Source organism: Streptomyces laurentii, from assembly GCF_040635425.1.
In the GTDB taxonomy this organism is placed as follows: domain Bacteria; phylum Actinomycetota; class Actinomycetes; order Streptomycetales; family Streptomycetaceae; genus Streptomyces; species Streptomyces laurentii.
This window is the reverse complement of record NZ_JBEYHT010000029.1, coordinates 1-57,671: the sequence shown is the minus strand read 5'-3', so window position 1 is coordinate 57,671 and position 57,671 is coordinate 1. Positions and strand designations below refer to the sequence as shown.

Annotated in this window: 45 protein-coding genes (1 of these 45 running past the window's edge); 30 read left to right on the top strand and 15 right to left on the bottom strand. The window is 72.8% G+C overall.

Annotation, left to right across the window (positions count from 1 at the left end; translation table 11 throughout):
* From ABZ693_RS19415 to ABZ693_RS19385, 7 genes are all read left to right on the top strand, one after another.
* Positions 1-909 carry the 3' portion of a polyamine ABC transporter substrate-binding protein gene (locus tag ABZ693_RS19415; protein ID WP_359878535.1) on the top strand. 339 nt of this gene lie to the left of the window's left edge, so the window shows 909 of its 1,248 coding nt (coding positions 340-1,248); its start codon lies beyond the left edge, outside the window; it ends in the stop codon at positions 907-909.
* A 49-nt stretch (positions 910-958) separates the two neighbouring features.
* Positions 959-2,107 carry an ABC transporter ATP-binding protein gene (locus tag ABZ693_RS19410; RefSeq protein ID WP_359878534.1) on the top strand — a complete coding sequence of 383 codons (1,149 nt, stop codon included), beginning with the start codon at positions 959-961 and terminating at the stop codon, positions 2,105-2,107.
* Positions 2,104-3,042: an ABC transporter permease gene (locus ABZ693_RS19405; RefSeq protein WP_359878531.1), complete on the top strand. Its 939-nt coding sequence runs from the start codon at positions 2,104-2,106 to the stop codon at positions 3,040-3,042. Before ABZ693_RS19410 ends, ABZ693_RS19405 begins: the two co-directional genes overlap by 4 nt.
* A complete protein-coding gene (locus tag ABZ693_RS19400; protein WP_359878529.1) occupies positions 3,042-3,836 on the top strand; it encodes an ABC transporter permease in 795 nt (264 codons plus the stop codon). Before ABZ693_RS19405 ends, ABZ693_RS19400 begins: the two co-directional genes overlap by 1 nt.
* Before the next feature lie 83 nt (positions 3,837-3,919).
* Positions 3,920-5,344: an NAD(P)/FAD-dependent oxidoreductase gene (locus ABZ693_RS19395; RefSeq protein ID WP_359878527.1), complete on the top strand. Its 1,425-nt coding sequence runs from the start codon at positions 3,920-3,922 to the stop codon at positions 5,342-5,344.
* 130 nt (positions 5,345-5,474) lie between these two features.
* A complete protein-coding gene (locus ABZ693_RS19390) occupies positions 5,475-5,936 on the top strand; it encodes a bifunctional DNA primase/polymerase (protein WP_359878525.1) in 462 nt (153 codons plus the stop codon).
* Positions 5,937-6,249: 313 nt separating this feature from the next.
* Positions 6,250-8,055 carry a chitinase gene (locus tag ABZ693_RS19385; protein WP_359878523.1) on the top strand — a complete coding sequence of 602 codons (1,806 nt, stop codon included), beginning with the start codon at positions 6,250-6,252 and terminating at the stop codon, positions 8,053-8,055.
* Positions 8,056-8,100: 45 nt separating this feature from the next.
* Here ABZ693_RS19385 and ABZ693_RS19380 read toward each other — a convergent pair whose 3' ends face one another.
* The 4 genes from ABZ693_RS19380 to gabT all read right to left on the bottom strand — a co-directional run bounded on the left by ABZ693_RS19380 (position 8,101) and on the right by gabT (position 12,371).
* The gene (locus tag ABZ693_RS19380) at positions 8,101-8,544 is read right to left on the bottom strand and encodes an ester cyclase (RefSeq protein WP_359878519.1); all 444 of its coding nucleotides are present in this window, start codon (positions 8,542-8,544) and stop codon (positions 8,101-8,103) included.
* A gap of 88 nt (positions 8,545-8,632) precedes the next feature.
* Positions 8,633-10,000, bottom strand: a complete 1,368-nt coding sequence (locus ABZ693_RS19375) for an NAD(P)/FAD-dependent oxidoreductase (RefSeq protein WP_359878517.1) — start codon at positions 9,998-10,000, stop codon at positions 8,633-8,635.
* Positions 10,001-10,090: 90 nt separating this feature from the next.
* Positions 10,091-10,864 carry a phosphatase PAP2 family protein gene (locus tag ABZ693_RS19370; protein ID WP_359878514.1) on the bottom strand — a complete coding sequence of 258 codons (774 nt, stop codon included), beginning with the start codon at positions 10,862-10,864 and terminating at the stop codon, positions 10,091-10,093.
* 172 nt (positions 10,865-11,036) lie between these two features.
* Positions 11,037-12,371 (bottom strand): 4-aminobutyrate--2-oxoglutarate transaminase, encoded by a 1,335-nt coding sequence (gabT, locus tag ABZ693_RS19365; protein WP_359878511.1) that lies wholly within the window; start codon positions 12,369-12,371, stop codon positions 11,037-11,039.
* A 267-nt stretch (positions 12,372-12,638) separates the two neighbouring features.
* On the opposite strand from gabT, the gene ABZ693_RS19360 reads away from it, so the two are divergent.
* The 12 genes from ABZ693_RS19360 (at position 12,639) to ABZ693_RS19305 (ending at position 30,579) form a co-directional block, all read left to right on the top strand.
* The gene (locus ABZ693_RS19360; protein WP_359878508.1) at positions 12,639-15,182 is read left to right on the top strand and encodes an ATP/GTP-binding protein; all 2,544 of its coding nucleotides are present in this window, start codon (positions 12,639-12,641) and stop codon (positions 15,180-15,182) included.
* A gap of 174 nt (positions 15,183-15,356) precedes the next feature.
* A complete protein-coding gene (locus tag ABZ693_RS19355; protein WP_359878505.1) occupies positions 15,357-16,961 on the top strand; it encodes a PucR family transcriptional regulator in 1,605 nt (534 codons plus the stop codon).
* Between the two features lie 67 nt (positions 16,962-17,028).
* On the top strand, positions 17,029-18,069 hold the full coding sequence (locus tag ABZ693_RS19350) for an EamA family transporter (protein ID WP_359878503.1): 1,041 nt from the start codon (positions 17,029-17,031) through the stop codon (positions 18,067-18,069).
* A 229-nt stretch (positions 18,070-18,298) separates the two neighbouring features.
* A complete protein-coding gene (locus ABZ693_RS19345; protein ID WP_359878500.1) occupies positions 18,299-19,744 on the top strand; it encodes an aldehyde dehydrogenase family protein in 1,446 nt (481 codons plus the stop codon).
* Between the two features lie 302 nt (positions 19,745-20,046).
* Positions 20,047-21,975, top strand: a complete 1,929-nt coding sequence (locus tag ABZ693_RS19340; protein WP_359878498.1) for an acyl-CoA dehydrogenase family protein — start codon at positions 20,047-20,049, stop codon at positions 21,973-21,975.
* Positions 21,976-22,059: 84 nt separating this feature from the next.
* Positions 22,060-23,310, top strand: coding sequence for a 3-phosphoshikimate 1-carboxyvinyltransferase (gene aroA, locus ABZ693_RS19335; protein WP_359878495.1), 1,251 nt, complete (start codon positions 22,060-22,062; stop codon positions 23,308-23,310).
* A 34-nt stretch (positions 23,311-23,344) separates the two neighbouring features.
* Positions 23,345-24,595: a 1-deoxy-D-xylulose-5-phosphate reductoisomerase gene (gene dxr / locus ABZ693_RS19330; RefSeq protein WP_359878494.1), complete on the top strand. Its 1,251-nt coding sequence runs from the start codon at positions 23,345-23,347 to the stop codon at positions 24,593-24,595.
* Positions 24,592-25,896 (top strand): M50 family metallopeptidase, encoded by a 1,305-nt coding sequence (locus ABZ693_RS19325; protein ID WP_359878491.1) that lies wholly within the window; start codon positions 24,592-24,594, stop codon positions 25,894-25,896. Before dxr ends, ABZ693_RS19325 begins: the two co-directional genes overlap by 4 nt.
* Positions 25,897-26,018: 122 nt before the next feature.
* The gene (gene ispG / locus ABZ693_RS19320) at positions 26,019-27,173 is read left to right on the top strand and encodes a flavodoxin-dependent (E)-4-hydroxy-3-methylbut-2-enyl-diphosphate synthase (RefSeq protein WP_359878488.1); all 1,155 of its coding nucleotides are present in this window, start codon (positions 26,019-26,021) and stop codon (positions 27,171-27,173) included.
* A 151-nt stretch (positions 27,174-27,324) separates the two neighbouring features.
* Positions 27,325-28,170 (top strand): GNAT family N-acetyltransferase, encoded by an 846-nt coding sequence (locus ABZ693_RS19315; protein ID WP_359878486.1) that lies wholly within the window; start codon positions 27,325-27,327, stop codon positions 28,168-28,170.
* An 81-nt stretch (positions 28,171-28,251) separates the two neighbouring features.
* The gene (locus ABZ693_RS19310; RefSeq protein ID WP_359878484.1) at positions 28,252-28,809 is read left to right on the top strand and encodes a GNAT family N-acetyltransferase; all 558 of its coding nucleotides are present in this window, start codon (positions 28,252-28,254) and stop codon (positions 28,807-28,809) included.
* 69 nt (positions 28,810-28,878) lie between these two features.
* Positions 28,879-30,579 carry a proline--tRNA ligase gene (locus ABZ693_RS19305; protein ID WP_359878481.1) on the top strand — a complete coding sequence of 567 codons (1,701 nt, stop codon included), beginning with the start codon at positions 28,879-28,881 and terminating at the stop codon, positions 30,577-30,579.
* An 86-nt stretch (positions 30,580-30,665) separates the two neighbouring features.
* On the opposite strand, the gene ABZ693_RS19300 is transcribed toward ABZ693_RS19305, so the two are convergent.
* The 4 genes from ABZ693_RS19300 to ABZ693_RS19285 all read right to left on the bottom strand — a co-directional run bounded on the left by ABZ693_RS19300 (position 30,666) and on the right by ABZ693_RS19285 (position 33,702).
* A complete protein-coding gene (locus tag ABZ693_RS19300) occupies positions 30,666-31,655 on the bottom strand; it encodes a slipin family protein (RefSeq protein ID WP_359878478.1) in 990 nt (329 codons plus the stop codon).
* A gap of 54 nt (positions 31,656-31,709) precedes the next feature.
* Positions 31,710-32,648, bottom strand: a complete 939-nt coding sequence (locus ABZ693_RS19295; protein ID WP_359878476.1) for an aminoglycoside phosphotransferase family protein — start codon at positions 32,646-32,648, stop codon at positions 31,710-31,712.
* Between the two features lie 68 nt (positions 32,649-32,716).
* Positions 32,717-33,133 (bottom strand): ferritin-like domain-containing protein, encoded by a 417-nt coding sequence (locus ABZ693_RS19290; protein ID WP_359878473.1) that lies wholly within the window; start codon positions 33,131-33,133, stop codon positions 32,717-32,719.
* On the bottom strand, positions 33,130-33,702 hold the full coding sequence (locus ABZ693_RS19285; protein WP_359878471.1) for a hypothetical protein: 573 nt from the start codon (positions 33,700-33,702) through the stop codon (positions 33,130-33,132). The genes ABZ693_RS19290 and ABZ693_RS19285 overlap by 4 nt, the downstream gene beginning before the upstream one ends.
* 233 nt (positions 33,703-33,935) lie before the next feature.
* Between ABZ693_RS19285 and rimP the strand changes: the two genes are divergently transcribed.
* From rimP to ABZ693_RS19240, 9 genes are all read left to right on the top strand, one after another.
* On the top strand, positions 33,936-34,433 hold the full coding sequence (gene rimP / locus ABZ693_RS19280; RefSeq protein WP_359878469.1) for a ribosome maturation factor RimP: 498 nt from the start codon (positions 33,936-33,938) through the stop codon (positions 34,431-34,433).
* 2 nt (positions 34,434-34,435) lie between these two features.
* Positions 34,436-35,431, top strand: coding sequence for a transcription termination factor NusA (gene nusA, locus ABZ693_RS19275; protein WP_359878466.1), 996 nt, complete (start codon positions 34,436-34,438; stop codon positions 35,429-35,431).
* A gap of 108 nt (positions 35,432-35,539) precedes the next feature.
* The gene (locus ABZ693_RS19270; protein ID WP_359878464.1) at positions 35,540-35,821 is read left to right on the top strand and encodes a YlxR family protein; all 282 of its coding nucleotides are present in this window, start codon (positions 35,540-35,542) and stop codon (positions 35,819-35,821) included.
* A gap of 145 nt (positions 35,822-35,966) precedes the next feature.
* A complete protein-coding gene (infB, locus tag ABZ693_RS19265; protein ID WP_359878462.1) occupies positions 35,967-39,038 on the top strand; it encodes a translation initiation factor IF-2 in 3,072 nt (1,023 codons plus the stop codon).
* A 142-nt stretch (positions 39,039-39,180) separates the two neighbouring features.
* Positions 39,181-39,474, top strand: coding sequence for a DUF503 domain-containing protein (locus ABZ693_RS19260; protein ID WP_359878459.1), 294 nt, complete (start codon positions 39,181-39,183; stop codon positions 39,472-39,474).
* Between the two features lie 29 nt (positions 39,475-39,503).
* Complete coding sequence (gene rbfA / locus ABZ693_RS19255) at positions 39,504-39,944, top strand: 30S ribosome-binding factor RbfA (RefSeq protein ID WP_359878457.1); 441 nt, start codon at positions 39,504-39,506, stop codon at positions 39,942-39,944.
* Complete coding sequence (gene truB, locus ABZ693_RS19250) at positions 39,941-40,870, top strand: tRNA pseudouridine(55) synthase TruB (protein WP_359878455.1); 930 nt, start codon at positions 39,941-39,943, stop codon at positions 40,868-40,870. The genes rbfA and truB overlap by 4 nt, the downstream gene beginning before the upstream one ends.
* A gap of 186 nt (positions 40,871-41,056) precedes the next feature.
* On the top strand, positions 41,057-44,230 hold the full coding sequence (locus ABZ693_RS19245; protein ID WP_359878452.1) for a trypsin-like peptidase domain-containing protein: 3,174 nt from the start codon (positions 41,057-41,059) through the stop codon (positions 44,228-44,230).
* A gap of 52 nt (positions 44,231-44,282) precedes the next feature.
* A complete protein-coding gene (locus ABZ693_RS19240; protein WP_359878449.1) occupies positions 44,283-45,239 on the top strand; it encodes a bifunctional riboflavin kinase/FAD synthetase in 957 nt (318 codons plus the stop codon).
* A gap of 68 nt (positions 45,240-45,307) precedes the next feature.
* Here ABZ693_RS19240 and ABZ693_RS19235 read toward each other — a convergent pair whose 3' ends face one another.
* Entirely contained in the window at positions 45,308-46,609 is a 1,302-nt protein-coding gene (locus ABZ693_RS19235; RefSeq protein ID WP_359878446.1) for a cytochrome P450, read from the bottom strand.
* A gap of 201 nt (positions 46,610-46,810) precedes the next feature.
* On the opposite strand from ABZ693_RS19235, the gene ABZ693_RS19230 reads away from it, so the two are divergent.
* Both ABZ693_RS19230 and ABZ693_RS19225 read left to right on the top strand, forming a co-directional pair.
* Complete coding sequence (locus ABZ693_RS19230; RefSeq protein WP_359878443.1) at positions 46,811-47,950, top strand: type III polyketide synthase; 1,140 nt, start codon at positions 46,811-46,813, stop codon at positions 47,948-47,950.
* 42 nt (positions 47,951-47,992) lie between these two features.
* Positions 47,993-49,213 (top strand): hypothetical protein, encoded by a 1,221-nt coding sequence (locus ABZ693_RS19225; RefSeq protein WP_359878441.1) that lies wholly within the window; start codon positions 47,993-47,995, stop codon positions 49,211-49,213.
* 2 nt (positions 49,214-49,215) lie between these two features.
* Here ABZ693_RS19225 and ABZ693_RS19220 read toward each other — a convergent pair whose 3' ends face one another.
* The 6 genes from ABZ693_RS19220 to ABZ693_RS19195 all read right to left on the bottom strand — a co-directional run.
* Positions 49,216-50,232: an oligopeptide/dipeptide ABC transporter ATP-binding protein gene (locus ABZ693_RS19220; RefSeq protein WP_359878440.1), complete on the bottom strand. Its 1,017-nt coding sequence runs from the start codon at positions 50,230-50,232 to the stop codon at positions 49,216-49,218.
* Complete coding sequence (locus ABZ693_RS19215) at positions 50,229-51,203, bottom strand: ABC transporter ATP-binding protein (RefSeq protein ID WP_359878437.1); 975 nt, start codon at positions 51,201-51,203, stop codon at positions 50,229-50,231. Before ABZ693_RS19215 ends, ABZ693_RS19220 begins: the two co-directional genes overlap by 4 nt.
* Complete coding sequence (locus ABZ693_RS19210) at positions 51,200-52,120, bottom strand: ABC transporter permease (RefSeq protein ID WP_359878434.1); 921 nt, start codon at positions 52,118-52,120, stop codon at positions 51,200-51,202. Before ABZ693_RS19210 ends, ABZ693_RS19215 begins: the two co-directional genes overlap by 4 nt.
* Positions 52,117-53,259, bottom strand: coding sequence for an ABC transporter permease (locus ABZ693_RS19205; protein ID WP_435842470.1), 1,143 nt, complete (start codon positions 53,257-53,259; stop codon positions 52,117-52,119). Before ABZ693_RS19205 ends, ABZ693_RS19210 begins: the two co-directional genes overlap by 4 nt.
* Positions 53,260-53,262: 3 nt before the next feature.
* Positions 53,263-55,122, bottom strand: a complete 1,860-nt coding sequence (locus ABZ693_RS19200; RefSeq protein ID WP_359878597.1) for an ABC transporter substrate-binding protein — start codon at positions 55,120-55,122, stop codon at positions 53,263-53,265.
* A gap of 206 nt (positions 55,123-55,328) precedes the next feature.
* Positions 55,329-57,671 (bottom strand): MinD/ParA family ATP-binding protein (locus ABZ693_RS19195; protein WP_359878432.1); only part of this gene is annotated, 2,343 nt, incomplete at its 5' end.

Here is a 57,671-nt window from a genome sequence, read left to right as displayed (position 1 = left end):
GACATCAACGACAACGTCGAGTTCTTCGGCAAGATCAAGCCGCAGCTCGCGGCCGGTCAGGACACCGGCCGCGACCTGATCAACCTCACCGACTGGCTGGCCGCCCGCGTCATCCGCCTCGGCTGGGCGCAGAAACTCGACGCGGCCAACCTGCCCCACGCGTTCGCGAACCTCTCGGCCCAGTTCCGCACCCCCGACTGGGACCCGGGCCGGTCCTACTCGTACCCCTGGACGGGCATCTCCACCGTCATCGCCTACAACTCCAAGGCGACCAACGGCCGGAAGGTCGACTCCGTCACGCAGCTGCTCGACGACCCCGCGCTCAAGGGCCGGGTCGGCTTCCTGACCGAGATGCGCGACACCATCGGCATGACCCTGCTCGACATGGGCAAGGACCCGGCGAAGTTCACCGACGCCGACTACGACGCCGCGGTCGGCCGGCTGCAGAAGGGCGTCGACAAGAAGCAGATCCGCCGCTTCACCGGCAACGACTACACGTCCGACCTGGACAAGGGCGACATCGCGGCCTGTGTCGCCTGGGCCGGTGACGTCATCCAGCTACAGGCGGACAACCCGGACATCAAGTACGCGATCCCGGCGGCCGGTTACATCACGTCCAGCGACAACCTGCTCATCCCCACGCAGGCCCGGCACAAGACCAACGCCGAGAAGCTCATGGACTACTACTACGAGCCCGCGGTCGCGGCCCGGCTCGCCGCGTACATCAACTTCGTGTGCCCCGTCGACGGCGTGAAGGACGAGCTCGCCAAGATCGACCCCGACCTCGCGAACAACGTCCTGATCGTCCCCGACAAGGAGATGGCCCGGAAGTCGCACTCGTTCCGCTCGCTCACCTCGGCAGAGGAAACGGCGTACGAGGAGAAGTTCGCCAAGCTCATCGGTGCCTGACCCGGCGTCCGCCCACCCCCGCCCTTCACGAATCCCCGGGACCCACCCCATGACTGACAAGAACACCGGCGGCGACGTCCGTCTTCGCGGCATCAGCAAGTCCTACGGCTCCTTCACCGCCGTCCAGCCGCTCGATCTGACCGTGCCGCAGGGCTCCTTCTTCGCCCTGCTCGGCGCCTCCGGCTGCGGCAAGACGACCACGCTGCGCATGATCGCCGGCCTGGAGGACCCGACGACGGGCACCGTCTCGCTCGGCGACCGCGACGTCACCGACCTCCCCCCGTACAAGCGGCCGGTGAACACCGTCTTCCAGTCCTACGCGCTCTTCCCGCACATGGACATCCAGGAGAACATCGCCTTCGGCCTGCGCCGCCGCGGCATCAAGTCGGTGAAGAAGCAGGTCGACGAGATGCTGGAGCTGGTCCAGCTCGGCGACAAGGCCCGGCACAAGCCGCACCAGCTGTCCGGTGGCCAGCAGCAGCGCGTCGCCGTGGCCCGCGCGCTCATCAACCACCCCCAGGTGCTCCTCCTCGACGAGCCGCTCGGCGCGCTCGACCTCAAGCTGCGCCGCCAGATGCAGCTGGAGCTCAAGCGGATCCAGACCGAGGTCGGCATCACCTTCGTGCACGTCACCCACGACCAGGAGGAGGCCATGACCATGGCCGACCAGGTCGCGGTCATGAACGGCGGCCGGGTCGAGCAGCTCGGCGCGCCCGCCGACCTGTACGAGAACCCGCGCACCACCTTCGTCGCCAACTTCCTCGGCACCTCCAACCTCATCGAGGCCGAGGTCGCCGAGACCGGCACCGACATCGTCGTGACCGCCGGCGGCGGCAAGCTCAAGGTGCCCGGCGACCGTTCCCCGTCCGCCGTCCGCTCCGGCGGGAAGCTGCTGGTGGGCGTGCGGCCCGAGAAGATATCGCTGGCGCACGCCGACGACGAGGGCACCATCGCCGACGGCCGCAACCGGGTCACCGGCCGGATCGTCGACTCGTCCTTCATCGGCGTGTCCACCCAGTACGTGGTGGACTCCCCGGCCGGCGCGGGCCTGCAGGTGTACGAGCAGAACATCGAGCGCGACACCCGTCTGGTGCCCGGCGCCGAGGTCGTCCTGCACTGGAACCCGGCGCACACCTTCGGGCTCGACGCGAGCCAGGACATCGACGCGGGTGTGGAGACGGTGGAGGACGCCTCGTGACCACGTCCACCCTCGTCAAGGACGAGCCCGCGGCGGGGCCGGAGTCGGCTCCGGAGGCGCGCAAGCCCTCCACCCGCAAGCGGCTCGTCCCGTACTGGCTGCTGCTGCCCGGCATCATCTGGCTGGTCGTCTTCTTCGCGCTGCCGATGGTCTACCAGGCCTCGACCTCGGTCCAGACCGGCTCCCTGGAGCAGGGCTTCCAGGTCACCTGGCACTTCCAGACCTACTGGGACGCCTTCCGCGAGTACTGGCCGCAGTTCCTCAGCTCGCTGCTGTACGCGGGCTTCGCGACGCTGCTGTGCCTGATGCTCGGCTACCCGCTGGCGTACTTCATCGCCTTCCGGGCAGGCCGCTGGCGCAACATCGTCCTGGTCCTCGTCATCGCCCCGTTCTTCACCAGCTTCCTCATCCGTACGCTGGCCTGGAAGACGATCCTCGCCGACGGCGGCGCGGTCGTCGGCGCGCTCGACGCGCTGCACGTCCTCGACGTCACCAGCTGGCTCGGCTGGACCGAGGGCAACCGGGTGCTCGCCACGCCGATGGCGGTGGTGTGCGGTCTCACGTACAACTACCTGCCGTTCATGATCCTGCCGCTCTACACCTCGCTGGAGCGCATCGACGGCCGGCTGCACGAGGCCGCCCAGGACCTGTACGCGTCGCCGGCGACCACCTTCCGCAAGGTCACGTTCCCGCTGTCGATGCCCGGTGTCGTCTCCGGCACGCTGCTCACCTTCATCCCGGCGAGCGGCGACTACGTCAACGCCGAGCTGCTCGGCTCCACCGACACCAAGATGGTCGGCAACGTGATCCAGTCGCAGTTCCTGCGCGTGCTGGACTACCCGACGGCCGCGGCCCTGTCGTTCATCCTCATGGCGATCGTGCTGCTCGTCGTCACCTTCTACATCCGCCGAGCGGGAACGGAGGACCTGGTCTGATGCGTTGGATCCGACGGAACCTTGTCGTCATCGCGGGCCTTCTCACGCTCGCGTACATGATCCTGCCGAACATCGTGGTCATGGTGTTCTCGTTCAACAAGCCGAACGGGCGCTTCAACTACGCGTGGCAGAAGTTCTCCCTGGACGCCTGGAAGGACCCCTGCGGCGTCGCCGACATGTGCGGCTCGCTGTCGCTGTCCCTCCAGATCGCGGCCTGGGCGACGCTCGGCGCCACGGTCCTCGGCACGATGATCTCGTTCGCGCTGGTCCGCTACCGCTTCCGGGCACGCGGCGCGATCAACTCGCTGATCTTCCTGCCGATGGCGATGCCCGAGGTCGTCATGGCCGCCTCGCTGCTCACCCTGTTCCTCAACATGGGCGCCGAGCTGGGCTTCTGGACGATCCTCATCGCCCACATCATGTTCTGTCTGTCGTTCGTCGTGACGGCGGTCAAGGCGCGCGTGATGTCCATGGACCCGCGCCTGGAGGAGGCCGCCCGCGACCTGTACGCGGGGCCGGCGCAGACCTTCCTGCGGGTCACGCTGCCGATCGCGGCGCCCGGCATCGCGGCCGGCGCGCTGCTCGCCTTCGCGCTGTCGTTCGACGACTTCATCATCACCAACTTCAACGCGGGCTCCACCGTGACCTTCCCCATGTTCGTCTGGGGCTCGGCACAGCGCGGAACCCCCGTTCAGATCAACGTCATCGGCACGGCGATGTTCGTCATCGCGGTACTGGTGGTCGTGGCCGGTCAGATCGTCACGAACCGGCGCAAGAAATCAGCAACAGCCTGACCGGTCGGCCCCCGGCCGCCGCCTGACACGCGGGCGGCGGACGGCGGCCGGCAGCCGGTCGGGCAACGAAGGAGTTGGAAACCATGGCCCCAGTCGCCATGCGTCTCGCTGCACAATCTCTCTCCGACGCCCAGCCCGTCCCCTTCTGGCTGGAAGACCCCGGCAAGCCCCACGCCCTGCCCGCCCTCACCGGCACCGAGCGCTGCGATCTGCTCGTCGTCGGCGGTGGCTACAGCGGCCTGTGGACCGCGCTCCTCGCCAAGGAACGCGACCCCTCCCGGGACGTCGTACTCATCGAAGGCCGCGAGGTGGGCTGGGCCGCCTCGGGCCGCAACGGCGGCTTCTGCGCCGCCTCCCTCACCCACGGCCTCGGCAACGGACTCGCCCGCTGGCCGCACGAGCTGGCGGAACTGGAGCGGCTCGGCACCGAGAACCTCGACGCCATCGAGGCGGCCGTCGCCCGCTACGGCCTGGACTGCGACTTCGAGCGCACCGGCGAGATCGACGTGGCCACCGAGGCCTACCAGCTCGACGAGCTGCACGAGATGTACGAGGAGGCCGAGCGGCTCGGCCTCGCCGACGGCCTGGAGCTGATGGACCGCGACGCGCTGCGCGCCGAGGTCGACTCGCCGACCTTCCAGGGCGGCCTGTGGGACCGGCGCGGGGCCGCGATGCTGCACCCGGCGAAGCTGGTCTGGGGCCTCAGGCGGGCCTGCCTCGACCTGGGCGTCCGGATCTTCGAGAACACTCCGGGGCTCGACCTCGTCGCGGCGGGCGGCCAGGGCATGGTGGTCCGCACCCCGTACGGGCGGGTCGCCGCCCGCCGGGTCGCGCTCGGCACCAACGTCTTCCCGTCGCTGGTCAAGCGGATGCGGCCGTTCACCGTCCCGGTCTACGACTACGCGCTGATGACCGAGCCGCTGAGCGCCGAGCAGCTGGCCTCGATCGGCGGCTGGCGCCGCCGGCAGGGCCTCGGCGACAGCGCCAACCAGTTCCACTACTTCCGGATCACCGCCGACAACCGCATCCTGTGGGGCGGTTACGACGCGATCTACCCCTTCGGCGGCAAGGTCAGCGCCGAGATGGACCACCGCCCCGAGACGTATCTGAAGCTGGCCGAGCACTTCTTCACCTGCTTCCCGCAGCTGGAGGGCCTGCGCTTCAGCCACGCCTGGGGCGGCGCGATCGACACCTGCTCGCGCTTCTCCGCCTTCTTCGGTACGGCGCACCAGGGCAAGGTGGCGTACGCGGCCGGCTACACCGGCCTCGGCGTCGGCGCCTCCCGTTTCGGCGCGGACGTGATGCTCGACCTGCTGGCGGGGGAGCGGACCGAGCGCACCCGGCTCGACATGGTCCGCTCCAAGCCGCTGCCGTTCCCGCCGGAGCCGATCGCGTGGGCGGGCATCGGGCTGACCAAGTGGTCGCTGGCCCGGGCCGACGAGAACGGCGGGCGGCGGAATCTGTGGCTGAAGACCATGGACCGGCTGGGCCTCGGCTTCGACAGCTGAGCGCTTCGCGATGATGTGACGCAGGTCACATAAGGCGATATCTGAACCCGCGTCATATCCGGGAGATGGCCTCCTCTCTCCGTGTGGGACCCGCATCGGGCGGGCCCGCACGGAGAGAGGAGATCGCGCGATGACTGCCATGGAGGCCAGGAGTGCCGTGGAGTGGCTGGTGTCGGCCGCACCCGACCCCGAGGCCTGCCGCTTCGAATGGGAGCGCAACCCGCACGGGGTCGCGCTGCTGCCCGCCGGCCGCCGCTGGGACGTCCTGATCCTGCCCGCCACGCTCGGCCGGCCCACCCTCGAGGTGCTGACCCGGCTCGTCGACCGGCCGGGCCCCGTCCTCGCCGACTTCGGCGACGCCCGGATCGGCTTCTTCGTGGAGCCGGGCACCACGGACCGCTGGCTCGGCACCGGCGTGCGCGGCGCGGGCGACGGCACCTGGGTCGTCGTCCCGTACCCGGGCCGGATGGCCGACGGGGTGCGCTGGCTGGTGTCCCCGGACGCCGCGGGCACGCTCACCGACGTCGCGCTGCTGGAACTCGCGATGCACGAGGCGGCGGCACGGCGGGCCGGGGGAGGCGGCGAGGGGTGAGCGGGGCGGACCGGCCCGACGGTCCGGCGCGCCGGTTCCCGTAGCGCGCGCCTCGTATCCCGTACCCCCGTATCCCGTACCCCCCCGTACTCCCGTATCCCGTACTCCCGTATCCCCCGCACCTCCGTGCGCCTGTACCCCCTGCGCGGCCGTATCCCCGTACTGCCGCCTCCTCGTGCTCCCGTGCTCCCGTATCCCGTACCCCGCCTTCTCGCCTCCCTTCCCCTCGTTCAGAGGTCTTGACCACTTGATTGGTCTGGACCATGCTGTGGCGCGCTCCACCACCTCGATTCCCCCATCCCCGGAGGCAGTTGTGGACCGCACCAGACCCTTCACCCTCGCGTTGGCGGGCCTTCTGGCCGCCGGCGGACTCGTGGCGCTCACCCCCGCGGCCCACGCCGCCGACACCGAACTCGCCCGCAACGGCGGCTTCGAGTCCGGTCTGGACGGCTGGAGCTGTACGGCGGGCAGCGGCGCCGCCGTCACCTCCCCCGTGCGCAGCGGCACCAAGGCCCTGCAAGCGACCCCAGCCGGCGGCGACAACGCCCGCTGTTCCCAGACCGTGGCCGTACGGCCCGACTCCACGTACACGCTGAGCGGCTGGGTGCGCGGCGGCTACGTCTACCTCGGCGCGTCCGGCACCGGCACGACCGACGTCTCCACCTGGACCCAGTCCGCCCCCGACTGGCAGCGGCTCGGCACCACCTTCACCACCGGGTCCGGCACCACCTCGGTGACGATCTACACCCACGGCTGGTACGGCACCGGCGCCTACCAGGCCGACGACCTGTCCCTGCTCGGCCCCGGCGGCGACCCCGGCCGGCCGCCCGCGACCCCCACGGGCCTCACCGCCGGCTCCGCGACCGCCACCACGATCGGACTCAGCTGGCCCGCCGTGCCCGGCGCCACCTCGTACCGCGTCCAGCAGGGCTCCGCCGTCGTCGCGACCGTCACCGGCACCTCGTACACCGCCACCGGCCTCACCCCCGGCACCGCCTACACCTTCCGGGTCACGGCCGCCAACGACGCGGGCGAATCCGCCCCCTCCGCCCCCGTCACCGCCAGCACCACCTCCTCGGGCGGCGGCAACCCCGGCGGCCAGCTGCCCGCGCACGCCCTCGTCGGCTACCTCCACTCCAGCTTCGCCAACGGCTCCGGCTACACCCGCATGGCCGACGTCCCCGACTCCTGGGACGTCATCGACCTGGCCTTCGGCGAACCCACCTCGGTGACCTCCGGCGACATCCGCTTCAGCCTGTGCCCGGCGACGGAATGCCCGAACGTCGAGTCACCCGCCGAGTTCAAGGCCGCCATCAAGGCCAAGCAGGCCGCCGGCAAGAAGGTCCTCATCTCCATCGGCGGCCAGAACGGACAGGTCCAGCTGACCACGGCCGCCGCCCGCGACACCTTCGTCTCCTCCGTCTCGAAGATCATCGACGAGTACGGCCTCGACGGCCTCGACATCGACTTCGAAGGCCACTCGCTCTCGCTCCAGACCGGCGACACCGACTTCCGCAACCCCACGACCCCGGTCGTTGTCAACCTCATCCAGGCCGTGAAGACCCTCAAGGCGAAGTACGGCTCCGGCTTCGTCCTCACCATGGCGCCGGAGACCTTCTTCGTCCAGCTCGGCTACCAGTACTACGGCTCCGGCCCCTGGGGCGGCCAGGACCCGCGCGCCGGCGCCTACCTCCCGGTCATCCACGCCCTGCGCGACGACCTCACCCTGCTCCACGTCCAGGACTACAACTCGGGCTCGATCATGGGCCTCGACAACCAGTACCACTCCATGGGCGGCGCCGACTTCCACATCGCCATGACCGACATGCTGCTCACCGGCTTCCCGGTCGCCGGCAACGCGGACCGCTTCTTCCCGCCCCTGCGCCCCGACCAGGTCGCCATCGGCCTCCCCGCCTCCACCCAGGCGGGCAACGGCCACACCGCCCCGGCCGAGGTGACCAAGACCCTGAACTGCCTCACGAAGAAGACCGACTGCGGCACCTACCAGACCCACGGCACCTGGCCCGCCCTGCGCGGCCTGATGACCTGGTCGATCAACTGGGACCGCTACAACCAGTGGGCGTTCAGCCGCAACTTCGACGCGTACCCGTGGAGCTGAGGCTTCGGCCGCTCCGCTGACGGCCGGGCAGCCCCTCCCCGCGGATCAGGGGCTGTCCGGCAGGACGCCGAGCTGCTGGAGCACCGACGCGCGGTCGTACACGTCCGTGCCGCGGGCGATCCGGCCGTCCTCGGCGAACTCGACCAGACACATCAGGGACAGCGAGAACGCCTTCCCCCGGCTGGACTCCGGAAGACAGGCGAACGGCTCGCGGACCGTCGCGTCGTACCGCAGCTGGGCCACCGCGTGCGCCGGGCCGATCAGCAGGTCGTGGCAGGTGACACGGATGTCCGCGAGGACTTCCTCGGTGGCGCGGAAGGACGCGTACAGCTCCTGGTGGCCGCGGTACGTGCGGTCGAAGGCCTTGTCCACGAGGACGGCGTCCTCGGTATAGAACGCCAGGGAATCGGTGCTGAGGGTGGGGGTGTTCCACACCGCGACCCAGCGCTCCATGAAGGACTTCCGCTCGTCCTCGTCGAAGGGCGGCATGGGACATCGATCCTTTCCGTGACGTGAGCTGTGCGAGCGGTGCGGGGTGTATGCGTGGTGCGCGCGTGGTGCGCGCGTGGTGCGCGTCTTACGAACGGTGCGGCCGCCGCGGCCGGCGCGCCCCGTGCCGGAGTACGGAGGCCATGACGCGCGGGCCGGCCAGTCGGGCCGGAGAACCGGACAGGCTGACGGCGTTCCAGACACCGGCGGCGACGGCGGGGTCGACGGCCGCGGCCCGCATGGTGGCCTGGAACGCCTGTCCCAAGACGCCGGTGAGGAAGGGACGGGTCCCCGGCACGTACGGCAGGGACCGGTCGGCCAGGTTGGAGAACAGCCACGAGAGGTACGAGGCCTTGGCCGCCGCACGGTAGAAACGCCGGGGGAGGCCGTCGGTGCCGGCGGCCAGACAGTCCCGCAGTGCCGCCGCCTCCAGGGCGGCGACCGTCATGCCCGCCCCGTAGATCGGGTTGAGACTGCACACCGCGTCGCCGATGGAGACCAGGCCGTCGGGAAGGCGGCGGAGCCGGTGGAAGTTCCGGCGCACCGACGCCGGGTACGCGAAGGCCGCGACCTCCGTGAGCGGCTCGGCGTGCCGGAGGGTGTCCCGCAGGGCGGCGGGCAGGAGTTCCGCCGCGAAACGGTGGAACTCCTCGGGCGCGTGCGGCGGGTGGTTCGCCTTGCCGAATCCGTACTGGGACAGCACCCAGGTGTCGTGCTCCTGCCGGGTGAGCACCAGCCCGCGCGGACGGGCGGGCGTCGCGCCGATCAGTACGCCCTTGTCCCCGCCGGCCGCGCCGGGGGCGATCCGGTAGCGGCGGCTGGCGTAGCCGACGCCGACGTGGAGGCGGTCCTCGGCGGGCTTCTCGTACCCCAGGGACGCGAGCCAGGCCGCGCCGCGGCCCGCACGACCCATGGCGTCCACGACGAGATCCGCCTCCAGCACCTCGGCGGAGCCCGCCGGGCCGGGGCGGGCCAGCCGGACCCCGCTCACCGTCGTCGCGTTCCGGGTGACGGGGGCGACGGCCTCCATGCCCGGCCGGAAGCCGATGTGAGGCACCGCGCCGACCCTGGCGCGCAGCCGGTCCTCCAGGAAGGGACGGCTCGCCTGGAGGACCTCGCCGAGCGGCACCCGGAGCAGGCGGGAACCGAAGAACACGATGTCGAGCTCGGTCAGCGCGTTGACGACGGTGGCGCCGTCGGCCGCCAGTTCCGCGACGATCCCAGGGAAGAACTCCTCCAGCGTGCTCGCGCCCCGGGACGTCAGCGAGTGCACGTGCGCGCCCTGCGGGACGCCCCGCCGGGTCGCACCGTCCTCGGGGAAGACGTCCCTCTCGACGACGGTGACGCGGGTGTAGAAGTCGGCGAGGACGCGGGCGGCGCACAGGCCGCTGATGCCCGAGCCGAGGACGACGGCGTGGCCGGTGTCCGCTCCTGTGCTGCCGGGTGCCGGATTCACGGGGGTCTCCGATCGGTCGGGGCAACGGGTCCAACGGGCCCAACGGGTCGAACCGGTCCACGAGGTCTAACGGCGCGTCCGGCCGCGCGGTCACGTCTCCGCGCGGTCGGACCCGTGAGGGGCCCGGCCCTTCCGGCCGTCGTACCGCGCCGCGTACACCGGCCAGCGCAGCAGCGGCAGGCAGAGGGCGAGGGAGGCGAGGACGTCGAGGGGCCAGTGGAAGCCGCGGAGGATCAGGCCCGCGGCCGTGACGGTGGTCAGCAGGACGGCGAGGGGGAGGAGACGGCGGGAGACCAGGTAGGCGGCGCTCACGTACGCGACCATCGCCGTGGCGGTGTGGCCGGACGGGAAGTAGCCGTGGGCCCAGGGTTCCAGCGGGCCCGGGCGGGCGGTCCATTCCTTCAGCGGGACGACCAGGAGCGGGACGGCGGCCATCGTGAGGCCCGCGGCGAGGGCGGCGGCCCGGCGGCCGCGCCACGCCGCGTACGCCATCGCGCAGGCGAGCACGGGGAGGGCGACCGTCATGTTGCCGAGGTCCGAGGCGGCCTCGGACAGGCCGCGCGGGACGGTGTCCACGAGCGCGCCGGAGAGCCGTTCGTCGAGCCGGGAGAGGGGGCCGTGGACCAGGACCTGCCAGGTGGTGACGGCGAGGACGACCAGCGCCCAGAAGACAGCCGACCGCCCCGGAACAGGGGGGGTGGTTCCGGGGCGGTCGCCGTGACCGGATCGCCGCTCGCCCCGGGGGGTGTGGGGCGGGCGGGCATCCGATCGGTGAGGAGTTCCGGAGCCCAGGGCTCCAGCGGTGTGCGCGAAGGCACGGTGTGGGCGGGGCTGGGGAGGCTCCGCCCGGGGTGTTTCTCTCATCTGCAGAAACCGTACGGCACGCGACGGGGGGACCGACAGCGGGAAAGACATTCCGCCATCGGCCCCCCACAGCTTCTTCACACGGGCCGGATTCGGTTCACGCGACGTCACTCGCCGAGCCGGCGCACGCGTTCAGCCGGGTCCGGCTGAACCGTCGGATCGGTCGGGTCCGTCAGATCCGGGCGAGGGCGCCCTCGATGATGTCCAGACCCTCGTTGAGCAGGTCCTCGCCGATGACCAGCGGCGGCAGGAAGCGGAGCACGTTGCCGTAGGTGCCGCAGGTCAGGACGAGCAGGCCCTCGTTGTGGCAGGCCTTGGCCAGCGCGGCGGCCTCGGCGGCGGCCGGCTCCTTGGTGACCGGGTCCTTGACCAGCTCGATGGCGATCATGGCGCCGCGGCCGCGGATGTCGCCGATGACCGGGAACTTCTCCTGCATCGCGGTCAGGCGGCCCTTCATGACCTCCTCGATCCGCTTCGCCTTGGCGTTGAGGTCGAGCTCCTTCATGGTCTCGATGGCGCCCAGCGCACCGGCGCACGCGACGGGGTTGCCGCCGTAGGTGCCGCCCAGGCCACCGCCGTGGACGGAGTCCATGATCTCGGCGCGGCCGGTCACGGCGGCGAGCGGCAGACCGCCCGCGATGCCCTTGGCGGTGGTGATGAGGTCCGGGACGATGCCCTCGTCCTCACAGGCGAACCACTGACCGGTCCGGCAGAAGCCGGCCTGGATCTCGTCCGCGACGAAGACGATGCCGTTGTCGTTGGCGAACTTCACGATCGCCGGCAGGAAGCCCTTGGCCGGCTCGATGAAGCCGCCCTCGCCGAGCACCGGCTCGATGATGATCGCGGCGACGTTGTCGGCGCCGATCTGCTTGGTGATCTGGTCGATGGCCTGGGCGGCGGCCTCCGGGCCGGCGTTCTCGGCACCGGTCGGCCAGCGGTAGCCGTAGGCCACCGGCACGCGGTAGACCTCGGGCGCGAACGGACCGAAGCCCTGCTTGTACGGCATGTTCTTCGCCGTCAGCGCCATCGTGAGGTTCGTACGGCCGTGGTAGCCGTGGTCGAAGACGACGACGGCCTGGCGCTTGGTGTACGAACGGGCGATCTTGACCGCGTTCTCGACCGCCTCGGCGCCCGAGTTGAACAGCGCCGACTTCTTGGCGTGGTCGCCCGGCGTCAGCTCGGCCAGCGCCTCGCAGACCGCGACGTAGCTCTCGTACGGCGTCACCATGAAGCAGGTGTGGGTGAAGTCCTGGAGCTGCGCGGAGGCGCGGCGTACGACGGCCTCGGCGGAGGCGCCGACGGAGGTCACGGCGATGCCGGAGCCGAAGTCGATCAGCAGGTTGCCGTCGACGTCCTCGATGATGCCGCCGCCGGCCCGCTTGGTGAACACCGGCAGCGTGGAGCCCACGCCACCGGCGACCGTGTCGAGGCGGCGGGCCTGAAGCTCCTGCGACTTCGGGCCGGGGATGGCGGTGACGACGCGCCGCTCCTGCGGGACAGCGTTCATGCGGGGCTCCTGGGGGTGTTCTGGACGCACTTGCGGGTTTCCTCCGCAGGCTAGGCGCGGCGGGCGCGGTGCGGCATGCGCCGATCGGGAGTGGTGGCGGGGGTCGCCTTGTCCGCGGTGGACATGGCGGGGGTGTCGTGGGCCGATGGGGCGGGCGGCCCGGGATCGGCCGTCCGGGTGGGGGAAAGCCTTCCGGCGCGGCCCGCGACCACTAGATTTGACGCCGGCACAGTTGCGGAGACCTGGCTGGTCAGGGGGCAGGGGTTCATGGAGAGCGACGGCACGTACGAGACGAGCGACACCCGGGGGGCGGCCGGACTGCCGCGCCCGTCGGCACCGCCGGTGCCGGACCGGGTGCCCCCCGCTCCGGCCGGCCCACCGGCACAGCCGCCCACCCCACCCGTACCGGGGTACGCGCCGGGGGGCGGGGCCGGGCAGGTCACTGGCGGGGACGCGGGCAAGACCGCGCCCCCGCCGCCCCGTACACCCCCGCCCGCCGCCCCGCCCCGGTCCGCCGTCGCCACGTGGATGGACGCCCCGCGGCCGAGGGTCGGGCCGGGGGTCTGGCGATTCCGTTACGTGCGGCCGGAGCCCGACGGCCCCGAGCGGCTGGCGCCCATCACCGTCGCCGGCATGCTGATCCCGCTCGCGGTCGCTCTGCTTCTCTGGGCCGCGTGGCGTCGCGAGGTCTTCCCGTACAAGATCGAGATGCTGTGGCTGCTGACCCCCAAAGAGTGGTGGTATCCGGGCACCACCGCCCCCGTGGACTGGCACGGCTCCGCGGCGCGCTCGCTGTTCGACAGTGCCTTTCTCGTCGGAATCGTCTGCGCGGCAGGCTTCCTCGGCTCCTGGGGCAAGATCAGTCGGCACTACCTCGGCCGGTACAACCCCACGGTCCGGGCTCTCCTCGCGGGAGCCATGGCGCTGGTCGCTCTCGTCTTCGTCTGGCCCGAGGCCTTCGGTCTCGACTGGGACCCGCTGCCGCTCGCGTCCGCCGTGCTCTCCGCGGTGGCCCTGCTCACCGGCGGGTTCGAGGCGTTCTCCTCGCCCGTCCTCGTCTACACCCTGTACGCGCTGATCACGGCCCTCGTCGTCTGGCCCTTCGCCCGCGTCGGCGACTGGAAGGGCCTGTGGCGCGCCCGCCGTGCCGTGCAGAACCCGCCCGCCCCCGTCCCCACCGGCCCCGAGGCCCCGCCCTCCCAGTGGCCCGAGCTCCGGGAGGCGGGCGAGTACCGCGCCGCCGACCGGCTCGTGGCCGAGGTCGCCGGCGGGCGGATGAACGACGTCGACGTCGCGCGGGTCCGCCGGGCCTGGGACGGCACCGCCCGTGACGGTGTGGGCCGGGCCGCTCTCGTCGGCGCGCTGCTCGGCGAGGGCGGCGGCGCTGCCGCCCACCCCTCAGGCGACCGCGACCTGCCGATCCGGGTCGCCGAGCACGACCTGTTCCTCGGCCAGGTGCGCGTCGGCCGGTACGCGGCGGCCGACCGCGCCCCCGCCGCGTACGTGGGCGCCGGACTCGCCCTCGACCCCGCGCTGCTCGGCACCTCGCTGCTCGCCGTCGGCCCGTCCGGCGCCGGCAAGACCCGCGCGCTCGTCGCGCCGGTCGTCGAATCGCTCACCCTCCAGGCGCTCACCGGCGGCTGCGCCGTCGTCGCCGTCGGCGAGGCGGGGGCGCCGCTCGGCCCGGACGCGGCGTACGACGTCGTCATCCGGCTCGGCGACCCGGCCTCCCCGCACGACCTGGACCTGTACGCCGGGGCGACCGACCCGGACGAGGCCGCCGTCCTGTTCGCCGAAGGGCTCGTCGGCGACCTGGAGGGCCTGGAGACCCGGCGCGCCGCCACCGTGCTCGCCCAGCTCATCGGCCCTTACCGGGCCGCGTACGGGCGCTTCCCCACCGTGCCGGTCCTCCGTGAACTGCTCGAAGCCGGCCCCGGCACCCTGCAGACGCTGCTCGACCTGCTCCCGCAGGACCAGGGGCAGAGCGCCACGGCCATGCGCCGCGAGCTGGAGTCCCGGATCCGGCAGACCGGCACGGCCGGGGATCCCGGCCCCGTGCTCGCCGACCGGCTCGCGACCCTCGACCGGCCCGTCTTCGCCGAGTTCTTCGGTGGGGGAGCGGACGCGGGCGACGGGCGGGGCTTCTCGCTGCGGGCCGTCGCCCGCCACCCCATCCGGGTGCGGATCAGCCTGCCCGAGGGCGCCCACGAGGAGGCGTCCCGGCTGCTCAACCGGCTCATCCTGGCCCAGTTCCAGGCCGTCACCCGGGACCGGGACCGGCAGGGTGCGGGGTCGGGCGCGGGCCGCGGGCACTTCGCCTGTCTCGTGCTCGACGACGCGGCCGGGGCGCTTACCCAGGGGACCGTACGGGCCCTGCAGAGGCTGCGCCCGCAGAACGCCGGTGTCGTGCTCGCCCTGCGGACCCTCGCCGAGGTGCCGGAGGCGCTGCGCGGGCCGCTGCTCGCGGTGGTCGGCTGCCGGATGGCCTTCTCCGGCATCCCCACCTGGGACGGCCGCGCCTTCGCCGACGCGTGGGGCACCGAACGGTTCGAGACGACCGAGGTCGCCCACCACACCGTCTTCGCCGACCAGCCGATGACCCGGTTCGTCCACTTCCTGCGCAAGAAGGTGACGGGCAAGGCGGTCACCACCGAGGCGGTCACCGTCCGGGAGGTCGAGCGCGAGCGCTGGTCGGCGTCCGACCTGGCGCACGCCGTCCCGCCCGGCCACGCCGTCCTGTCGCTCACCGACGTACGGGGCGATCACACCCCGCCGCTCCTCGTCGACCTGCGCCCGGCCGGCCGGGGCTGAGCGAACCGAACCCGCCCCGAACCCGATCGCTCCCCACCCCACCGCCCGATCCCGGCCGACCTGCGACGATGCGCGCGAGACCGGCGCGGGCTGGCACAATCGAGGAGGACACGCCGCCCTGGTGGACGGCGTGCCTCCGCCTCCCTCCCCGGTCCCCCGATCCGACGGTTCACGATGCCGCCCACCCTCGCCTCGCTTGTCCAGCACCCGGCGCTCAAACTCACCGTCCGCGCCGGTGAGGACCGCCTCGACGTCCCCGTGCGCTGGGCGCACGTCAGCGAGCTCGCCGACCCCGTCCCGTACATGGAGGGCGGCGAGCTGCTGCTCACCACCGCGCTCACCCTCGACGCCGAGGACCCCGAGGCGATGCGGCGGTACGTGCGGCGGCTGCGCGGCGCCGGGGTCGTCGGCCTCGGCTTCGCGGTCGGCGTCACCTACGAGGACATCCCGGCGGCGCTGGTCGACGCGGCCCGTGAGGAGCATCTGCCGCTGCTGGCGGTGCCCCGGCCGACCCCGTTCCTCGCCATCAGCAAGGCCGTTTCGGCGGCCATCGCCGCCGAGCAGTACCACTCCGTCACGGCCGGCTTCGAGGTGCAGCGCGAGCTGACCCGGGCCGCGCTCGCCGAGGGGCCGGACGCCGTCGTCGCCCGGCTCGCCGCGCACCTCGACGGCTGGGTCGCGCTGTACGACACCTCCGGCTCCGTCCTCGCCGTCGCGCCCGAGTGGGCCGCGCGCCGGGCGGCCCGGCTCGCCCCCGACGTCGAGCGGTTCCGCGAGCGGTCGGCGCCCGCCAGCACCGTGGTCGGCGGGACCGAGGACGAGGACCGGGTGGAGCTGCAGTCGCTGGGCACCGGACGCCGGGTGCGCGGGGCGCTCGCGGTCGGTACGGGCGCGCCGCTGGGCACCGCCGAGCGGTACGCGGTGCACTCCGCCATCGCCCTGCTGACGCTCACGACGGAGCGCTCCCGTTCGCTCCGGGCCGCCGAACACCGGCTGGGCGCGGCCGTCCTGCGGATGCTGCTCGCCGGGCAGACCGACCACGCGAAGGCCGTGGCCGGGGATCTGTACGGCGGGCTGCTCGACGCGCCGTTCCGGCTGCTCATCGCCGAACCGGCCGCGCCGGCGGACGGGCCGGGGACGGCCGGCGAGTTCGGCGAGACGCCGCTCGACGAGCTCGGCGAGGCCCTGGAGTCGGCGGCCGCCCGGGCCGGCGAGTCGGTCCTGGCCGTGGTGACCGAGCCCGATCCGGGGGGACCGGCGGCCGCCGGCCGCCTCGTGGTCCTCGCCGGTGCCGGGGGAGCGGTGGTCACGGCCTGCGAGCGGTATGCCGGACGCAAGGCGGAGGACACCGGCCTCGTCGCCGGCCTGTCCGCCCCGGCCGGTTCCCTCGCCGCGGCCGCCGCCTTCAAGCAGGCCGAACAGGCCCTGTCGGTGGCCCGGCGGCGCGGCCGGACGCTCGTCGAGCACGAGGACGTCGCGGCGGGATCGGTGCTGCCGCTGCTGGCCGACGACGCCGTCCGCGCGTTCGCCGACGGCCTGCTGCGCGCGCTGTACGTCCACGACGCCACCGGCCGCGGCGATCTCGTCGCCTCGCTGCGTGCCTGGCTCTCCCGGCACGGCCAGTGGGACGCGGCGGCCGCCGATCTCGGCGTCCACCGGCACACCCTGCGCTACCGGATGCGGCGCGTGGAGGAGATCCTCGGCCGCTCGCTCGACGACCCGGACGTACGGATGGAGCTGTGGCTGGCCCTCAAGGCCACCGAGGACGGTCGCGCGTAGCGGTTTCCTGCCCGATCCCGGGCAAAATTACTGGTCAGGCGGCATCTCGCTGCTTACTCTCCTGGGCATGACAAGCCCTGCCGCCGACCCCGCAGCCTCGGCGTCCGCCTCCACCCCCGCCGCTGCCTCCCCCTCCCCGTCCCTCTCCCCGTCCCCCTCCTCTTCCACCGGTTCCGGCCTCCCCGCGGAGCCCTCGTCCCCGCCCGCCCCGGGGTCCGGCCGCCGGATACCCGCCGCCGTCTGGGTGGCGCTCGGCATCGTGTACGTGGTGTGGGGATCCACGTACCTCGGGATCCGTGTCGTCGTCGAGACCCTGCCCCCGTTCCTGTCCGCCGGGGCGCGGTTCGTCGCCGCGGGCGTGATCCTGGCCGGGATCATCGCCTGGCGGCAGGGGCCCGCCGCGCTGAAGGTGAGCCCGCGTCAGCTGGCCTCGGCGGCCGTCGTCGGCCTGATGCTGCTCCTCGGCGGCAACGGGCTCATCGTGCTCGCCGAGACCTCCATCCCCTCCGGTCTCGCCGCGCTGCTCGTCGCCGTCGTGCCCGCCTGGGTCGTCGTCCTCAAGGCGCTCACCGGGGACCGGCCCACGCTCGGCGGCGCCGCGGGTGTCCTGCTCGGCCTCGCCGGTCTGGCGGTGCTCGCCCTGCCCAGCCTCAGCGGCGAGGTGCACGCCGGCGGGCTCGCCCTGGTGATCGCGGGCACCCTGCTCTGGTCGCTCGGCTCGTTCGCGTCGTCCCGGATCCCGATGCCCGCGAACCCCTTCACCGCCAGCGCGTACGAGATGCTGGCCGGCGGCCTCGCGGGCCTCGGCGTCGGCCTGGCGCGCGGCGAGCAGCGCGGCCTGGACCTGGCGGCCGTCTCCGCCCGCTCCTGGACGGGCCTCGCCTACCTCGTCGTCTTCGGCTCGCTGATCGCCTTCACCGCGTACGCCTGGCTGCTCCAGACCGCGCCGCTCTCGCTCGTCGCGACCTACGCCTACGTCAACCCCATCGTCGCCGTCACCCTCGGCGCCCTCCTCCTCGACGAGGCCCTGACCTGGCCGATCGTCCTCGGCGGTTTGATCGTCGTGGCCGGGGTGTGTCTCATCGTCTCGACGGAACGACGGCGCTGACCTCGCCGACCGGCGCCGACCGTCGCTGTTTCCCGGACCTGCACACGGGCGGGGCCCGCCCCACGGCCCTGTCACCGCAGTCCTTCTTCCCGCCAAAGCGGCCAGTATCCCCGTCCTCACCACTCCACACCGGACAAGCGACCGTGAGCCCGGTTCGCCCTAACGTGTCACGAGAGCGTGAGATCACCTCGAACCAACCACCCACCCCAACGGAAAGGGCCGGGACGCGATGACGACCACCCACGGCTTCTGGATCGCCGGCCGCGAGGCCACCGGCGAGACGACCTTCGACGTCACGAACTCGTACGACGGACGTCTGGTCGGCACCGTCTCCGTGCCCACCGAGGCTCAGGTCGAGGAGGCCGTCGCCGCCGCGCACGCCGTCGTCGACGAGTTCGCCGCCACCCCGGCGCACGTCCGCTCCGCCGCCCTCGACCACGTCGCCAAGCGGCTGGCCGAGCGCACCGAGGAGCTGGCCCAGCTGATCTCCGCCGAGAACGGCAAGCCGATCAAGTGGGCGCGCGGCGAGATCGGCCGTGCCGTGTCCGTGTTCCGCTTCGCCTCCGAGGAGGCCCGCCGCTGGAACGGCGGCGAGGTCCAGCGCCTCGACACCGAGGCCGGCGGCGTCGGCCGGCTCGCGCTCGTCCGCCGTATCCCCAAGGGTGTCGTGCTCGGCATCGCGCCGTTCAACTTCCCGCTGAACCTCGCCGCGCACAAGGTCGCCCCGGCCATCGCCGTCGGCGCCCCGATCATCCTCAAGCCGGCCCCGGCCACCCCGATCTCCTCCCTGATCCTGGGCGAGATCCTGGCCGAGACGAACCTGCCGACGGGTTCCTGGTCGATCCTCCCGGTCCCGAACGACCGCATGCCCGCCCTCGTTCAGGACGAGCGCCTGCCGGTCATCTCCTTCACGGGCTCGGACAAGGTCGGCTACGCCATCCAGCAGTCCGTGCCGCACAAGCACTGCACCCTGGAGCTCGGCGGCAACGCCGCCGCCGTCGTGCTGCCCGACTGGTCCTCCGAGGCCGACCTCGACTGGGCCGCCGGCCGCATGGCGATGTTCTCCAACTACCAGGGCGGCCAGTCCTGCATCTCCGTGCAGCGCGTGATCGTGGACGGCTCCGTCTACGACCGTCTGCTGCCGAAGATCGTCGCCGCCGTCGAGGCGCAGGTCACCGGCGACCCGGCGGACGACGCCACGGACGTCGGCCCGCTCGTCGACGAGGCCGCCGCGCAGCGCGTCGAGTCCTGGGTGGACGAGGCCGTCGCGGCCGGCGCCACGCTGCTCACGGGCGGCAAGCGGGACGGCGCGACGTACGCCCCGACCGTCCTCACCGACCTCCCGGCCGACGTCACCCTGGCCCGCTGCGAGGTCTTCGGCCCGGTCCTGACCGTCACCAAGGTCGACGGCGAGGCCGAGGCGTTCGCCATGGTCAACGACTCCGACTTCGGCCTCCAGGCCGGTGTCTTCACGCACGACCTGCAGGCCGCCTTCCGCGCCCACCGCATCCTCGAGGTCGGCGGCGTGATCATCGGCGACGTCCCGTCGTACCGTGCCGACCAGATGCCGTACGGCGGTGCCAAGCGCTCCGGCGTCGGCCGTGAGGGCGTCCGCTACGCGATGGACGACTACACCTACGAGCGTTCCCTGGTCATGACGGGCCTCGCCCTCTGAGACCTCGGACCGACCGAGATGATGACTCCCGTACGGTTTCGGCCGTACGGGTGAGGAAGACCGACGGCCGGAGCCCACTGTGCGGGGGCTCCGGCCGTCGGCCGTACGCCGGGAACGGCCGTGCCACGCGCCCGGACCCCCGGGCCCGGACCCTCGCGCCCGGACCCCCGCTCCCTCCCCGCGCGACGACTCCCCGCGCGACAACTCCCCGCCACCCCGCTTTCCCGAAGCGGAGATTTCGGGTACGACGGACAGGGAGCCACCAGGCTCCACGCCCCGACGAGCGGCGAGGTGAGCCCCTCATGTCCGCACCCACCCAGCGGTCGCCCAAGGTCACCGAACGCGAGGCCCGGCAGGTCGCCGAGGCGGCCCGCCAGCAGGACTGGCACAAGCCGAGCTTCGCCAAGGAACTCTTCCTCGGCCGGTTCCGCCTCGACCTCATCCACCCCCACCCGCTGCCCGCCGACGAGGACGTCCGGCGCGGCGAGGCGTTCCTCGCCAAGCTGCGCGCCTTCTGCGAGAGCGGCGTCGACGCCGCCCGTATCGAACGCGAGGCGCGGATCCCCGACGAGACGATCAACGGCCTGCGCGCGCTCGGCGCCTTCGGGATGAAGATCGACCCGAAATACGGCGGCCTCGGCCTCACCCAGCTGTACTACAACCGGGCCCTCGCCCTGGTCGGCTCGGTCAGTCCGGCGGTCGGCGCGCTGCTCTCCGCGCATCAGTCGATCGGCGTACCGCAGCCGCTGAAACTGTTCGGCAGCCAGGAACAGAAGGACGCGTTCCTGCCGCGCCTGGCGCGCGGCGCGATCTCCGCGTTCCTGCTCACCGAGCCCGATGTCGGCTCGGACCCGGCCCGGCTGGCGACGACCGCCGTACCCGACGGCGACGACGCGTACGTCCTCGACGGCGTGAAGCTGTGGACCACCAACGGCGTCATCGCCGAACTCCTCGTCGTCATGGCCCGCGTCCCCGCCTCCGAGGGCCACCGCGGTGGCATCACCGCGTTCGTCGTCGAGGCCGGCTCGCCCGGCATCACCGTCGAGCAGCGCAACGCCTTCATGGGTCTGCGCGGTCTGGAGAACGGCGTCACCCGCTTCCACCGGGTCCGCGTCCCCGCCGCGCACCGCATCGGTCCCGAGGGCTCCGGCCTCAAGATCGCGCTGACCACGCTCAACACCGGCCGGCTGTCGCTGCCCGCCGCCTGCGCGGGCGCCGGGAAGTGGTGTCTGAAGATCGCCCGCGAGTGGGCGGCGGAACGCGAGCAGTGGGGCAAGCCGGTCGCCCGCCACGAGGCCGTCGGCACCAAGATCTCCTTCATCGCCGCCACCGCCTTCGCCCTCGAAGCCGTGGTCGACCTCGCCTCCCAGATGGCCGACGAGGACCGCAACGACATCCGGATCGAGGCGGCGCTCGCCAAGCTGTACGGCTCCGAGATGGCCTGGCGCATCGCCGACGAGCTGGTCCAGATCCGGGGCGGCCGCGGCTACGAGACCGCCGAGTCGCTCGCCGCCCGCGGCGAACGCGCGGTCCCCGCCGAACAGCTCCTGCGCGACCTGCGCATCAACCGGATCTTCGAGGGCTCGACGGAGATCATGCACCTGCTGATCGCCCGCGAGGCCGTCGACGCCCACCTCGCCGTCGCGGGCGACATCATCGACCCCGACAAGGACCTCGCCGAGAAGGCGAGGGCGGGCGTCAAGGCCGGCGGCTTCTACGCCCGCTGGCTGCCGAAGCTCGTCGCCGGGCAGGGGCAGATCCCGGGCGCGTACGGGGAGTTCGGCGACCTCGCGACCCATCTGCGGTACGTCGAGCGCACCTCCCGCAAACTCGCCCGCGCCACCTTCTACGCGATGTCCCGCTGGCAGGGCCGGATGGAACTCAAGCAGGCCTTCCTCGGCCGGATCGTCGACATCGGCGCCGAACTCTTCGCGATGAGCGCGGTCTGCGTCCGGGCCGAACTGCTGCGCGCCACCGGTGACCACGGGCGCCCGGCGCACCAGCTCGCCGACGTCTTCTGCCGCCAGGCCAGGCTCCGTACCGACGAACTCTTCGGACGGCTGTGGGCCAACACCGACGACCTGGACCGCAAGGTCGTCGACGGCGTCCTGGCCGGCACGTACACCTGGCTGGAGGAGGGCGTCCTCGACCCCAGCGGCGAGGGCCCGTGGATCGCCGACACCACCCCCGGCCCGTCGACCCGGCCGGACGTCCACCGCACCATCGACTGACGAGGCGCGCGTACGTACGAGGGGTCCCGTCCACGGTCCGGACGGGACCCCCGCCGCGCCGCCCGCCCCGGCAGGATGTCCGCCGTGACCGTCATCGACATCCCCGGCTCCAAGTCCGTCACCGCCCGCGCCCTCTTCCTCGCCGCCGCGGCCCACGGCACCACCACCCTCCTGCGGCCGCTGCGCTCCGACGACAGCGAGGGCTTCGCCGAGGGCCTGAAGGCGCTCGGCTACGCCGTACGGCAGGAGCCGGACGCCTGGCACATCGAGGGGCGGCCCGCCGGGCCCGGCCGGACCGAGGCCGACGTGTACTGCCGCGACGGCGCCACCACCGCGCGCTTCCTGCCCGCCCTCGCCGCCGCCGGCCACGGCACCTTCCGCTTCGACGCCTCCCCGCAGATGCGCCGCCGCCCCCTCGGCCCGCTCACCACGGCCCTCGCGGAGCTCGGCGCCGAGCTGACCCACGGTGACCGGGAGGGCCACCACCCGCTGACCGTCACCGCCCGCGGCATCCGCGGCGGCGCGCTCCGCCTCGACGCCGGCCAGTCCTCCCAGTACCTCACCGCGCTCCTGCTGCTCGGCCCGCTCACCGCCGAGGGCCTCGCCGTCACCGTCACGGACCTGGTCTCGGAGCCGTACGTCGAGATCACCCTCGCGATGATGCGGTCCTTCGGCGCGGAGATCACCCGCACCGAGGAAGCGGACGGCGCCCGTACGTACACCGTCGCCCCGACCGGCTACCGCGCGACGCGCTACGCCGTCGAGCCCGACGCCTCCACCGCGAGCTACTTCTTCGCCGCGGCCGCCCTCCACCCCGGCGCCGCCGTCACCGTCCCCGGCCTCGGCACCGGCGCGCTCCAGGGCGACCTCGCCTTCACCGGCGTCCTGCGCCGCATGGGCGCCGACGTGACGACGACGGCCGAGGGCACCACCGTCCGCTCCACCGGCACCCTGCGCGGTCTCACCGTGAACATGCGGGACATCTCGGACACCATGCCGACCCTCGCCGCGCTCGCGCCCTTTGCCGACGGCCCGGTCCGCATCGAGGACGTAGCCAACACGCGCGTGAAGGAATGCGACCGGCTCGACGCCTGTGCCGAGAACCTCCGCCGCCTCGGGGTGAGCGTCGCCACCGGCCCCGACTGGATCGAGATCCGGCCCGGCGTCCCCGCCGGCCCCGCCGAGATCGCGACCCGCGGCGATCACCGCATCGTCATGTCCTTCGCGGTCACGGCCCTGCGCACACCCGGCATCACGTTCGACGACCCCGGCTGCGTACGGAAGACCTTCCCGGACTTTCACGCCGCTTTCGACGCGTTCCGCCGGACCCTGTGAAGGACGCACAGTCTTTGCGGCAACAATGGGGTGCATGAGCGATCGCCCCTCTCCTCTCGCCGACCCGCACACCGCCTTCGACGTTTCCGAAGGGCGCCGGGACATCGTCGTCCTCGGCTCGACCGGTTCCATCGGCACCCAGGCCGTCGACCTGGTCCTGCGCAACCCCGACCGGTTCCGGGTCACCGCCCTCGCCGCCTCCGGCAGCCGGATCGGGCTGCTCGCCGAGCAGGCGCACCGGCTGCGGGCCGGCACGGTCGCGGTCGCCCGCGAGGACGCGGTCGAGGACCTGCGTACGGCTCTGAAGGCGCTGTACGGCTCCGAGCCGCTGCCCGAGATCCTGGCCGGCCCCGACGCCGCCACCCAGGTCGCCGCCTCCCCCTGCCACACCGTGCTCAACGGCATCACCGGTTCCATCGGCCTCGCGCCCACGCTCGCCGCCCTGGAGGCCGGCCGCACCCTGGCGCTCGCCAACAAGGAGTCGCTGATCGTCGGCGGCCCGCTGGTGAAGGGGCTGGCCAAGCCCGGCCAGATCATCCCGGTCGACTCCGAGCACGCCGCGCTCTTCCAGGCGCTCGCCGCCGGCAGCCGCCAGGACGTCCGCAAGCTCGTCGTCACCGCCTCCGGCGGCCCGTTCCGCGGCCGGACCCGTGACCAGCTGGCCCACGTGACCCGCGCGGAGGCGCTGGCGCACCCGACGTGGGCGATGGGCCCCGTCATCACGATCAACAGCGCGACGCTCGTGAACAAGGGTCTGGAGGTCATCGAGGCCCACCTGCTCTACGACATCCCGTTCGACCGCATCGAGGTCGTCGTCCACCCCCAGTCGTACGTGCACTCCATGGTCGAGTTCACCGACGGCTCGACGCTCGCCCAGGCCACCCCGCCGGACATGCGCGGCCCCATCGCCATCGGCATCGGCTGGCCCGAGCGGATCCCGGACGCCGCCCCGGCCTTCGACTGGTCCAAGGCCTCCACTTGGGAGTTCTTCCCGCTCGACAACGAGGCCTTCCCGTCCGTCAACCTCGCCCGCCACGTCGGCGGACTCGGCGGCACCGCGCCCGCCGTCTTCAACGCCGCCAACGAGGAGTGCGTGGACGCCTTCCTCCACGGCGACCTGCCGTTCCACGCGATCATGGACACCGTCACGTCGGTCGTCGACGAGCACGGCGACCCCGGCCAGGGAACTTCCCTGACGGTGCCGGACGTCCTGGAAGCGGAGACCTGGGCGCGGGCCCGGGCCCGGGAACTCTCGGCGAAGGCCATCGCGGAGGCGCGCGCATGACGGTATTCCTGTACGTGCTGGGTCTGGTGCTGTTCGCGCTGGGCCTGCTCGTCTCCATCGCCTGGCACGAACTGGGCCACCTCTCCACGGCCAAGATCTTCGGCATCCGGGTGCCGCAGTACATGGTCGGCTTCGGCCCGACCATCTGGTCGTGGAAGAAGGGCGAGACGGAGTACGGCTTCAAGGCCATCCCGGCCGGCGGCTACATCCGCATGATCGGCATGTTCCCGCCCGGCAAGGACGGCCGGATCGAGGCCCGCTCGACCTCCCCCTGGCGCAGCATGATCGAGGACGCCCGCGAGGCGTCCTTCGAGGAGCTGGAGCCCGGCGACGAGGACCGCCTCTTCTACACGCGCAAGCCGTGGAAGCGCGTCATCGTCATGTTCGCCGGGCCGTTCATGAACCTGGTGCTCGCCGTCGTCCTGTTCTTCGGCAGCGCCATGGCCATCGGCTTCGAGGCCCAGACCACCAAGGTCGCCGGCGTCACCAACTGCGTCATCGACCAGAGCGAGAAGCGCGACGCCTGCAAGCCCAGCGACCGGCCCTCGCCCGCGAAGGCGGCCGGCCTGCTCAAGGGCGACCGGATCGTGGCCTTCGACGGTGAGCGGGTCTCCGACTGGAACACCCTCTCCGACCGCATCCGCGCCACCACCGGCCCCGCCACCCTCACCGTCGAACGAGACGGCAAGGAAGTGGGCCTGAAGGCGACGCTCCTGGAGAACAAGGTCCTCAAGAAGGACGCCGACGGAAACGTCGTCCAGCCCCTCCAGTACGTCTCCGCCGGCTACCTCGGCTTCGAATCGGGCCGCGAAGTCGTCCCGCTCACTTTCGGACAGTCGGCCGACCGGATGTCCCAGCAGCTCCAGGCCGGCGTCGAATCCGTCCTCGCGCTGCCCGGCAAGATCCCCGCCCTGTGGGACGCCGCCTTCGGCGACGGCGAACGCAAGCAGGACTCGCCCGTCGGCGTCGTCGGCGCCGCCCGCATCAGCGGCGAGCTGATGACCGTGGACGCGCCGCCCCAGACGATCCTCGTCTGGTTCATGAACCTGCTGGTCATGTTCAACGTGTCGCTGTTCCTGTTCAACATGCTCCCGCTGCTCCCGCTCGACGGCGGCCACATCGCCGGCGCCCTGTGGGAGTCGGTCCGCCGGCACGCCGCGCGGATCTTCAAGCGGCCCGACCCGGGCCCGTTCGACGTCGCGAAGCTGATGCCCGTCGCGTATGTCGTCGCTGGAGTCTTCGTCTGCTTCACCCTGCTCGTCCTCGTCGCCGACGTCGTCAACCCGGTGAAACTCACCTGACGACGGAGCGACTCCGGTGGCCGGAACCCGTGCGGTGTCCGGCCACCGGCCGTAGGGGCGGTAACCTCGAATACCTCGAAGCACCTGAGCCGGATGAACCACACCTTGGGGTTGTACAGCTGATGACCGCGATCTCTCTCGGTATCCCGACCGTTCCGATCAAGCTCGCCGAGCGGCGCAAGAGCCGGCAGATCCAGGTCGGATCGGTGGCGGTCGGCGGCGACGCCCCCGTGTCGGTCCAGTCGATGACCACGACCCGTACGTCCGACATCGGCGCCACCCTCCAGCAGATCGCCGAGCTGACCGCCTCCGGCTGCCAGATCGTGCGCGTGGCCTGCCCCACCCAGGACGACGCCGACGCCCTCGCCACCATCGCGAGGAAGTCGCAGATCCCGGTCATCGCCGACATCCACTTCCAGCCCAAGTACGTGTTCGCCGCCATCGACGCCGGCTGCGCCGCGGTCCGCGTCAACCCGGGCAACATCAAGCAGTTCGACGACAAGGTCAAGGAGATCGCCAAGGCGGCGGGCGACGCGCGCGTCCCGATCCGCATCGGCGTGAACGCGGGCTCCCTCGACCGCCGCCTGCTCCAGAAGTACGGCAAGGCCACCCCGGAGGCCCTCGTCGAGTCGGCGCTCTGGGAGGCGTCCCTCTTCGAGGAGCACGGCTTCCGCGACATCAAGATCTCGGTCAAGCACAACGACCCGGTCGTGATGGTCAACGCCTACCGCCAGCTCGCCGCCCAGTGCGACTACCCGCTGCACCTCGGCGTCACCGAGGCCGGCCCCGCCTTCCAGGGCACCATCAAGTCCGCCGTCGCCTTCGGCGCGCTGCTCGCCGAGGGCATCGGCGACACCATCCGCGTCTCCCTCTCCGCCCCGCCGGTCGAGGAGATCAAGGTCGGCAACCAGATCCTGGAGTCCCTGAACCTCCGTCCGCGGAAGCTGGAGATCGTCTCCTGCCCGTCCTGCGGCCGTGCCCAGGTCGACGTCTACAAGCTCGCCGAGGAGGTCACTGCCGGCCTCGAGGGCATGGAGGTCCCGCTGCGCGTGGCCGTCATGGGCTGTGTCGTCAACGGCCCCGGCGAGGCCCGCGAGGCCGACCTGGGCGTCGCCTCCGGCAACGGCAAGGGCCAGATCTTCGTGAAGGGCGAGGTCATCAAGACCGTCCCCGAGTCGAAGATCGTCGAGACCCTGATCGACGAGGCCATGAAGATCGCCGAGCAGATGGAGAAGGACGGCGTCGAGAGCGGCGAGCCCTCGGTCTCGATTTCGTAGTTTGACGGTCCCCCGGAGTGGGCCCGGTCCGCCAGGAGTGGGCCGGGCCCACGCCCGTACCGGCGAACCCGTCCCCACCCCACTCGCCCCAAGCCGTAAAAAAGCCGGGGTACAGTGCGAGCATCAGCGGATGTGTAGGTGAGGGCCTGGCGTGTTGACGCAATCATCGACGCGGGTCCTCGAGCCCGCCGACCTCGGGGCCGCGCTCGCCGTGCTGCAGAGTGCTCCCGTCGAGAACGCCTTCGTCACCGCGCGCGTGCAGGCCGCGGGGCTGGACCCGTGGCGGCTCGGCGGGGAGATGTGGGGCTGGTACAGCGAGGGGCGGCTGCGGTCGCTCTGTTACGCGGGGGCCAATCTCGTGCCCATCTGCGCCACCCCCGAGGCCGTTCGCGCGTTCGCGGACCGGGCCCGCCGGGTCGGGCGTCGCTGTTCCTCGATCGTCGGGCCCGCGGAGCCCACGGCCCTGCTGTGGAGCCTGCTGGAGCCCGGCTGGGGCCCGGCCAGGGACATCCGGGCCCATCAGCCGCTGATGGCGTCCGAGAAGCCGTCGGTGGACGTGACAGCCGATCCGTACGTCCGCCGGGTCCGCAAGGACGAGATGGACGTGATCATGCCCGCCTGCGTGGCCATGTTCACCGAGGAGGTCGGTGTCTCGCCGCTCGCCGGGGACGGCGGGCTGCTCTACCAGGCGCGGGTCGCGGAGCTGGTCGGCTCGGGGCGGGCGTTCGCGCGGATCGACGACGGCAAGGTCGTCTTCAAGGCCGAGATCGGCGCCGCCACCCGTGAGGCCTGCCAGATCCAGGGGGTCTGGGTGGCTCCCGAGCACCGCGGCAAGGGCCTGTCGGAGACCGGCATGGCCGCCGTGCTGCGTTACGCGCTCGCCGATGTCGCGCCCGTGGTCAGCCTGTACGTGAACGACTACAACGTGCCGGCCCGGGCCGCGTACCGCCGGGTCGGGTTCCAGGAGGTCGGCGCGTTCATGAGCGTGCTGTTCTGACCGGAGGCCCCGGCCCGAGGACCTCGCCCCCGGGGCCCCGCCCCGAGGCCCGGTCCCGCCCCTGCCGATAGGGTGCCGCGCATGGATGACACCGAGGTCGTGATCGCGCCGGTCGACCTGGCCGCCCGGGTCGACGAGGCCCTCGCCGTGCAGGCCCTCGCCTTCGGCCTCGACGACGCCGAGGTCGCCGTACGCCGCCATATCGTCGTACGCCACCTCCTCAGCCCCGGCGCCCGCGCGCTGGGCGCGACCACCGCCGACGGGCGGCTGGTCGGCTTCGTGTACGGGATGCCCAACGACCGCTCCCACTGGTGGTCCACGGTCGTCGAGCCGTATCTGAGGGTCAGCGGCAGCGAGGGCTGGCTGGCCGACTCCTTCGTGATCACCGAGCTGCATGTGCACCCCGCCTACCAGGGCCGGGGCGTCGGCCGCCGGCTCATCACCGCCCTCACCGACGGATCCGACCTGCCGCGCTCGATCCTGTCCGCGATCGACACCGAGAGCCCGGCCCGCGCGCTCTACCGTTCCCTCGGCTACACCGACCTCGCGCGCCGGGTCCACTTCCCGAGCGCACCGCGCCCGTACGCGGTGATGGGCGCTCCGCTGCCGCTGCGCCGGGGGAGCGGCGGCGGGAACTGATTTCTCCGAGCCGGGGGCGCCCCGCTAACCTCGGGGCCATCACCCTTTTCCGGCAGGAGTACGAGAACCATGGCCAACGCACCGGTCCAGCGCATGTCCCAGTTGATGGCGAAGACGCTGCGCGACGACCCGGCGGACGCCGAGGTCCTCAGCCACAAGCTGCTCGTCCGCGCCGGCTACGTCCGCCGCACCGCCGCCGGCATCTGGAGCTGGCTGCCGCTGGGCAAGAAGGTCCTCTCCAACGTGGAGCGGATCGTCCGCGAGGAGATGGACGCCATCGGCGCCCAGGAGGTCTCGCTGCCCGCCCTGCTGCCCCGTGAGCCCTACGAGGCCACCGGCCGCTGGGAGGAGTACGGCGCCGAGCTGTTCCGCCTCAAGGACCGCAAGGGCGGCGACTACCTCCTCGGCCCCACCCACGAGGAGATCTTCACCCTGCTGGTCAAGGACCAGTGCACGTCCTACAAGGACCTGCCGGTGATCCTCTACCAGATCCAGACCAAGTTCCGTGACGAGGCCCGGCCCCGCGCGGGCATCCTGCGCGGCCGCGAGTTCCTGATGAAGGACTCGTACTCCTTCGACCTGGAGGACGAGGGCCTCGCCCACTCGTACGCGCTGCACCGCCAGGCGTACCAGCGGATCTTCGAGCGTCTCGGCCTCGACTACCGCATCTGCGCCGCCACCGCCGGCGCCATGGGCGGCTCGAAGTCCGAGGAGTTCCTGGCCCCGGCCGAGGCCGGCGAGGACACCTTCGCCGACTGCCCGAACTGCGACTTCGCGGCGAACACCGAGGCCGTCTCCTACGTGCTGAAGCCCGTCGACGGCTCCGCCGTCCCGGCCGCCGAGGAGATCCCCACCCCCGACACCCCGACCATCGAGACGCTCGCCGCCTCCCTCGGCGTGCCGGCCTCCGCCACGCTGAAGAACCTGCTGGTGAAGGTCGACGGCGAGATCGTCGCCGTCGGCGTCCCCGGCGACCGCGAGGTCGACATGGGCAAGGTCGAGGCGCACTTCGCCCCGGCCACCGTCGAGATGGTCACCGAGACCGACTTCGCCGGGCGCGCCGACCTGGTGCGCGGCTACGTCGGCCCGCAGGGTCTGGAGAAGGTCGGCTACATCGCCGACCCGCGCGTCGCGCCCGGCACCGCCTGGATCACCGGCGCCAACAAGGAGGGCCTGCACGCGAAGAACGTCGTCGCGGGCCGTGACTTCGAGGTGGACGCGTACGTGGACGTGGTCGTCGTCCAGGACGGCGACCCCTGCCCCAAGTGCGGCACCGGCCTGACCCTGGACCGCGCCATCGAGATCGGCCACATCTTCCAGCTGGGCCGCAAGTACGCCGACGCCCTCAAGCTCGATGTCCTCGGCCAGAACGGCAAGCCCTCCCGCGTCACCATGGGCTCGTACGGCATCGGCGTCTCGCGCGCCGTCGCCGCGCTCGCCGAGCAGACCGCCGACGAGAAGGGCCTGTGCTGGTCCGCCGAGGTCGCCCCGGCCGACGTGCACGTCGTCGCCGCCGGCAAGGCGCTCCAGACCGAGCTGGCCCTGGAGGTCTCCGACAAGCTGGCCGCGGCCGGCCTGCGCGTCCTTGTCGACGACCGCGCCGGGGTCTCCCCGGGCGTCAAGTTCACGGACTCCGAGCTCATCGGCGTCCCGAAGATCCTGGTCGCCGGCCGCCGCGCGGGTGAGGGCGTCCTGGAGCTGAAGGACCGCCGCACGGGCGAGCGCGAGGAGCTGACGGTGGACGAGGCGATCGCCCGCCTCTCCGCCTGACGGTCGTCGTGGACACGCAGGCACGTAGACACCTGCGTACGACGAAGGGGTGCGGTTCCTCACGGGCGCGCACCCCTTCGTCCGCGCTACGACCGTTCCTCGCCCTCCTTCGCGGCCGGCTCCACCGACGGACCGGTCAGGTCCGCGATGGCCCGCGCCGCGTCCGCGCGGCCCGCGAGATACGCCGCCGACGGCGGGGGAGAGGCCGGGATCTCGGCCTGCTTCGCAGGGGCTTGGGCCTCGGCCTGCGGCTCGGCCCGTGCCTCAGCCTGCGGTTCGGCCTGGGTCCGTGCCTGCGCCTGTGCCTGGGCCGTCTCGGAAGCGCCGCGCTCCAGGAAGCGCAGCAGCTCCACCGGGATCGGCAGGACCAGCGTCGAGTTCTTCTCCGCCGCCACGGCCATCACGGTCTGCAGCAGCCGCAGCTGGAGCGCGGAGGGCGTGTCCGCCATCTGGCGCGCCGCCTCCGCCAGCTTCTTCGACGCCTGGAGTTCCGCGTCCGCGTTGATCAGCCGCGCGCGCCGCTCCCGGTCCGCCTCCGCCTGCCGGGCCATGGAGCGCTTCATCGTCTCCGGCAGTGACACGTCCTTGATCTCGACGCGGTCGATCTGCACGCCCCAGCCGATGGCGGGGGAGTCCAGCATCAGTTCCAGGCCCTGGTTGAGCTTCTCGCGGTTGGACAGCAGGTCGTCGAGGTCGCTCTTGCCGATGATCGACCGCAGCGAGGTCTGCGCCATCTGCGAGACCGCGAACTTGTAGTCCTCCACGCGCACCAGGGCCTCGGCCGCGTCGACGACCTTGAAGTAGACGACCGCGTCCACGCGCACGGTCACGTTGTCGCGGGTGATGCCCTCCTGGGCCGGCACCGGCATCGTCACGATCTGCATGTTCACTTTGTGCAGCCGGTCGACGCCCGGGACGATCATCGTGATACCGGGCTGGCGCACCTCGGCGACCAGCTTGCCGAAGCGGAACACCACGCCACGCTCGTACTGCTTCACCACGCGCGCCGCCGCTCCCGCGTACACCACGATCACGGCACCGGCCGCGGCGGCCGCCGTCAAGAGCTCTTGGATCATTACGGCCCCCTGGGGAAGGGTTACAGCAAGGGTATTCCCCTCAGGGCCCGAGCGTCACAGCCAGCCCGCGAACTCCAGCAGCAGTTCCGCGTCGGCGCGCAGTCCCGCGGTCAGGGCGCGGGTCGCCGACTCCACGGCGCGGAACAGGGTCCAGCCGCGCAGCCGCTCCCGGTCCACCTCCAGCGAGTCGGCCAGCTTGTTCACCCGGCGGCGGGCCGTCGAGGCCCCGGCCGACGCGGCCACCAGGTCCTCCACCCGGTCGCGGACCAGCCGGGCGAGGTCGTAGGCGCGCTCGCCGACCAGCGGCTCGGGGCCGACCGCGAGCCACGGGGAGCGGTCGCCGGCCAGGACCTTGCCCTGACGGAAGGCGCCGTGCAGCAGAAACGTCTCATCGGAGCCCGGACCGGAGCCCGCGTCCGCGCCCGCAGTCGTGCCGGTGCCCGTGCCCGTACCCGCGAGCAGCTCGGCGCGGGCCGTGAGGGCCGCCGTCACCAGCGTGCCCGCGTCCGCGTCGGCCTGGTAGGACGCCATGAGGCCCGCCTGCCGCTCCGTCCGCGCGGCGACCGTCTCGAACCCGTGCCCGGCGGGCGGCGCCACCCACAGCTTGCGGATCGTGTCGGCGGCTTCGAGCAGCGCCTTCGCCTCCGGCAGCGAGCGCAGCGACACCTCGGGGTGCAGCCGCTCCAGGAGCAGCCCGCCCTCCCCGGCCTCGCCGAGCAGCTTGACGGTGCCCCAGCCGTTCCAGTGCGCGAGCGCGTCCCGCTCCAGGTCGGGCCGGGCGGCCGGGGGCGCCAGCTTCAGGGCGGCGCCGGGCACGAGGACGACCAGGCTGGAGCGCCCGCCGGGGGCCACGACCCGCTCGGCGGTCAGCCCGGCCTGCTCCAGCGCGCCGGGGAGCAGCTCCGGGAGCCGGTCGAGCCACTCGGCCGCGGCGGTCCGGCCGTACGTCCTGCCGAGGGCGCGCACCAGTCGCTGCGGCGGTTCGAAACCCATGGGTGCGTGCTTCCTTCGGTGTCCGGGCGAGGTCCGGGGCGGTGTCGCGGTCGAGGTCGGGGACGGGGTCAGGCCCGCTCGGCGAGCCCAGGAAAGGTTACGACGCCGCCGCGCCAGCGGGCGGCGCGGACCGCCGCCTCGCGCAGGGCCGCCGCCGCGTCCCGGCGCAGCGGGCCTTTCGCGGAGCGGACGAGGTCGGCGTAGACGCCCGCGACCCGGTCCTCCAGGACGGCGGCGAGCCGGACGGCGGAGGCCGGGTCCGGCACCGCGAACGGCAGCTCGTAGCCGGGGGCCGCGGCGACCGGGTCGCCGCCCAGGTCCCGGACGGTGCGGCGGAGCGCGTCGCGGCGCGCGCGGTGCGCGGTGTGGGCGGCGGTGGCCTCGGCCCGCCGGTCCTCGCCGAGCCGGCCGCCGACGACCCCGTACCCGTACAGGGCGGCGTGCTCGGCGGCGAGTGCGGCCTGGGCAGCGGCGAGCGCGGTCATCCGCGGCCCCCTTCGGTCTCGGTTCCGGTCCCCGCCTCGGTGAGCAGGAAGGTCTGGGCGGCGCCGGCGGCGGCGACGGAGGCCAGCAGCCGGGCGTACTCGGGCGGCGCGGTGTCGAGTGCGGCCGTGTGGGTGTCGGCGGTCGCCCGGACGGCGGCGGCCAGTTCCCGCAGCGCCGCGTCCGGATCGGCCGGTACGCGCGCGGGGGCGGTGGCCGACGCCGAAGCGGACGGGGAGGCGGACGCGGAGGGGGAGGCCGGCGGCGCCGGAGCGCTGCCGCCTTCGCCGAGCGCCGTCACGTGCGCCGCGACCGCCGCGCGCAGCGGCCTGAGCCGGCCGGCGAGCGCGGGGTGCGCGGCGAGCACCGCGTCGTACCGGGCGAGGAGGGTGCGGCCGGTGGCCGCCGAGCGGGTGCGCAGCGCCGCTTCCGCGCGCGCGGCCCGTTCCGCCGCGCTCGGCTGTCCCGTTCCCCGCTCCCCGCCGGAGGCGCAGCCCGCCAGGGCCGCCGCCGCGCCGGCCGTGCCCGCCGCACCCGCGGCCAGGAGCACGCGCCTGTTCACCGTCGTCACGCCCACTCCCTCACCGGCCGCCGCCGTGGCGGGCCGTCGATCGCCTGTGGATTGCCTGTGGATGGTCTCGACCGTCGGTTTGTCGGATGGTCCGTTGTTCACCGTGGATCGCCGCAGGCGAGCGTACCCGCGGCCGGCGGCCCGGTGGACGGCAACACCCTCCGGAACCGGATACCCTTTGATCTGACACGCGACGAACCCACAACAGCACACGCGGCCGAGGAGTCACCCGGATGAGCACCACCCAGAACGAACGGCTGCGCGGTCTTCTGGAGCCGCTCGTGCACGCGAAGGATCTGGACCTCGAGGAGATCGAGGTGTCCCGGGCCGGCCGCCGCGGACTGCTGAGGGTCATCGTCGACTCGGACGAGGGCGTGGAACTGGACGCCTGCGCCGAGCTGAGCCGCGTCATCTCCGAGAAGCTCGACGAGACCGACGTGATGGGCGAGGGCGAGTACGTCCTCGAAGTCAGCTCCCCGGGCGCGGACCGCCCCCTCGCCGAGCACCGCCACTACGTGCGCGCCACCGGCCGTCTGGTGAAGCTGCGGCTGAAGGAGGGCGGCGACCTCGTCACCCGCATCCTGGCCGTGGACGACGACGGCCTGGACACCGAGGTGCCGGGAGTCAAGGGCCGCAAGGCGACCGCCCGCCGGGTGGAGTTCGCCGACATCGACAAGGCGCGTGTCGAGATCGAGTTCAACCGCAAGGACAAGAAGGAAGAGGAGGCGTAGCCGTGGACATCGACGTGAAGCTCCTGAAGGGCTTGGCACAGGAGAAGGACATCTCCTTCGAGATGCTGGTCGAGGCGATCGAGTCGGCCCTCCTCATCGCCTACCACCGCACCCCCGACGCCCGCCGCCACGCGCGCGTGGAGCTGGACCGGCGCACCGGTCACGTGACGGTGTGGGCGAAGGAAGACCCCGCCGACCTGGAGGAGGGGCAGCAGCCCAAGGACTTCGACGACACCCCGTCGGACTTCGGCCGGATCGCCGCCAGCACCGCCCGCCAGGTCATCCAGCAGCGTCTGCGCGACGCCGAGAACGACGTCACCTTCGGCGAGTACGCGCGCCGCGAGGGCGACATCGTCGCGGGCCAGGTGCAGCAGGGCAAGGACCCGAAGAACGTCCTGGTCAAGCTGGACGACAAGCTGGAGGCCATCCTGCCGGTGCAGGAGCAGGTGCCGGGCGAGGACTACACGCACGGTCTGCGGCTTCGTACGTACGTCGTACGGGTGGCCAAGGGTGTGCGCGGTCCGTCCGTCACCCTCTCCCGTACGCACCCCAATCTGGTGAAGAAGCTCTTCGCCCTCGAGGTGCCGGAGATCGCCGACGGCTCGGTGGAGATCGCGGCGATCGCCCGCGAGGCCGGCCACCGCACCAAGATCGCGGTCCGTTCGACTCGTTCCGGCCTGAACGCCAAGGGTGCCTGCATCGGTCCCATGGGCGGCCGGGTGCGCAATGTGATGGCGGAGCTGCTCGGCGAGAAGATCGACATCGTCGACTGGTCGGACGACCCGGCCGAGATGGTGGCGAACGCGCTCTCCCCGGCCCGGGTGTCGAAGGTCGAGGTCGTCGACATGGCCGCCCGGTCGGCCCGGGTGACGGTGCCCGACTACCAGCTGTCGCTGGCGATCGGCAAGGAGGGCCAGAACGCCCGCCTGGCCGCCCGTCTCACCGGCTGGCGGATCGACATCCGGCCGGACACCGAGCCGTCCGGCGACGAGAGCTGAGAAGGGGCCGAGGGGTCTCCGCCACCGTGCGGAGACCGTTTTTTGGCCAACGACTGTTCGATTTTTGCCCCGAACGGGTGAGGTCGGAACGGGGAGGTAGACTTAATCGTGTCTGGCCGGACGCATGCCTGCGCGTGCCCTGAGCGAACCTGTGTGGGATGCCGGGAGCGAGCGGCCAAGAGCGACCTGCTGCGGATCGTGATGAATAAGGACGAGTGCGTCCCCGATCATCGCGGTACGCTGCCCGGCCGGGGTGCCTACGTGCACCCCGCCTTGCACTGTCTCGACCTGGCGGTCCGCCGCCGGGCGTTCTCCAGGGCCTTCAAGGTCCAGGGAGCGCTCGACACGGCGGCATTGCGCCTCCATGTCGAGCGGACGGCACCGCAGTGAAGAAGAACGGCACGGAATCCCGTGCGGTCAGGTACCTCGCGAGTCGGAAGTAGGTCGAGATTGCGATGAGCACTCGATGAGTACGCGATGAGTACGCCCATGAAGTAGCGACGGTCCGGCGGTAACCGGACCTAAAAGGAGCGATGTGGCTAAGGTCCGGGTATACGAACTCGCCAAGGAGTTCGGTGTGGAGAGCAAGGTCGTCATGGCCAAGCTCCAAGAACTCGGTGAATTCGTCCGTTCGGCGTCCTCGACGATCGAGGCGCCGGTCGTGCGCAAGCTGACTGATGCTTTGCAGGGACCCGGCGGCGCCGGTAAGTCCGCTGCGAAGCCTGGTGCGCCCCGCAAGGCGGCGCCCGCCCCCAAGCCTGGGGCTCCCGCGCCGTCTCCGGCGCAGGCTGCCCGTCCGGCTGCCCCCAAGCCTGGGGCTCCCGCGCCGTCTCCGGCGCAGGCCGCCCGTCCGGCTGCCCCCAAGCCCGCCGCCGAGAAGCCCTCGGCCGCGGCGCCTGGTCCCCGTCCGACCCCGGGTCCGAAGCCCGCGGCTCCCGCGCCCAAGCCGGCGCCCGCCGCCCCGGCTCCGACCACCCCGGAGTTCACCGCGCCTCCGTCGGCTCCGGCCGCCGGTCCGCGTCCCGGTGCGACCCCCGGCCCGCGTCCGGCCCGTCCGGCTCAGCAGGGCGGTCGTCCGGGTCAGGGTGGCCAGCAGGGTGCCCGTCCCGGCCAGCAGGGTCCCCGTCCGGGCGGTCGTCCGGCCGGCCCGCGTCCGGGCAACAACCCCTTCACCTCCGGTGGTTCCACCGGCATGGCGCGCCCGCAGGCGCCCCGTCCGCAGGGTGGCGCTCCGCGTCCCGGCGGCGCTCCCGGCGGTGCCCCGCGCCCGCAGGGTCCGGGCGGTGCCCCGGGTACCCCGCGTCCGCAGGGTCAGGGCGGCGCCCGTCCGACCCCCGGTTCCATGCCGCGCCCGCAGGCGCCGCGTCCCGGCGGTGGCCCCGGCGGTAACCGTCCGAACCCGGGCATGATGCCGCAGCGTCCCGCTGCCGGCCCGCGTCCCGGCGGCGGCCCCGGTGGTCGTCCCGGCGGTCCCGGTGGTCGTCCCGGTGGTGGCGGCGGCGGTCGTCCCGGCTTCGCCGGTCGTCCGGCCGGTCCCGGTGGCGGTGGCGGCGGCTTCGCCGGCCGTCCCGGTGGTCCGGGTGGCGGCGGCGGTCGTCCCGGTGGTCCCGGTGGTGGCGGCGGCTTCGGCGGTCGTCCCGGCTTCGGTGGCCGTCCCGGTGGCCCGGGTGGCCGTGGTGGCACGCAGGGCGCCTTCGGTCGTCCCGGCGGTCCCGCGCGTCGTGGTCGCAAGTCGAAGCGTCAGAGGCGCCAGGAGTACGAGGCCATGCAGGCCCCGTCCGTGGGCGGCGTGATGCTGCCTCGCGGCAACGGCGACACCATTCGCCTGTCGCGCGGTGCGTCCCTCACCGACTTCGCGGAGAAGATCGGCGCCAACCCGGCGTCGCTCGTCGCGGTCATGATGAACCTCGGCGAGATGGTCACGGCCACGCAGTCCGTCTCCGACGAGACGCTGCAGCTCCTCGGCGACGAGATGAACTACACGGTTCAGATCGTCTCCCCCGAGGAGGAGGACCGTGAGCTGCTCGAGTCCTTCGACATCGAGTTCGGCGAGGACGAGGGCGGCGAAGAGGCCCTGGTCTCCCGTCCGCCGGTCGTGACCGTCATGGGTCACGTCGACCACGGTAAGACCCGCCTGCTCGACGCGATCCGCAAGACCAACGTGGTCGCGGGCGAGGCCGGTGGCATCACCCAGCACATCGGTGCCTACCAGGTGGGCACCGAGGTCAACGGTGAAGAGCGTCGCATCACCTTCATCGACACCCCGGGTCACGAGGCGTTCACCGCCATGCGTGCCCGTGGTGCGAAGTCGACCGACATCGCGATCCTCGTGGTCGCGGCCAACGACGGTGTGATGCCGCAGACGATCGAGGCGCTCAACCACGCCCAGGCGGCCGGTGTGCCGATCGTGGTCGCGGTCAACAAGATCGACGTCGAGGGCGCGGACCCGGTCAAGGTCCGTGGCCAGCTGACCGAGTTCGGTCTGGTGGCCGAGGAGTACGGCGGCGACACCATGTTCGTCGACATCTCCGCCAAGCAGGGTCTGCACATCGACTCCCTGCTGGAGGCCGTGATCCTCACCGCCGACGCCTCGCTCGACCTGCGGGCCAACCCCGACCAGGACGCGCAGGGTATTGCGATCGAGTCCCACCTCGACCGCGGCCGCGGTGCCGTCTCGACGGTCCTGGTCCAGCGCGGAACGCTGCGCATCGGCGACACGATGGTCGTCGGCGACGCGTACGGCCGTGTCCGGGCCATGCTCGACGACAAGGGCAACAACGTCGAGGAGGCGACCCCGTCGACTCCCGTCCTCGTCCTGGGTCTCACCAACGTCCCGGGTGCCGGCGACAACTTCCTGGTCGTCGACGAGGACCGTACGGCCCGTCAGATCGCCGAGAAGCGCGCGGCGCGCGAGCGCAACGCGGCCTTCGCCAAGCGGGTGCGCCGGGTGTCCATCGAGGACCTCGACAAGGTGCTCAAGGCCGGCGAGATCCAGCAGCTCAACCTCATCATCAAGGGCGACGCGTCCGGTGCGGTCGAGGCTCTCGAGTCCTCGCTGCTCCAGCTCGACGTCGGCGAAGAGGTCGACATCCGGGTCCTCCACCGCGGCGTCGGTGAGGTCACGGAGTCGGACATCAACCTGGCGATGGGCTCCGACGCGATCGTCATCGGCTACAACGTCCGCGCGGCCGGCCGCGCGGCGCAGATGGCCGAGCGCGAGGGTGTCGAGGTCCGTTACTACTCGGTCATCTACCAGGCGATCGAGGAGATCGAGGCGGCCCTGAAGGGCCTGCTGAAGCCGGAGTACGAAGAGGTCGAGCTGGGTACGGCGGAGATCCGCGAGGTCTTCCGTTCGTCCAAGCTGGGCAACATCGCCGGTGTCCTGGTCCGCTCGGGCGAGGTCAAGCGCAACAGCAAGGCGCGCCTCATCCGCGACGGCAAGGTCGTCTCGGAGAACCTCACCATCTCGGGTCTGCGTCGCTTCAAGGACGACGTCACCGAGATCCGCGAGGGCTTCGAGGGCGGTATCAACCTCGGCAACTACAACGACATCAAGATCGACGATGTCATCGCCACTTACGAGATGCGCGAGAAGCCGCGGGTGTAACCACGCACGGCGTGTCCGGGGCCGGTCGGCGGGAGTATTTCCGTCGATCGGCCCCGGCCGTTGCGTGTACCGTTCTGATGTTCCCGCCGGGCGACGGCACGGCGGGCCGTCGAACCCGAACCGGCGGGACATCCGGCACCACATGTACGTGGGGACACTGTCCTTCGATCTGCTCCTCGGCGACGTTCATTCGTTGAAGGAGAAACGCTCCGTCGTCCGGCCCATCGTGGCCGAGCTCCAGCGCAAGTTCTCCGTGAGCGCGGCCGAGGTGAGCGGCCAGGACCTCCATCGAAGGGCCCAGGTCGGGGTCGCGCTGGTGGCCGGGGACGCGGGGTTCGTGTCGGACGTGCTGGACCGCTGCGAGCGGCTGGTCGCGGCCCGGCCCGAGGTGGAGCTGCTCTCGGTGCGACGCAGGCTCCACACTGATGAAGACTGAATGAGCAAGGCAAAGAAGGAGAAGGACCAGTGGCCGACAACGCGCGGGCGAAGAAACTGGCGGACCTCATCCGGGAGGTGGTCGCCGAGAAGCTGCAGCGCGGCATCAAGGACCCGCGCCTGGGCACGCACGTGACCATCACGGACACCCGCGTCACCGGCGACCTGCGGGAGGCCACGGTCTTCTACACGGTCTACGGCGACGAGGAGGAGCGCGCGAGCGCCGCCGCCGGCCTGGAGAGCGCCAAGGGCATCCTGCGCTCGTCCGTCGGCAAGGCCGCGGGCACCAAGTTCACCCCGACGCTGACCTTCGTGGCCGACGCCCTTCCGGAGACCGCGAAGAACATCGAGGACCTCCTCGACCAGGCGCGGGCCTCGGACGCCAAGGTGCGCGAGTCGTCCTCGGGCGCCGCGTTCGCCGGCGAGGCCGACCCCTACAAGAAGCCGGGCGAGGACGAAGCCGCCGAATGAGCACGCGAAAAAACACGCCTGATGAGGGCAGCTCCCGGCCGGAGGCTGGGGGAGGGCTTGTCATCGTCGACAAGCCGTCGGGCTTCACTTCGCATGACGTCGTGGCCAAGATGCGCGGGATCGCCAAGACCCGCCGGGTCGGCCACGCGGGCACGCTCGACCCCATGGCCACGGGCGTCCTCGTCCTCGGCGTGGAGCGGGCGACCAAGCTGCTCGGTCACCTCGCGCTGACCGAGAAGGAGTACCTGGGCACCATCCGCCTCGGTCAGACCACCATCACCGACGACGCCGAGGGCGAGATCACGGCGTCGGTCGACGCGTCGAAGGTCACCCGCGAGCAGATCGACGCCGGTGTGGCCGAGCTGACCGGTGCGATCATGCAGGTGCCGTCGAAGGTCTCCGCGATCAAGATCGACGGCAAGCGGTCCTACGCGCGCGTACGCGGCGGCGAGGAGTTCGAGATCCCGGCCCGGCCGGTCACGGTCTCCTCGTTCCAGGTGTACGACGTGCGGGAAGCGGTCGCCGAGGACGGGACCCCGGTCGTGGACCTGGTGGTCTCCGTCGTCTGCTCCTCCGGTACGTACATCCGGGCGCTCGCCCGGGACCTCGGCGCCGGGCTCGGCGTGGGCGGTCATCTGACCGCACTGCGCCGCACCCGCGTCGGTCCGTACAAGCTGGACCGCGCCCGCACCCTGGACCAGCTCCAGGAGGAGCTGACGGTCATGCCGGTCGCCGACGCGGCCGCGGCGGCGTTCCCGCGCTGGGACGTCGACGAGAAGCGGGCCCGGCTGCTGCTGAACGGCGTACGCCTGGAGATGCCGGAGTATCCCGAGGGCCCGGTCGCGGTCTACGGGCCGGACGGGCGGCTGCTCGCGCTGGTCGAGGCGCAGCGGGGCAAGGCCAAGAGCCTGGCCGTCTTCGGCTGAGCGCCCGGGTACCCGGGCACCTGAAGCCGGTCCGATGGGGCGAGCACACCTGTGCTCGCCCCATCGGCGTTTTTCCGGGGAGTTCACCCCATCGTGCAGGCGCTCGGGGTGAAAGCGGAGGTGAGAGGGGGCGCTTTCGGCTTTCCCGCTTTATCCGGAGATCATCACCGACCTACCGTCGGACGCATGGGGAGCAGGACTCGCACCGCACTGGTCAGGATCGAGGATCCGGCCGGACAGCCGCTCGGCACGGGATTCCTCGCCGACCACCACGGCACGCTGCTCACCGGCCACGAGGTGGTCGCCGGACACGACACCCTGCACCTGCGCACCTTCGCCGGGCAGACGTGGCGGGCGGGCCTCACCGACATCACCGTGTTCCCCGGCTGCGGGCTCGCGCTCGTCCGCACCAAGGGCCTGACCTGCCCGCCGCTGCCGCTCGCCCGGCGTACGGAGATCGAGCCCGGCACGTACGTACGGATCGCCGCGTACGGCTGGCGCGAGGCGCGGGTGCTCGGCCCCGGCGACGGGACCGGGGCCGCCGGGCCCGGCCAGGCCCTCGCCATCGGCACCGAGGGCGCCGAGGCCCTCCTGGAGAGCGGCCCGACCGCCGGCGGGCCCGTCCTCGACCCCGTCACCGGAGCCGTCCTCGGCATCCTCGGCGCCGTGCGGGACGGCGGCCGGCCCGCCGAGCCGCGCGCCCTGCCGATCCCGCCGCTCGGCCCGCTCGCCGTCCTGCTGCGCCGCAACGCCGCCACCGTCCCCTGCTACGGCCGCCACCTCAACCCGGCGGGCGTGCTGGAACTCGCCGCCACCACCACCGGCCGCTCCGGCGACTCCGGCACCTGGGGCGAGCGGGTCCGCGACCCCGGCGACCGGCCGGTCGTCCTGGTCGTCGGCGCCCCCGGCACCGGCCGCAGCACCGCCCTCGCCGCCCTCGCAGCCCGCCGCGCCCATGGACCGGCGCCCGCGCCCACCGTCCGGCTGCGCGGCGCCGACCTGCTGGCCGAGGACGGCTCGGTGGCCGACGCCGTCCGCCGCGTCCTCACCCGGGCCGGCCGGATCGTCGCCGCCTCCGGTGCCCTGGGCGACCCGGCGGCCGTCACCCCGGAGCAGGCCGCCGCGCACGGGCCGCTGCTGATCCTCCTCGACTCGCCCGAGGAGATGCCGCCGCTGCTCGCGCCCCGCCTCACGCGCTGGGCGGCCGTCACCGAGGAGTGGCTGACCGCGCACGGCGCCCGCATGATCGTCGCCTGCCGGCCCGAGCACGCCGAGCTGACCGTCCCGCTGTACGCGTGCGCGCCCGCCCTTGTCGAGCTGGGCGACCTGACCGAACCGGAGGCGACCGAGGCCCGGCGGCGGCACGGTGTCCCCGACGACGCCATCGCCGAGGCGGACGCCCGGCACCCGCTCGCGCTGCGGCTCCTCGGCGAGCTGCGCACCGCCGCCCGCGGAGACCTGCCGGGCCGGCCGGGCCGCGAGGAGATCTTCGCCGCCCACCTGGACCTGATGTGCCTGCGCGTCGCCGTCCGGATCGCCGCCACCCGGCGCCCCGTCCCGCGCGGCACGGCCGTCCGCCGGCTCGCCGCCCAGGTCGCCGGCAGTGTTCACGAGGCCGCCCGCCGCTGCCTCGGCCCGGGCCAGGGCGCACTGGACCGCGCCTCCTTCGAGGAGCTGTTCCCCTGGCGTACGGGATGGGCCTCGGCGGCCCTCACCGAGGCCCTGCTCGTCCCGGCCGGCGCCGGCTACCGCTTCGCCCACGAGGAGGTCGCCGACTGGCTCCAGGGCGCCCATCTCGACGTGGACCGCGCCCTCGACACCCTGGTCCACCAGCCGGCCGCGCTGCCGGTGCCCCGGCATCGCATCGGCCCGGTCCTCCAGGCGCTGCGCCGGCTCCACCGCGACCACGGCGCGGACGGGCTCGGGCCCCGGCTGCGCTGGCTCGCGGACACGCTCGCGGACTGCGCCGATCTCGCCGACGTCGCGGATCTCGCGGGCGTCGCGGGCCTCGCCGCGGGGGAGCGGACGCCCGGGGCGGGGCGCGCGGAAGGCGTCTGGTGGGCGTCGCGGCTGCTCGCCGGGGTGCTGACCCCGCTCACCGACGCACGGCCCCGGCTGCCGGTGCTGCGCCGCCTCGCGGACCACATCGGGCGGCGGCCGGAGGCCCGGGAGACCTTCGCCGGGTACGCGGTGTTCGGCCCGGAGTTCTGGGCGGGCCTCGCCGTGCCGGAGGGCGAGCGGCTGGATTTGCTGCGGCGCCTCGTGGTCACGGACCCGCCGCCGGGCGGGGCACCCGGCGGCCCGGCCCGGTTCCTCGACCTCGTGGCCGAGCGGCTGAGCGCCGACCCGCGCGGGGTGCAGCCGCTTTTGTGCCGCTGGTTCTCCGACGACCGGGACCTCGCCGGGATGCCCGGTGCCACCGTCGGCGACGCCGCGCAGGCCCTGCTGCACACCCATCGGGGCCTGGCCGCCGACGACCTGTGCGAGGCCCTCGTCGTCACCGCCCACCCGCTCGCCGAGGATCTGCTCGCCGCGCTCGCCGAGGACGAGCCCGCCGCCCTGTGCCGGGCCGTCGAGCGGTGGGCGCACGACGACGGCCGCCCGTCCCGGCGCGCGGCCGCCGTCACGTACGGCCGGCTGGTCGCCCCGTACGCGACCGGCGAGGCCGAGCGCGCCACCCTGCGCTACGCGGCGCTCGCCCTGCTCGCCCGGCCCGGCGACCGCGCGCTGCACGGCCCCGCGCTCGGGCTGCTCGTCCAGGACCCCGGCTGCCAGGACCGCTATCTGCCCCGGGCGCTCGCCGACCCCGGCGTGCCCGCGGACGCCCTCGCGGCGGCGCTCGCCACCCACCCCGAACCCGGTCCCGTCCTCGACGCGCTGCGCGCCCGGCTCGACGGCCCCGAGCCCGCCGCCGTCCTGCGCGCCCTCGCCGCCGTCGACACCCCGCGGATCGCCCGGCAGGCCGCGGCCCTCGTCGCCGGGTACGCGGAACGGCACCCCGAGGGCGCGGAGCTGGTCGCCGACTTCGTCGACCGGCGGCTCGAAGCGGGGCCCGAGACGCGCTGCGTCCTGTACCCGCTGGTCGTCGGCCTGCTGGCGCTGCCCGCTCCGCGCGCGGCGCTCGGCCCGGTCCTGGAGGCCCCCGGCACGGGTGCCTCCCGCTTCTTGCGCCGGGAGCTGCGGGCCGTACGGGACGCCGGTCCGGAGCCCCGCGGGGAGGTGGCCCCGGAGGCTCGCGGGGGTGCGGACGGGCCGGTCGACCCGGATGTACGGGCCGTTGCGCCCTCGCCCCGGCGGGCGCCGAGACGTACGGAACACCATGCCGATGCCGACGCGGCCGCATGCTCATGGCAGTCTTAGACCTGCGCCGACAGGCGCGCACACGGGTAGAGGCGGACGAGGAGCGGTCACAGTGCAGCGCTGGCGTGGCTTGGAGGACATCCCCGAGGACTGGGGGCGCAGCGTCGTCACCATCGGTTCCTACGACGGGGTGCACCGAGGGCACCAGCTGATCATCGGCCGGGCCGTCGAGAGCGCCCGCGAGCTGGGCGTCCCCTCCGTCGTCGTCACCTTCGACCCGCACCCCTCCGAGGTCGTCCGCCCCGGCAGCCACCCGCCGCTGCTCGCCCCGCACCACCGGCGCGCCGAGCTGATGGCCGAACTGGGCGTGGACGCGGTGCTCGTCCTGCCCTTCACCGCCGAGTTCTCGCAGCTGTCCCCGGCGGACTTCATCGTGAAGGTCCTCGTCGACAAGCTGCACGCGCGCCGGGTCATCGAGGGCCCCAACTTCCGCTTCGGCCACAAGGCCGCCGGAAACGTGGGCTACCTCGCCGAGCTGGGCGCCACCTACGACTACGACGTCGAGGTCATCGACCTGCGGGTGAGCGGCGAGGCGGGCGGCGGCGAGCCGTTCTCCTCCACGCTGACCCGGCGCCTGGTCGCGGCCGGCGACATGGCGGGCGCCGCCGAGATCCTGGGCCGCCCGCACCGCGTCGAGGGCATCGTCGTGCGCGGCGCGCAGCGCGGCCGCGAGCTGGGCTTCCCGACGGCCAACGTCGAGACGCTGCCGCACACCGCGATCCCGGCCGACGGCGTCTACGCGGGCTGGCTGACGGCGGCCGGGGAGCGGATGCCCGCGGCGATCTCGGTGGGCACCAACCCGCAGTTCGACGCCACCGAGCGGACGGTGGAGGCGTACGCGATCGACCGCGAGGGCCTGGACCTGTACGGCCTCCACGTGACCGTCGACTTTCTGGCGTACGTGCGCGGGATGCTGAAGTTCGACACCCTCGACGACCTGCTCGCGGCGATGGCCGACGACGTCAAGCAGTGCCGCGAGCTGACGGAGACGTACGACCGCGCGCACTGAGCGCACGAGGTGCCGCCGGCCGAGGGGCACCGGGTGACGTACGGCACGTGACGTTCACGAGGTGACGTTCACCAGGTGACGTACAGCTCCTTCGGGCCTCTGATCAGGCCCTTGGACTGGAACGGCACGTCCTCGGGCCGGCCCGCCAGGCGCAGCTCCGGGTAGCGGGTGAGCAGGGTCGACAGCATCACCTCGGACTCCATCCGGGTCAGCATCGCGCCCATGCAGTGGTGCGGCCCGTGCCCGAAGGCCATGTGCGCGATGTCCGCGCGGTCGAAGTCGACGGTGTGCGGGTCGGTGTAGACGGCCGGGTCGCGGTTGGCGGCCAGGTAGGACGCGTACACCGCCTCCCCGGCGCGGATGGTCACCCCGCCGATCTCCACGTCCTCCAGGGCGATCCGCGGCAGGCCCACGCCGTTGCGGTGCGGGATCCAGCGCAGCAGCTCGTCGACGGCTCGGGGGAGGAGACCGGGCTCGGCGCGCAGCCGGTCGGCCAGATCCGGCCGGGTCAGCAGGAGATAGACCATGTTGGCGCTGTTGTTGCGGACCGCGTGCGTGCCGCTGATGAGGATCGCCATCGCCAGGGACACGGCCTCGTCGCCGTCGATCCGGCCCTCGGCGAGCGATTCGGCGAGCACCCCGCCCAGGTCGTCGGCGGGCTCGGCGCGGCGCTGCTCCAGGAGATCCGTGATGTAGCGGTGGATGTGCGCCTTCGCGGCCTCGCTGCTTTCCGGGCCGGGCCCGGAGGACAGGATGAGGTCCGGCCAGGAGGCCAGCTCCGCCCGGTCCTCCTCCGGGACGCCGAGCAGATCGCACACCACCGACAGCGGCAGCGGCCCGTGAAGACGGGTCATCAGATCGGCGGGGCGGCCGGCCGCCTCCATCGCGTCGAGCAGCCGGTCGCAGGTCGCCTGGGCGAGCGGCCGCAGCCGCTTGGTGGACTGCCCGGTGAACGCCTTGGTCACCGCCTTGCGCAGCTGCGTGTGGTACGGCGGGTCGGCGTAGTTCAGGGCTGCCTTCGAGGCCACCCGGTGGCCGGTCATCCCGGTCACCGCCCGGTCGAGGAGGGCCGTCCGGCTGAAGCGGGGGTCGGACGTCACGGCCCGGACGTCCTCGTACCGGGTGACCAGCCACGCCTCGTGGTCCGCGGCGAACGGGAGGCTGATCCGGGCGATCGGCTCGTCGTGGAGCAGTTCGGTCATCAGCGGATCGAAGTCGAGGGCGGGCAGATCGTCGACGTCCCAGGTGCGGAGCGCGGGCCGCTTCGAAGAAGCGTCCGGGGACGCGTCCGGGGACGCGTCCGGGGACGTGGACGGGGGAGGGCCGTTGGTCGTCGGATCGGACGGCAGGGCCATGGGGTCGGAGGTCATGAGGAGCGTGTTCCCGGGCCCGCGCGATCGCGACACGCCGAACGCCGACAGCACCCCCGTTCGGAGTACGCACACATTTTCGAGGACGCGGGCGGCCTCACCCAGGGTGACCGGCGGCGACCCGCTCGCGGTTGCGAGTTCGCGGTGACCGGGTGAATGTGAAGCACAGTTCAACGCGAACGAGACAAAGGAGCGCGCGTCGTGGCGACTCTGTGCAAGCCCGCGGTGTCCGTGCCCGAATACGTGATCACGATGGAGGAGACGCTCGACCTCGCCCGCTCACGTCACGCCGACCACCCCCAACTGGCCTTGGCGCTCCGGCTGATCGGCAACACCGGAGTCACCCGCCGGCACATCGTGCAGCCCATCGAGGAGACCCTGAAGCACCCCGGCTTCGAGCAGCGCAACGAGCGGTACGAGGCCGAGGCGAAGGCCCGCGTCCCCGCCGTGGTCGACGAGGCCCTCGGGTACGCGGGACTGCGCCCCGCCGACATCGACATGATCGTCTACGTGTCGTGCACGGGCTTCATGATGCCCTCGCTCACCGCCTGGCTCATCAACACCATGGGCTTCCCCGGCCACACCCGGCAGATCCCCATCGCCCAGCTCGGCTGCGCCGCGGGCGGCGCCGCCGTGAACCGCGCGCACGACTTCTGCACCGCCTACCCGGACGCCAACGTCCTCATCGTCGCCTGCGAGTTCTGCTCGCTGTGCTACCAGCCCACCGACCTCGGCGTCGGATCCCTGCTGTCCAACGGCCTGTTCGGCGACGCGGTCGCCGCCGCCGTGGTCCGCGGCCGCGGCGGAACCGGCATCGCCCTGGAGCGCAACAGCGCCTACCTGGTGCCCGACACGGAGGACTGGATCGCCTACAGCGTGCGCGCCACCGGCTTCCACTTCCTCCTGGACAAGCGGGTGCCCGGCACGATGGAGCCGCTCGCGCCCGCGCTCCGCGAACTCGCGGGCGACCACGGCTGGGACGCCGGCGACCTGGACTTCTACATCATCCACGCGGGCGGTCCGCGCATCCTCGACGACCTCAGCCACTTCCTCGAAGTCCCGCCGGAGTCCTTCCGGTTCAGCCGGAGCACCCTCACGGAGTACGGCAACATCGCCAGCGCCGTCGTCCTCGACGCGGTCCGCCGGCTCTTCGACGAGGGCGGGCTGCCGGAAGGCGCCCGCGGCATCATGGCCGGCTTCGGCCCCGGCATCACCGCCGAGATGTGCCTGGGCCGCTGGACGACCGCCGAGCCCGAACACCCCCGCGAGCTGGCCGGCGCCCGCCGGATCGTCGGCTACGCGCCCCGGCATCCCGCCCCGGCCCGGACCGGCGCGGCCTGACCGGCGCCCCACCCCGTTCATCCACGCAGAGGAGAGAACCGCATGTCCGTCACCCCGTCGACCTCCGTCCGCAGGGCCGTCCGCGGCCCCGCAGCCCTGGCCGTGCTGATCGCGGCGGCCGCCTTGCCGGGCGCGCCCGCCGCCCAGGCGGCGGCCCGGGTGCCCGTGCACCAGTGCTGGGTGAACGACGTCCCGGCGCCGCCCGGTGACCAGGTGAACGGCACCCCGGGCGACGACCACATCTTCTGCGACAGCGACCTGGAGAACGTCACCGTCTCCGGCGGCGAGGGCAACGACCTGATCGAGATCAAGGGCCTGGTCATCGACTCGGTCGTGCAGGGCGGCGACGGCGACGACATCATCCGCGCCAAGCACCTGGTGCCGCAGAACGGCTCCAGCATGGTCCGCGGCAACCGCGGCAACGACATCATCACGGTGGCCACCGTGCACGGCAACGGCGCGGAGCACGGCGCGGTCGTGCACGGCGACGACGGCGACGACACCATCACCACCGGTTCGGTCTACGGCGCGCCCGGGCAGTACAACCGCGGCGGCGGGCTCGTCACCGGCAACGACGGCGCGGACCACATCACCACCGGCGTCATCGACTTCTCCGGCCGGGTCCTCGGCGGCAGCGAGAACGACACCATCGAGGCCGCCGGGGTCGGACCGGAGTCGGGCGGGCTGATCCAGGCCGGTCCTGGCGACGACACGATCAGCGGACTGAACGGCGAGATCCTCATCGTGGGCGAGCACTGGGGCACGGTGGACGCCGGCATCGGCAAGGACACCTGTGCCGTGAAGTCGGTCTCCACCCGGACCTCGATCTCCTCCTGCGAGATCCTCAAGGAGGGGTCGGTCGTCGAGCGGCCGCCCGGGAAGCCGCAGAGCCCGGCCCCGATGACGCCGAAGCCGGCCCCGATGACGCCGAAGCCGGCCCCGGCCACGCCGGACACGACGACGCCGAAGCCCGACCCGGCGGCCTCGACGCCGGAGGTGACCGGCCCGGCGGCCTCGACGCCGGAGGTGACCGACCCGACGGCGGCAGACCCGACCGCGCCCCGGCCCGAGGTCCAGCCCGGAGCTCAGCCTGGCGTGCAGCAGGGAGCCCAGCCCGTCGTGCTGCCTGGCGTGCAGCCGGGTGTCCAGCCCGGAGCCCCGTCCGTCGTGCAGCCGGGAGCGCGGCCGGGCGTCCAGCCGGTGAACGCCCGGCCCGCGGGCAAGCCCGCCGTCGAACCCGGTGCGCGGTCCGACGGCTCCTGAGATCAGCCCTGCCGCGCCCAGTGGCAGGCCGCGGCGGACCGCCCGCCGCCACCGAGGACCGGCAGGTCCTCGGTGCGGCAGCGGTCCGCCACCGCGTCCGCCGCGCCCGAGGCCAGCACCTGGCAGCGGACGTGGAAGCGGCAGCCGGACGGGATCCGCGCCGGGTCCGGGGGCTCGCCGGTCAGCACGACCGGCTCGCCCTCGGACTCCGGCAGGACCGACAACAACGCCTGGGTGTACGGGTGTCGGGGGTTCGTGAGGACGGACTCGACCGGCCCGGTCTCCACGATCCGGCCCAGGTACATCACCGCGACCCGGTCCGCGATGTTCCACGCGAGCCCCAGGTCGTGCGTCACCACCAGCGCCGAGAGCCCCAGTTCGTCGCGCAGCCGCAGCAGCAGCGCCAGGATCTCGCCGCGCACCGAGGCGTCCAGCGAGGCCACCGGCTCGTCCGCGACGATGAGTTCGGGCTCCAGGACCAGCGCGCCCGCGATCACCACCCGCTGCCGCTGCCCGCCCGACAGCTCGTGCGGATAGCGCAGGAAGAACCGCTCCGGCGGACGCAGCCCGGCCCGCGACAAGGCCTCCGCGACCGCCGCCCGCTCGTCCCCCGCGTACCCGTGGATCCGCAGCCCCTCGGCCACCGCGTCGTACACCGTGTGCCGCGGGTTCAGCGAACCGCTCGGGTCCTGGAGCACCAGCTGGGCGCGCTTGCGGTACGCCTTGAGCGCCTTGCCCGTGTACGCCAGGGGCGCGCCCGCGAAGCGCACCGTGCCGCCGGTCGGCCGGACGAGGCCGAGCAGCGAGCGGGCCAGCGTCGTCTTGCCGCAGCCGGACTCGCCGACCAGGGCGACGATCTCGCCCGCGCCGACGTCCAGGTCGACACCGTCCACCGCCCGCGCCGGCGGCGCGCCGCGCCGCCCCGGGAACACCACGCGCAGCCCCTCCGCGGACAGCAGGGGCGTCGCCCCGTCGCCGGCCGTCGCCGTGGACCCGTCCGGGGACACCCGCGCGCTCATGCCGTGCTCCCTACGTGTACGCAGGCCGCCCGGCGCCCCGCGCCCGCGCCCCGCAGCTCCTGGTCCTCCTCGGCGCACCGCTCCACCGCCACCGGACAGCGCGGATGGAACGTACAGCCGCCCGGCAGCGCCGCCGGGTCCGGCGGATCGCCCGGCAGCCCGCGCGGGCTCCGCCGCGACGCCGGGTCGCCGATCCGCGGGAACGCCGAGGACAGCGCCCGCCCGTAGGGATGCGCGGCCGACTCGTACACCACCTTCGCCGGACCCTCCTCGACCACCCGCCCCGCGTACATCACGGCCAGCCGGTCGCAGGTGTCGGCGAGCACCGCCAGATCGTGGCTGATCATCAGCAGCCCGATGTCCTGTTCGGCCACCAGGTGCTCGATGAGCCGCAGGATCTGCGCCTGGATCATCACGTCGAGCGCGGTCGTCGGCTCGTCCGCCACGATCAGCCGCGGGTCGCAGGCCAGTGCCATCGCGATCATCACGCGCTGCCGCTGCCCGCCGGACAGCTCGTGCGGATACGCCGCGGCGCGCGCCGCCGGCAGCCCCACGTGTTCGAGCAGTTCGCCGACCCGGGTCCGGGCCGCCGCCGGGGTGGCCCGGCCGTGCACGAGCAGCGGCTCCGCGATCTGGTCGCCGATCCGCCGGACCGCGTTCAGCGAGTGCATCGCGCCCTGGAAGACGATCGACGCCCCCGCCCAGCGCACCGCCCGCAGCCGGCCCCACTTCATGGCCAGCACGTCCTCGCCGTCGAGCAGGATCTCGCCGGTCAGCCGCGCCGAGGCGGGCAGCAGCCGCAGCAGCGCGAGCGCCATCGTCGACTTGCCGCACCCCGACTCGCCCGCGACGCCGAGCTTCCGCCCGGCGGGCAGGGTGAGGTCCACACCGCGTACGGCGGGGACGGCGGCCGCCCCCGACCCGTACGTCACGCTCAGGTTCCGTATCTCAAGCAGCGCGCCCGTACTCAACGCCCCACCCCCAGCTTCGGGTTGAGGACGGACTCGACGGCCCGTCCGCACAGGGTGAACGCGAGCGCGACGAGCGCGATCGCGATGCCGGGCGGGGCCAGGTACCACCAGTGCCCGGACGAGACGGCGCCCGCCTCGCGCGCGTCCTGGAGCATCCCGCCCCAGGAGACGACGGTCGGGTCGCCGAGGCCCAGGAAGGCCAGGGTCGCCTCGGTGAGGATGGCCGAGGAGATGCCGAGCGTGGTCTGGGCGAGCACCAGCGGCAGGACGTTCGGCAGCACGTGCCGGGTCATGACGTGCCCGTCGCCGCCGCCGAGCGCGGTGGCCCGCTCGATGTACGGGCGGGACTCGACCGCGATCGTCTGCGCCCGCACCAGGCGGGCCGTCGTCGGCCAGGTCGTCACCCCGATCGCCAGGATCACCGTCCACACCGACCGGGACATGACGGTGGCGAGCACGATGGCCAGGACGAGGGTCGGCATCACCAGGAACCAGTCGGTGATCCGCATGACGACGGTGGAGAGCCAGCCGCCGTAGTGCCCGGCGACGATGCCCACCAGGGTGCCGATCGCCACCGACAGGACCGCCGCGAGCAGGCCCACGAGCAGCGAGATCCGCGAGCCCCAGACCAGCAGACCGAGCAGCGAGCGGCCGAACTGGTCGGTGCCGAGCAAGAATTCACCGCTCGGCGGTTCCAGGGCGGTGCCGGGCGCGTTCGTCACGGACTGCACGTCGGAGCCGACGATCAGCGGCGCGGCGAGCGCGAGCAGCGCGATCAGGACGAGCCCGGCCAGCCCCCACAGCCCGGCCCGCTGGGTCCGGTACTGCTTCCAGAAGCGGCCGACCGTGTCGCGCCGCCGCTGCCAGGCCAGCGAAGTGCCGGAGGATGTCGGGGAGTTGACGGAGGGAGAAATCATCGGCCCACCCGGGGGTCGAGCAGCGGATAGAGCAGATCGGCGATCAGGTTCATCACGATCATCGCCCCGGCGAAGGCCACGAACAGGCCCTGCACCAACGGAAGATCGGGCACGCTGAGCGCCTGGTAGAACAGCCCGCCCAGGCCCGGCCAGGAGAACACCGTCTCCACCAGGATCGAACCGGCCGCCACATGGCCGAGGTTGATGAAGACCATCGTGACCGTCGGCAGCAGCGCGTTCGGTACGGCGTGCCGGCGGCGCACCATGTCGTCGCGCAGCCCCTTCGCGCGGGCCGTGGTCAGGTAGTCGCCGCCCATCTCGTCGAGCAGCGAGGACCGCATGACGAGCAGCGTCTGCGCGTAGCCGACCGCGACGAGCGTGAGCACCGGCAGCACCATGTGGTGGCCGACGTCGAGCACGTACCCGAAGCCGGTCTCGCCGGTGCCGGACTCCATGCCGCCGGTCGGGAACAGCCCGGGGAGCGGGCCGAGACCGACCGAGAACACGATGATCAGCAGCAGGCCGAGCCAGAACGACGGCACCGACCACAGCGTCAGCGCCACGCCCGTGTTCAGCCGGTCGCCGAGGCTGCCGTGCCGCCACGCGGAGCGGGTGCCCAGCCACAGGCCGAGCGCCGAGTACAGGACCACGGCGGTGCCGGTGAGCAGCAGCGTCGCCGGCACCTTCTGCGCGATCAGCTCGCCGACCGGCGCGTGGAACTGGAAGGACATGCCGAGGTCGCCGGTGAGCGCCTTGCCGCAGTAGTCGGTGAACTGCTGCCACAGCGGCTGGTCGAGCCCGAACTGATGGCGCAGCGTGGCCAGTTGCTCCGGTGTCGTCGCCTTGCCCCGGGTCATCGTCCGGACCGGGTCGCCCGGCAGGATCCGGAACAGGAAGAAGCTGGTGACCAGGACGGCGAGCAGCGAGACGACCGCGCCGGCCAGCTTGCCCGCCGCGTGGCGCGCGTAGGCGAGCGCGGTGCCCGAGGACGCCGTGCCCGAGGACGCCGTGCCCGAGGGCGACGTCGTACCGGAGGGGGCCGTGCCGGAGGGGCCCGTGCCGCCCTCGGCGGCGCGGGCCGGACCACCGGAACCGGTGCCGGCCCGCTCCGCGGGGGCGGGGGTGGATGCGCTGGTCACGGGCTACTCGCGGTCGTCGGCGGTGGTGCGACGGCGCATGCCGAGGGCGATCCCGATGCCGACGACGACCACGACGGCCGCGCCGATCCCGATGATCACGCCGGTGCCCGAAGACTGGTCGCCGCTGTCGTTCGCCGTCTGCGCGGCGGGCACCGCCGACCACCAGCTCCAGTAGCCGTCCTGGCCGAAGAGGTTGCCGGCCGCCTCGGGCATCGTCTTGATGGAGCCGATCTGGTCGGTGCGGTACGCCTCCAGGGCGTTGGGGTACGCGAGGACGTTCATGTACCCGGTGTCGTAGAGCCGCGACTGCATCTCCTTGACGATCCCGGCGCGCGCGGCCGGGTCGTACTCCACGGCCTGCCGCGCGTACAGCTCGTCGAACTTCGGGTCGCAGATGAAGTTGTCGGTCGCGCCGGTGTCCTTGGGCGTCGCGGGCAGCGCGCCGCAGGTGTGGATGGACAGCACGTAGTCCGGGTCGGGGTTGACCGACCAGCCGTCGAAGGCGAGGTCGTACTCGCCCTTCAGCCACGGGTCGGAGACGTTGTCGAGGCAGTCGACCTTCAGCCCGATGCCGAGCTTGCCCCACCACTCCTGGAGGTACTTGGCCGCGGCCTTGTCGTTGGGTTCGGTGGCGTGGCACAGGATGCGGAAGTCGAGCGGCTTGCCGTCCTTGCCGACCCGCTTGCCGTCGCCGTTCTTCTTGTACCCGGCGGCGTCGAGGACCTGCTCCGCCCTGGCCGGGTCGTAGGACAGCTTCCGGTCGCCGGACGGCTTCCAGAAGTACGAGGAGAAGCGCGGCGGGATGTAGCCCTCGCCCTCGACGGCGTGCTTCTGGAAGACGCGCTCCACCAGGGTGGTGCGGTCCACGGCGAGGAACAGCGCCTTGCGCACCTCGGGGTCGAGCAGCGCCGGGTTGCCGTCGCCGAAGGTCTTGCCGTCCTTGGCGCGGGCGCCCGGGTTGGTGGCGAGCGCGTAGAAGCGGCGGCCGGGAGCGTCGTTGACCTTGATGTTCTTCTGCGTCGTGAGCGCGGCGGCCTGGGCGGGCGTCAGGTTCGGGACGAACGACACCTCGCCCTTCTGGAGGGCGGCGACGGCCGCGTCCGTGTCCTTGTAGTACTTGAAGACGAGCTGCTCGAACTTCGGCGCCCCGCGCCAGAACTTCTTGTTCGGCTTCAGCTTGATGTACTGGTCGACCTTGAAGTCCGTGATGATGAACGGCCCGTTGCCGACGATCGGGAACTGCTGGTCGTTGTTGAACTTCGAGAAGTCGCCGACCTTCTCCCATATGTGCTTCGGCACGATCGGCACGTCGAGCGCCGTCATCGTCGCCTGCGGCTTCTTCAGTTCCACGACCAGCGTCTCGGGGTCGGGCGCGGTCACCTTCTTGAAGTTGGCCGTGAAGTTCCCGTTCGCGGTGGCCGCGTTCGGGTCGGTCATCATCTTGTTGAAGGTCCAGGCCGCGTCCTCGGCGGTGGCCTGCTGCCCGTCGGACCACATCGAGTCCTTGCGGATCGTGTACGTCCACGTCAGCTTGTCCGGCGAGGACTTCCACGCGGTCGCCAGGCCCGGGACCGTGTGCGCGTCCTTCACGTCGTAGTTGGTGAGGTATTCGTACGTCAGGCGGTGGATGCTGGTCGACACCAGCTTCTGCGCGAGGAACGGCGAGAGCGAGTCGACGCTCTGCGCGATGGCGACCGTGAGCGTGCTCTCGGCCGCCGAGGCCGACGAGCCGCCGTCCGCCCGCGCCGCCTGCGCGGAACCCGGCGCGACGGCCACGAGGGAGGCGGCGGTGACACCGGCGGCGAGCAGCAGCCGGACCGGTCCGCGGACAGCGGGCGAACGGGGTGGAACCTTCGTGACCATGACCATGGGGCGTGACCTCGCATAGGGAAGCGTGCGTCGGGAGAAGTGCCGTGGATCTTGGGCTGACGATGGATGAAGCGAAGGTGTATCAGCGGTGGTCTGCCGTCGTCAACGATGTCTCAAACCCCGTGTGGTCTGCGGAAACACCCAAAGGCCCCGTACCGGTACGCCGGTACGGGGCCTCATTGGTCTATTCCTGTGACGCCTTACTGATGGGAGGCTGGCGGCGCCTGCGGGGGCTGCTGCCGGGGCCAGCCCTGCGGCGGCTGCTGCTGCCCGTACGGATCCGGGTACGGCTGACCGGGCTGCGGCTGACCGGGCTGAGGCGGGGTCGGGGGCTGCTGCCAGCCCTGCGGCACCGGCGGCTGGCCCGCGGCCTGTGCGCCGTACGGCTGACCGGGCGCCGGCGCGGCCCCGTAGGGCTGACCGGGCTGGGGCGGCGCGCCGTACGGCTGGCCCGGCCCGGGCGGAGCCCCGTACGGCTGCCCCGGCGCGGGCTGCCCCGGCACCGGCTGGCCGGGGGCCGGCTGCTGCGGGTACGGGTAGGGCTGCTGGCCCGGTACGCCGGGGGCGCCCGGCTGCCCCGGCTGCTGCGGGTACGGGTAGCCCTGGCCCGGCATCGGCGGCGCCCCGTGCGGCGGCGCCGCGCTCTGCCCGTCGCCCGTCCACAGGCCCTGCGCCTGCTGCGCCCGTACGAAGTCCTCGGCGACCATCGCCGACAGGTTGAAGTACGCCTCGCGGGTCTTCGGCCGCATCATGTCGAGGTCGACCTCGGCGCCCGCCGCCAGGTGCTCGTCGAACGGCACCACGATCACCCCGCGGCAACGCGTCTGGAAGTGCTGCACGATGTCGTCGACCTTGATCATCTTGCCGGTCTCGCGGACCCCGGAGATGACGGTGATCGAGCGCTGCACCAGCTCCGCGTACCCGTGCGCCGACAGCCAGTCGAGCGTCGTGGAGGCGCTGGAGGCACCGTCGACGGACGGCGTGGAGATGATGATGAGCTGGTCGGCGAGGTCGAGCACGCCGCGCATCGCGCTGTAGAGCAGACCGGTGCCGGAGTCGGTCAGGATGACCGGGTACTGCTTGCCGAGGACCTCGATCGCCCGCCGGTAGTCCTCGTCGTTGAAGGTCGTCGAGACGGCCGGGTCCACGTCGTTGGCGAGGATCTCCAGACCGGACGGCGCCTGCGAGGTGAACCGGCGGATGTCCATGTACGAGTTGAGGTACGGGATCGCCTGCACCAGGTCGCGGATGGTCGCCCCGGTCTCGCGCCGCACCCGGCGGCCGAGCGTGCCGGCGTCCGGGTTGGCGTCGATCGCGAGGATCTTGTCCTGCCGCTCGCTGGCGAGCGTCGCGCCGAGCGCGGTGGTCGTCGTGGTCTTGCCGACGCCGCCCTTGAGCGAGATGACCGCGATGCGGTAGCAGGAGAGCACCGGCGTCCGGATCAGCTCCAGCTTCCGCTGCCGCTCCGCCTCCTCCTTCTTGCCGCCCAGCTTGAAGCGGGACGCGGCGCCGGGGGTGCGGCTCGACTTGGGCTTCTGCTTGGTGTTGCGCAGCAGACGGTCGGAGGACAGCTCGACGGCGGCGGTGTAGCCGAGCGGGGCGCCCGGTACGGAACGTTCCCGCTGGTCGTGCGTCACGGGCATGGGCCACGCGGCGCCGGTGCGCGGATCGACGGGGCCGGGGTCGGCGGGCTGACCGGGCTGCGGCTGGGGCTGGGCCTGCGGGGCGGGCTGTCCGGGCTGAGCGGGCTGAGCGGGCTGTCCGGGGTGCGGGAAGCCGTACCCGGGCTGCGGGGTGGGCTGGGGCGCCTGCGGCACCTGGGCCTGCGGGGGCTGCTGCCCCGGGTGCGCCGGGTGCGGGACCCCGTACCCCTGCTGCGGGGCGGGCTGACCGGGCTGGCCCGGATGCGGGAAGCCGTAACCGGCGGGCGCCGGCTGGGGCGCCTGCGGCACCTGGGCCTGCGGGGGCTGCTGCCCCGGGTGCGCCGGGTGCGGGAACCCGTACCCCTGCTGCTCGGCCGGCTGACCCGGGTGCGGGAAGCCGTAACCCCCCTGCGGGGTCGGCATGTCGTACGGCGACGGTACGGGCCCGGTCGCGGCCGGCATGGGCTGCGCGGGGGAGGCCGCGGCGGGCAGCGGCGCGGCCGGCGGGACGGGCGGGACCGGCTGCTCACCGGACGCGCCCTGCGCGGGCCACTGCGGCGCGGCCTCCGGCGTCGCGGGCTGGAACGACGGCGGCAGCGGCAGCGGCGCCCCGCTCTGCGCCGGTACGGGACCGGGCACGGCCGGCGGCAGCGCGGCGGGCACCGCGTCCTGCGGCTCGGCGGGCGGCGTCACGCCCTCGGCCGGAGCCTCGGGCGCCGCGTCCGCGGCGGGCTCGGCGGCGGGTCCGGCGGTGGGTTCGGTGGCCACGGGCAGATCGGCGGGGGCCGCGGCCTCGGGCCGCTCCGGCTGGGTGCTCTCCGCCGCCTTGCCCTCACCGGCGTCCGTGTGTGCTGCCGGTCGCGCGTCGACGTCGACGTCGACGTCGACGTCGACGTGGAG

Coding starts and splice junctions, on each gene's coding strand:
- ABZ693_RS19395 (WP_359878527.1), top strand. CDS start 3,920: ATGGCCCCAGTCGCCATGCGTCTCGCTGCACAATCTCTCTCCGACGCC.
- ABZ693_RS19380 (WP_359878519.1), bottom strand. CDS start 8,544: ATGCCGCCCTTCGACGAGGACGAGCGGAAGTCCTTCATGGAGCGCTGG.
- ABZ693_RS19360 (WP_359878508.1), top strand. CDS start 12,639: ATGGAGAGCGACGGCACGTACGAGACGAGCGACACCCGGGGGGCGGCC.
- ABZ693_RS19225 (WP_359878441.1), top strand. CDS start 47,993: ATGTCCGTCACCCCGTCGACCTCCGTCCGCAGGGCCGTCCGCGGCCCC.
- ABZ693_RS19300 (WP_359878478.1), bottom strand. CDS start 31,655: ATGATCCAAGAGCTCTTGACGGCGGCCGCCGCGGCCGGTGCCGTGATC.
- ABZ693_RS19370 (WP_359878514.1), bottom strand. CDS start 10,864: ATGAGAGAAACACCCCGGGCGGAGCCTCCCCAGCCCCGCCCACACCGT.
- ABZ693_RS19410 (WP_359878534.1), top strand. CDS start 959: ATGACTGACAAGAACACCGGCGGCGACGTCCGTCTTCGCGGCATCAGC.
- rimP (WP_359878469.1), top strand. CDS start 33,936: ATGAGCACCACCCAGAACGAACGGCTGCGCGGTCTTCTGGAGCCGCTC.
- ABZ693_RS19235 (WP_359878446.1), bottom strand. CDS start 46,609: ATGACCTCCGACCCCATGGCCCTGCCGTCCGATCCGACGACCAACGGC.
- ABZ693_RS19390 (WP_359878525.1), top strand. CDS start 5,475: ATGACTGCCATGGAGGCCAGGAGTGCCGTGGAGTGGCTGGTGTCGGCC.
- dxr (WP_359878494.1), top strand. CDS start 23,345: ATGAGCGATCGCCCCTCTCCTCTCGCCGACCCGCACACCGCCTTCGAC.
- ABZ693_RS19305 (WP_359878481.1), top strand. CDS start 28,879: ATGGCCAACGCACCGGTCCAGCGCATGTCCCAGTTGATGGCGAAGACG.
- ABZ693_RS19325 (WP_359878491.1), top strand. CDS start 24,592: ATGACGGTATTCCTGTACGTGCTGGGTCTGGTGCTGTTCGCGCTGGGC.
- ABZ693_RS19310 (WP_359878484.1), top strand. CDS start 28,252: ATGGATGACACCGAGGTCGTGATCGCGCCGGTCGACCTGGCCGCCCGG.
- ABZ693_RS19340 (WP_359878498.1), top strand. CDS start 20,047: ATGTCCGCACCCACCCAGCGGTCGCCCAAGGTCACCGAACGCGAGGCC.
- ABZ693_RS19210 (WP_359878434.1), bottom strand. CDS start 52,120: ATGATTTCTCCCTCCGTCAACTCCCCGACATCCTCCGGCACTTCGCTG.
- ABZ693_RS19400 (WP_359878529.1), top strand. CDS start 3,042: ATGCGTTGGATCCGACGGAACCTTGTCGTCATCGCGGGCCTTCTCACG.
- ABZ693_RS19290 (WP_359878473.1), bottom strand. CDS start 33,133: ATGACCGCGCTCGCCGCTGCCCAGGCCGCACTCGCCGCCGAGCACGCC.
- ABZ693_RS19245 (WP_359878452.1), top strand. CDS start 41,057: ATGGGGAGCAGGACTCGCACCGCACTGGTCAGGATCGAGGATCCGGCC.
- ABZ693_RS19220 (WP_359878440.1), bottom strand. CDS start 50,232: ATGAGCGCGCGGGTGTCCCCGGACGGGTCCACGGCGACGGCCGGCGAC.
- ABZ693_RS19350 (WP_359878503.1), top strand. CDS start 17,029: ATGACAAGCCCTGCCGCCGACCCCGCAGCCTCGGCGTCCGCCTCCACC.
- ABZ693_RS19295 (WP_359878476.1), bottom strand. CDS start 32,648: ATGGGTTTCGAACCGCCGCAGCGACTGGTGCGCGCCCTCGGCAGGACG.
- ABZ693_RS19345 (WP_359878500.1), top strand. CDS start 18,299: ATGACGACCACCCACGGCTTCTGGATCGCCGGCCGCGAGGCCACCGGC.
- ABZ693_RS19200 (WP_359878597.1), bottom strand. CDS start 55,122: ATGGTCACGAAGGTTCCACCCCGTTCGCCCGCTGTCCGCGGACCGGTC.
- ABZ693_RS19260 (WP_359878459.1), top strand. CDS start 39,181: ATGTACGTGGGGACACTGTCCTTCGATCTGCTCCTCGGCGACGTTCAT.
- ABZ693_RS19355 (WP_359878505.1), top strand. CDS start 15,357: ATGCCGCCCACCCTCGCCTCGCTTGTCCAGCACCCGGCGCTCAAACTC.
- truB (WP_359878455.1), top strand. CDS start 39,941: ATGAGCACGCGAAAAAACACGCCTGATGAGGGCAGCTCCCGGCCGGAG.
- ispG (WP_359878488.1), top strand. CDS start 26,019: ATGACCGCGATCTCTCTCGGTATCCCGACCGTTCCGATCAAGCTCGCC.
- gabT (WP_359878511.1), bottom strand. CDS start 12,371: ATGAACGCTGTCCCGCAGGAGCGGCGCGTCGTCACCGCCATCCCCGGC.